Annotated in this window: 51 protein-coding genes (2 of these 51 cut by a window edge); 21 read left to right on the top strand and 30 right to left on the bottom strand. The window is 63.9% G+C overall.

Annotation, left to right across the window (positions count from 1 at the left end):
- The 3 genes in view from nrdE to nrdH are tightly spaced (at most 20 nt apart) and all read right to left on the bottom strand, a layout consistent with a single transcriptional unit that may run on beyond the window.
- On the bottom strand, nucleotides 1-2,054 hold the 5' portion of the coding sequence (gene nrdE / locus ON058_RS11000; RefSeq protein ID WP_274669110.1) for a class 1b ribonucleoside-diphosphate reductase subunit alpha. Its footprint begins 52 nt before the window's first position; 2,054 of the gene's 2,106 nt are visible here — the first part of the coding sequence; its start codon is at nucleotides 2,052-2,054; the stop codon falls past the left edge of the window.
- A 20-nt stretch (nucleotides 2,055-2,074) separates the two neighbouring features.
- Nucleotides 2,075-2,476: a class Ib ribonucleoside-diphosphate reductase assembly flavoprotein NrdI gene (gene nrdI / locus ON058_RS10995; RefSeq protein WP_274669087.1), complete on the bottom strand. Its 402-nt coding sequence runs from the start codon at nucleotides 2,474-2,476 to the stop codon at nucleotides 2,075-2,077.
- Nucleotides 2,477-2,488: 12 nt separating this feature from the next.
- Nucleotides 2,489-2,725, bottom strand: a complete 237-nt coding sequence (nrdH, locus tag ON058_RS10990) for a glutaredoxin-like protein NrdH (protein WP_274669086.1) — start codon at nucleotides 2,723-2,725, stop codon at nucleotides 2,489-2,491.
- Between the two features lie 283 nt (nucleotides 2,726-3,008).
- On the opposite strand from nrdH, the gene ON058_RS10985 reads away from it, so the two are divergent.
- The 3 genes from ON058_RS10985 to pgi are packed head-to-tail and all read left to right on the top strand — an operon-like array spanning nucleotide 3,009 to nucleotide 5,518.
- Complete coding sequence (locus ON058_RS10985; protein WP_274669085.1) at nucleotides 3,009-3,287, top strand: hypothetical protein; 279 nt, start codon at nucleotides 3,009-3,011, stop codon at nucleotides 3,285-3,287.
- A 58-nt stretch (nucleotides 3,288-3,345) separates the two neighbouring features.
- Nucleotides 3,346-3,786, top strand: a complete 441-nt coding sequence (locus tag ON058_RS10980; protein ID WP_274669084.1) for a hypothetical protein — start codon at nucleotides 3,346-3,348, stop codon at nucleotides 3,784-3,786.
- A 49-nt stretch (nucleotides 3,787-3,835) separates the two neighbouring features.
- Nucleotides 3,836-5,518: a glucose-6-phosphate isomerase gene (pgi, locus tag ON058_RS10975; RefSeq protein WP_274669083.1), complete on the top strand. Its 1,683-nt coding sequence runs from the start codon at nucleotides 3,836-3,838 to the stop codon at nucleotides 5,516-5,518.
- A 75-nt stretch (nucleotides 5,519-5,593) separates the two neighbouring features.
- Here the strand turns inward: pgi and deoD are convergent, their stop codons facing one another.
- Nucleotides 5,594-6,301: a purine-nucleoside phosphorylase gene (gene deoD / locus ON058_RS10970; protein WP_274669082.1), complete on the bottom strand. Its 708-nt coding sequence runs from the start codon at nucleotides 6,299-6,301 to the stop codon at nucleotides 5,594-5,596.
- A gap of 91 nt (nucleotides 6,302-6,392) precedes the next feature.
- On the opposite strand from deoD, the gene ON058_RS10965 reads away from it, so the two are divergent.
- Nucleotides 6,393-7,076 carry a YoaK family protein gene (locus ON058_RS10965; protein ID WP_274669081.1) on the top strand — a complete coding sequence of 228 codons (684 nt, stop codon included), beginning with the start codon at nucleotides 6,393-6,395 and terminating at the stop codon, nucleotides 7,074-7,076.
- Nucleotides 7,077-7,163: 87 nt separating this feature from the next.
- On the opposite strand, the gene ON058_RS10960 is transcribed toward ON058_RS10965, so the two are convergent.
- The gene (locus tag ON058_RS10960) at nucleotides 7,164-8,300 is read right to left on the bottom strand and encodes an SDR family NAD(P)-dependent oxidoreductase (RefSeq protein WP_274669080.1); all 1,137 of its coding nucleotides are present in this window, start codon (nucleotides 8,298-8,300) and stop codon (nucleotides 7,164-7,166) included.
- A 22-nt stretch (nucleotides 8,301-8,322) separates the two neighbouring features.
- The gene (locus tag ON058_RS10955) at nucleotides 8,323-9,969 is read right to left on the bottom strand and encodes an FAD-binding protein (RefSeq protein ID WP_274669079.1); all 1,647 of its coding nucleotides are present in this window, start codon (nucleotides 9,967-9,969) and stop codon (nucleotides 8,323-8,325) included.
- A gap of 53 nt (nucleotides 9,970-10,022) precedes the next feature.
- On the opposite strand from ON058_RS10955, the gene ON058_RS10950 reads away from it, so the two are divergent.
- Nucleotides 10,023-10,577: a TetR/AcrR family transcriptional regulator gene (locus ON058_RS10950; protein WP_274669078.1), complete on the top strand. Its 555-nt coding sequence runs from the start codon at nucleotides 10,023-10,025 to the stop codon at nucleotides 10,575-10,577.
- Between the two features lie 45 nt (nucleotides 10,578-10,622).
- On the opposite strand, the gene mgrA is transcribed toward ON058_RS10950, so the two are convergent.
- The 8 genes from mgrA to ON058_RS10910 form a co-directional block, all read right to left on the bottom strand.
- Entirely contained in the window at nucleotides 10,623-11,663 is a 1,041-nt protein-coding gene (gene mgrA, locus ON058_RS10945) for an L-glyceraldehyde 3-phosphate reductase (RefSeq protein WP_274669077.1), read from the bottom strand.
- Nucleotides 11,664-11,757: 94 nt separating this feature from the next.
- Nucleotides 11,758-12,795 carry a LacI family DNA-binding transcriptional regulator gene (locus ON058_RS10940; RefSeq protein WP_274669076.1) on the bottom strand — a complete coding sequence of 346 codons (1,038 nt, stop codon included), beginning with the start codon at nucleotides 12,793-12,795 and terminating at the stop codon, nucleotides 11,758-11,760.
- A 4-nt stretch (nucleotides 12,796-12,799) separates the two neighbouring features.
- Nucleotides 12,800-13,651 carry a carbohydrate ABC transporter permease gene (locus ON058_RS10935; RefSeq protein ID WP_274669075.1) on the bottom strand — a complete coding sequence of 284 codons (852 nt, stop codon included), beginning with the start codon at nucleotides 13,649-13,651 and terminating at the stop codon, nucleotides 12,800-12,802.
- 2 nt (nucleotides 13,652-13,653) lie between these two features.
- The gene (locus tag ON058_RS10930) at nucleotides 13,654-14,604 is read right to left on the bottom strand and encodes a carbohydrate ABC transporter permease (protein WP_274669074.1); all 951 of its coding nucleotides are present in this window, start codon (nucleotides 14,602-14,604) and stop codon (nucleotides 13,654-13,656) included.
- An 80-nt stretch (nucleotides 14,605-14,684) separates the two neighbouring features.
- Nucleotides 14,685-16,046: an ABC transporter substrate-binding protein gene (locus ON058_RS10925; RefSeq protein ID WP_342453050.1), complete on the bottom strand. Its 1,362-nt coding sequence runs from the start codon at nucleotides 16,044-16,046 to the stop codon at nucleotides 14,685-14,687.
- Between the two features lie 284 nt (nucleotides 16,047-16,330).
- Nucleotides 16,331-16,960 (bottom strand): CueP family metal-binding protein, encoded by a 630-nt coding sequence (locus ON058_RS10920; RefSeq protein WP_274669073.1) that lies wholly within the window; start codon nucleotides 16,958-16,960, stop codon nucleotides 16,331-16,333.
- 100 nt (nucleotides 16,961-17,060) lie between these two features.
- Nucleotides 17,061-18,146, bottom strand: a complete 1,086-nt coding sequence (gene mnmA / locus ON058_RS10915; RefSeq protein ID WP_274669072.1) for a tRNA 2-thiouridine(34) synthase MnmA — start codon at nucleotides 18,144-18,146, stop codon at nucleotides 17,061-17,063.
- A 56-nt stretch (nucleotides 18,147-18,202) separates the two neighbouring features.
- Entirely contained in the window at nucleotides 18,203-18,916 is a 714-nt protein-coding gene (locus ON058_RS10910) for a tyrosine-protein phosphatase (protein ID WP_274669071.1), read from the bottom strand.
- Nucleotides 18,917-19,014: 98 nt separating this feature from the next.
- Between ON058_RS10910 and ON058_RS10905 the strand changes: the two genes are divergently transcribed.
- Nucleotides 19,015-20,001, top strand: a complete 987-nt coding sequence (locus tag ON058_RS10905; protein WP_274669070.1) for a S8 family serine peptidase — start codon at nucleotides 19,015-19,017, stop codon at nucleotides 19,999-20,001.
- 29 nt (nucleotides 20,002-20,030) lie between these two features.
- Here ON058_RS10905 and ON058_RS10900 read toward each other — a convergent pair whose 3' ends face one another.
- Complete coding sequence (locus tag ON058_RS10900; protein ID WP_274669069.1) at nucleotides 20,031-21,206, bottom strand: cysteine desulfurase family protein; 1,176 nt, start codon at nucleotides 21,204-21,206, stop codon at nucleotides 20,031-20,033.
- A gap of 38 nt (nucleotides 21,207-21,244) precedes the next feature.
- Here ON058_RS10900 and ON058_RS10895 point away from each other — a divergent pair, with 38 nt between their 5' ends.
- Both ON058_RS10895 and ON058_RS10890 read left to right on the top strand, forming a co-directional pair.
- On the top strand, nucleotides 21,245-21,664 hold the full coding sequence (locus ON058_RS10895) for a hypothetical protein (RefSeq protein WP_274669068.1): 420 nt from the start codon (nucleotides 21,245-21,247) through the stop codon (nucleotides 21,662-21,664).
- Nucleotides 21,665-21,667: 3 nt separating this feature from the next.
- Nucleotides 21,668-22,492 carry an SDR family NAD(P)-dependent oxidoreductase gene (locus tag ON058_RS10890; RefSeq protein WP_274669067.1) on the top strand — a complete coding sequence of 275 codons (825 nt, stop codon included), beginning with the start codon at nucleotides 21,668-21,670 and terminating at the stop codon, nucleotides 22,490-22,492.
- Here the strand turns inward: ON058_RS10890 and ON058_RS10885 are convergent.
- On the bottom strand, nucleotides 22,489-23,439 hold the full coding sequence (locus ON058_RS10885) for an electron transfer flavoprotein subunit alpha/FixB family protein (RefSeq protein ID WP_274669066.1): 951 nt from the start codon (nucleotides 23,437-23,439) through the stop codon (nucleotides 22,489-22,491). The genes ON058_RS10890 and ON058_RS10885 overlap by 4 nt on opposite strands.
- A complete protein-coding gene (locus tag ON058_RS10880; protein ID WP_274669065.1) occupies nucleotides 23,436-24,224 on the bottom strand; it encodes an electron transfer flavoprotein subunit beta/FixA family protein in 789 nt (262 codons plus the stop codon). The genes ON058_RS10885 and ON058_RS10880 overlap by 4 nt, the downstream gene beginning before the upstream one ends.
- A gap of 245 nt (nucleotides 24,225-24,469) precedes the next feature.
- Here ON058_RS10880 and ON058_RS10875 point away from each other — a divergent pair, with 245 nt between their 5' ends.
- The 6 genes from ON058_RS10875 to glgX all read left to right on the top strand — a co-directional run bounded on the left by ON058_RS10875 (nucleotide 24,470) and on the right by glgX (nucleotide 30,680).
- Entirely contained in the window at nucleotides 24,470-24,784 is a 315-nt protein-coding gene (locus ON058_RS10875) for a hypothetical protein (RefSeq protein ID WP_274669064.1), read from the top strand.
- A 77-nt stretch (nucleotides 24,785-24,861) separates the two neighbouring features.
- Nucleotides 24,862-25,491 (top strand): hypothetical protein, encoded by a 630-nt coding sequence (locus ON058_RS10870; protein ID WP_274669063.1) that lies wholly within the window; start codon nucleotides 24,862-24,864, stop codon nucleotides 25,489-25,491.
- Between the two features lie 21 nt (nucleotides 25,492-25,512).
- Nucleotides 25,513-26,541, top strand: coding sequence for a peptidoglycan-binding protein (locus ON058_RS10865; RefSeq protein WP_274669062.1), 1,029 nt, complete (start codon nucleotides 25,513-25,515; stop codon nucleotides 26,539-26,541).
- The gene (locus ON058_RS10860) at nucleotides 26,532-27,185 is read left to right on the top strand and encodes an ABC transporter ATP-binding protein (RefSeq protein ID WP_274669061.1); all 654 of its coding nucleotides are present in this window, start codon (nucleotides 26,532-26,534) and stop codon (nucleotides 27,183-27,185) included. The genes ON058_RS10865 and ON058_RS10860 overlap by 10 nt, the downstream gene beginning before the upstream one ends.
- On the top strand, nucleotides 27,182-28,378 hold the full coding sequence (locus tag ON058_RS10855; RefSeq protein WP_274669060.1) for a hypothetical protein: 1,197 nt from the start codon (nucleotides 27,182-27,184) through the stop codon (nucleotides 28,376-28,378). The genes ON058_RS10860 and ON058_RS10855 overlap by 4 nt, the downstream gene beginning before the upstream one ends.
- A gap of 157 nt (nucleotides 28,379-28,535) precedes the next feature.
- Entirely contained in the window at nucleotides 28,536-30,680 is a 2,145-nt protein-coding gene (gene glgX / locus ON058_RS10850) for a glycogen debranching protein GlgX (protein ID WP_274669059.1), read from the top strand.
- Nucleotides 30,681-30,740: 60 nt separating this feature from the next.
- On the opposite strand, the gene ON058_RS10845 is transcribed toward glgX, so the two are convergent.
- The 5 genes from ON058_RS10845 to ON058_RS10825 all read right to left on the bottom strand — a co-directional run bounded on the left by ON058_RS10845 (nucleotide 30,741) and on the right by ON058_RS10825 (nucleotide 40,581).
- Nucleotides 30,741-34,379: a glycosyl hydrolase 53 family protein gene (locus tag ON058_RS10845; RefSeq protein ID WP_274669058.1), complete on the bottom strand. Its 3,639-nt coding sequence runs from the start codon at nucleotides 34,377-34,379 to the stop codon at nucleotides 30,741-30,743.
- Between the two features lie 141 nt (nucleotides 34,380-34,520).
- Entirely contained in the window at nucleotides 34,521-35,414 is an 894-nt protein-coding gene (locus ON058_RS10840; RefSeq protein ID WP_274669057.1) for a sugar ABC transporter permease, read from the bottom strand.
- A gap of 2 nt (nucleotides 35,415-35,416) precedes the next feature.
- Nucleotides 35,417-37,027, bottom strand: a complete 1,611-nt coding sequence (locus tag ON058_RS10835; RefSeq protein WP_274669056.1) for an ABC transporter permease subunit — start codon at nucleotides 37,025-37,027, stop codon at nucleotides 35,417-35,419.
- Nucleotides 37,028-37,129: 102 nt separating this feature from the next.
- The gene (locus ON058_RS10830; protein WP_274669055.1) at nucleotides 37,130-38,404 is read right to left on the bottom strand and encodes an extracellular solute-binding protein; all 1,275 of its coding nucleotides are present in this window, start codon (nucleotides 38,402-38,404) and stop codon (nucleotides 37,130-37,132) included.
- 155 nt (nucleotides 38,405-38,559) lie between these two features.
- Nucleotides 38,560-40,581: a beta-galactosidase gene (locus tag ON058_RS10825; protein ID WP_274669054.1), complete on the bottom strand. Its 2,022-nt coding sequence runs from the start codon at nucleotides 40,579-40,581 to the stop codon at nucleotides 38,560-38,562.
- Between the two features lie 359 nt (nucleotides 40,582-40,940).
- Here ON058_RS10825 and ON058_RS10820 point away from each other — a divergent pair, with 359 nt between their 5' ends.
- From ON058_RS10820 to glgB, 3 genes are read left to right on the top strand one after another with little or no spacing between them, the layout of a single operon-like run.
- Nucleotides 40,941-41,987, top strand: coding sequence for a LacI family DNA-binding transcriptional regulator (locus ON058_RS10820; protein ID WP_274669053.1), 1,047 nt, complete (start codon nucleotides 40,941-40,943; stop codon nucleotides 41,985-41,987).
- 60 nt (nucleotides 41,988-42,047) lie between these two features.
- Nucleotides 42,048-44,048, top strand: coding sequence for an alpha-1,4-glucan--maltose-1-phosphate maltosyltransferase (locus ON058_RS10815; RefSeq protein WP_274669052.1), 2,001 nt, complete (start codon nucleotides 42,048-42,050; stop codon nucleotides 44,046-44,048).
- Between the two features lie 45 nt (nucleotides 44,049-44,093).
- Nucleotides 44,094-46,265, top strand: coding sequence for a 1,4-alpha-glucan branching protein GlgB (glgB, locus tag ON058_RS10810; protein ID WP_274669051.1), 2,172 nt, complete (start codon nucleotides 44,094-44,096; stop codon nucleotides 46,263-46,265).
- 23 nt (nucleotides 46,266-46,288) lie between these two features.
- Here glgB and ON058_RS10805 read toward each other — a convergent pair whose 3' ends face one another.
- The 3 genes from ON058_RS10805 to ON058_RS10795 are packed head-to-tail and all read right to left on the bottom strand — an operon-like array spanning nucleotide 46,289 to nucleotide 49,392.
- Nucleotides 46,289-47,308: a tetratricopeptide repeat protein gene (locus ON058_RS10805; RefSeq protein WP_274669050.1), complete on the bottom strand. Its 1,020-nt coding sequence runs from the start codon at nucleotides 47,306-47,308 to the stop codon at nucleotides 46,289-46,291.
- 24 nt (nucleotides 47,309-47,332) lie between these two features.
- On the bottom strand, nucleotides 47,333-48,316 hold the full coding sequence (locus ON058_RS10800) for a hypothetical protein (protein WP_274669049.1): 984 nt from the start codon (nucleotides 48,314-48,316) through the stop codon (nucleotides 47,333-47,335).
- The gene (locus ON058_RS10795) at nucleotides 48,313-49,392 is read right to left on the bottom strand and encodes a hypothetical protein (RefSeq protein WP_274669048.1); all 1,080 of its coding nucleotides are present in this window, start codon (nucleotides 49,390-49,392) and stop codon (nucleotides 48,313-48,315) included. The genes ON058_RS10800 and ON058_RS10795 overlap by 4 nt, the downstream gene beginning before the upstream one ends.
- A gap of 141 nt (nucleotides 49,393-49,533) precedes the next feature.
- Between ON058_RS10795 and ON058_RS10790 the strand changes: the two genes are divergently transcribed.
- Complete coding sequence (locus tag ON058_RS10790) at nucleotides 49,534-52,200, top strand: hypothetical protein (RefSeq protein WP_274669047.1); 2,667 nt, start codon at nucleotides 49,534-49,536, stop codon at nucleotides 52,198-52,200.
- Between the two features lie 18 nt (nucleotides 52,201-52,218).
- A complete protein-coding gene (locus ON058_RS10785) occupies nucleotides 52,219-52,629 on the top strand; it encodes a hypothetical protein (protein ID WP_274669046.1) in 411 nt (136 codons plus the stop codon).
- A gap of 55 nt (nucleotides 52,630-52,684) precedes the next feature.
- Here ON058_RS10785 and ON058_RS10780 read toward each other — a convergent pair whose 3' ends face one another.
- The 4 genes from ON058_RS10780 to ON058_RS10765 all read right to left on the bottom strand — a co-directional run bounded on the left by ON058_RS10780 (nucleotide 52,685) and on the right by ON058_RS10765 (nucleotide 56,027).
- Nucleotides 52,685-53,422: an alpha/beta fold hydrolase gene (locus tag ON058_RS10780; protein ID WP_274669045.1), complete on the bottom strand. Its 738-nt coding sequence runs from the start codon at nucleotides 53,420-53,422 to the stop codon at nucleotides 52,685-52,687.
- A gap of 70 nt (nucleotides 53,423-53,492) precedes the next feature.
- Entirely contained in the window at nucleotides 53,493-54,185 is a 693-nt protein-coding gene (locus ON058_RS10775) for an alpha/beta hydrolase (protein WP_274669109.1), read from the bottom strand.
- A gap of 36 nt (nucleotides 54,186-54,221) precedes the next feature.
- A complete protein-coding gene (locus tag ON058_RS10770) occupies nucleotides 54,222-54,527 on the bottom strand; it encodes a hypothetical protein (protein WP_274669044.1) in 306 nt (101 codons plus the stop codon).
- A gap of 39 nt (nucleotides 54,528-54,566) precedes the next feature.
- Nucleotides 54,567-56,027, bottom strand: a complete 1,461-nt coding sequence (locus ON058_RS10765) for a glycoside hydrolase family 1 protein (RefSeq protein ID WP_274669043.1) — start codon at nucleotides 56,025-56,027, stop codon at nucleotides 54,567-54,569.
- 108 nt (nucleotides 56,028-56,135) lie between these two features.
- Here ON058_RS10765 and ON058_RS10760 point away from each other — a divergent pair, with 108 nt between their 5' ends.
- Both ON058_RS10760 and ON058_RS10755 read left to right on the top strand, forming a co-directional pair.
- A complete protein-coding gene (locus tag ON058_RS10760) occupies nucleotides 56,136-56,624 on the top strand; it encodes an alpha/beta hydrolase family protein (protein ID WP_274669042.1) in 489 nt (162 codons plus the stop codon).
- Complete coding sequence (locus ON058_RS10755) at nucleotides 56,578-56,904, top strand: hypothetical protein (RefSeq protein ID WP_369334911.1); 327 nt, start codon at nucleotides 56,578-56,580, stop codon at nucleotides 56,902-56,904. The genes ON058_RS10760 and ON058_RS10755 overlap by 47 nt, the downstream gene beginning before the upstream one ends.
- Here the strand turns inward: ON058_RS10755 and nucS are convergent.
- Nucleotides 56,901-57,545, bottom strand: the 3' portion of a protein-coding gene (gene nucS / locus ON058_RS10750; RefSeq protein ID WP_274669041.1) for an endonuclease NucS. The gene runs 51 nt beyond the window's last position; the window shows 645 of its 696 coding nt (coding positions 52-696); its start codon lies off the right edge, out of view; the stop codon is at nucleotides 56,901-56,903. The genes ON058_RS10755 and nucS overlap by 4 nt on opposite strands.

The following is a 57,545-nucleotide window of genomic DNA, read 5'->3' as shown; positions in this document are numbered from 1 at the left end:
TGTCGGATGCGAATGTAGTAGATGGTCTTGATGCCCTTACGCCATGCGTAGATCTGGGCGCGGTTGATGTCACGTGTGGTCGCGGTGTCAGGGAAGAACAGCGTCAATGACAGTCCCTGGTCCACGTGCTGCGTTGCGGCCGCATACGTGTCGATGATCTTCTCTGGGCCGATCTCGTACGCATCCTGGAAGTACTCCAGGTTGTCGTTGTCCATGAACGGTGCCGGGTAGTAGACACGTCCCAGCTTGCCTTCCTTGCGGATCTCGATCTTCGAAGCGATCGGGTGGATCGACGACGTCGAGTTGTTGATGTAAGAGATCGAGCCAGTCGGGGGGACGGCCTGCAGGTTCTGGTTGAAGATTCCGTACTCCTGGACCTTGGCCTTCAACTCGCGCCAGTCATCCTGCGTGGGGATGGCGATGCCCGCCTCCGCGAACAATGCCGCGACACGGTCGGTCGCAGGAAGCCATTCCTGGTCCGTGTACTTGTCGAAGAACTCACCGCTGGCGTACTTCGAGTTCTCGAAGCCCTCGAAGGCGGTGCCCTGTTCCTTGGCGATCGTGTTCGACGCCGCGATCGCGTGGAAGAGCACGGTGTAGAAGTAGATGTTGGTGAAGTCCACACCTTCTTCAGAGCCGTAGTGGATGCGTTCGCGGCCCAGGTAGCCGTGAAGGTTCATCTGACCCAGACCAATCGCGTGTGCGCGGTCGTTGCCGTACTTGATGGAAGGCACGGAGTCGATGCTGGACTGCGTGGAAACTGCGGTGAGGCCGCGGACGGCGATTTCCACCGTCTTGCCCAAGTCGCCACCATCCATCGCAGTCGCGATGTTCATGGAGCCCAGGTTGCAGGAGATGTCCTTGCCGGTCTCTGCGTACGTCAGGTCTTCGTTGAACACCGAGGGCGTGTTGACCTGCAGAATCTCCGAGCACAGGTTCGACATGTTGATGCGTCCGGCAACAGGGTTGGCCTTGTTGACCGTGTCTTCGAACACGATGTACGGATAGCCAGACTCGAACTGCAGTTCCGCAACCGTCTGGAAGAACGTACGCGCGGAGATCTTGGTCTTGCGGATGCGCGCATCGTCCACCATCTCCTGGTACTTCTCCGTGATGGAGATGTCACCGAAGGGCACTCCATAGACGCGCTCGACGTCGTACGGGCTGAAGAGGTACATCTCTTCGTTGTTGCGGGCGAGCTCGAACGTGATGTCCGGCACGACGATGCCAAGCGACAGCGTCTTAATGCGGATCTTCTCGTCAGCGTTCTCACGCTTGGTGTCCATGAACTTCATGATGTCCGGGTGGTGTGCGGACAGGTACACGGCGCCAGCGCCCTGACGGGCACCCAGCTGGTTCGCGTAGGTGAAGGAGTCTTCCAGCAGCTTCATCACCGGGATGATGCCGGATGACTGGTTCTGGATCTGCTTGATGGGTGCTCCGGCTTCACGGATGTTCGACAGCGACAAGGCCACGCCACCACCGCGCTTGGAAAGCTGAAGTGCGGAGTTGATGGAACGCCCGATGGATTCCATGTTGTCTTCGATGCGCAGCAGGAAGCAGGACACGAACTCGCCACGCTGCGCCTTACCTGCGTTGAGGAAGGTAGGGGTTGCAGGCTGGAAGCGTCCTGCCACGATCTCGTCCACGAGGCTCGTTGCCAGTGCTTCGTCACCCGCGGCAAGTGCAAGTGCCACCATCACGACACGGTCTTCGTACCGCTCGAGGTAACGCTGGCCGTCAAACGTCTTGAGGGTGTACGAGGTGTAGTACTTGAAGGCACCCAAGAAGGTGGGGAAGCGGAACTTCTTGGAGTACGCACGCTCGGTGAGTTCCTGAATGAAGGAGAAGTCGTACTGCTCGAGCACCTGGGGCTCGTAGTACTCCTTCTCGACGAGGTAGTCCAGGCGCTCCTTGAGCGAGTGGAAGAACACGGTGTTCTGGTTCACGTGCTGGAGGAAGTACTCGCGGGCCGCTTCGCGGTCCTTATCGAACTGAATGTGACCCTCAGTGTCATAGAGGTTCAGCATGGCGTTGAGCGAGTGGTAGTCCATGCCCGTGCGGGGCTTCTCAATCACTGTTGCTTCCACAGCAGATCCAATCCGTTGCGAACGGCGGTGACGTCGTCCGGGGTTCCAAAGAGTTCAAACTTGTAGAGATGGGGCACGTCGCACTTGCTGGAGATGATGTCCCCAGCGATGCAGTAGGCCGCGCCAAAGTTGGTGTTTCCAGCACTCACCACTCCCCTGATGTACGAACGGTTGTGTTCGTCGTTCAGGAACTTGATGACCTGCTTGGGTACGGCGCCCTTGCCATTGCCCCCGCCATAGGTGGGAACAATCAAGACGTAGGGCTCGTCGACGGTGAGTGGCTCCTCGGTGGGGAGCAACGGGATGCGGTGCGCTGGCACGCCCAATTTTTCGACGAATCGGTGCGTGTTGCCCGATGCCGAACTGAAATAGACCAGCGACGCCACCAAGAGCTCCGGTTAGGAGGCGGCCCGTTCAGCCAGGGCCGCAATGCGGTCGGGCTGGAAGCCGGACCAGTGCTCGTCGCCAGCCACCACGACGGGAGCCTGCATGTAGCCGAGCTTCATGACGGTGTCGTACGCGTCTTGGTCCATCGTCACATCGAAAATCTCGAACTCGAGGTCAGCGCGCTCGAGTGCCTTCTTTGTCGCAGTGCACTGCACACAAGCGGGCTTGGAGTAAACCGAGATTGTCATGAGAGCTTCCTTCCGGGGACTTTGTGCGGACCAACGGCACCACCATAATATGGGGGTCACCCTATGTCGCCACCACAACATGCTGTGTTTCTCCACAATTTTGTACACAGCCCCTGTGAGGATCCTGTGGACTTCTGTGGAGCACTCCACACGACACGCCCGTGCTCATACGGACACGCCGTGACGACACGCCGATGGCTCCATATCTGACAGTCATCAACATCCCGCAAGAAGAAAGTACCTCCACCCTGTGACATTGCTTCGGAGTGTCAGAATGGGCGCCATGCCTGTTGTCAGCGACCGAGTTCGCGAGCGCGTCATCAGCGACTTTGGACCGTCAGCACCGAGAGTTCTCAGCACCCTTGAACGATTGCCCGTTGACGGCTCGATCGACCCCGAACGCATCCATGCAGCGGTGGTACTGGCAGCTCGCGGCAGCCTCGCCCTCTTTGAGGACGCCGCAGACCACGCCCGCGACGACTGGCGGGACCTGCTGGACCGCGCCAGCCTCGACGCCCCGGAATGGCGCGACGACATCCTCGACGCATTTGGTCCTGAGTAGCGACAAATTGCTACACGGCTGACACACGGCCGAAACACAGCGCTCCTACAGTCCCCATATGAGCCTGATGGATGTGGTGGTGCGCGCACAGTTCGCACTCATCGACGGGGACTTGCGTCCCGCGGCCGTGGCAGTGGCCGGAGACGTGATTGTCGATGTGGCGGGCTTTAACGATGAGTTCGATGCGCACAGTGATGTCACGTTGTCCGCGTCGGAGGTCCTGGTGTTGGCAGAGCACCGGGCAGCATCGGCGAGCGAGCCTCACTCCGGAATCAGGGTGGGTGCACGGGCGGACCTGGTCGCTTGGGACCAGTCGCATCGCGCACCTCAGATGTCGCAGCGCGCAACGCTGAGACCCGTGGCGCCGACGCGGGAGGCGTTGGGCGGCGCCACGATCCCGGTAGTGCGCGGAAGTCACCTTGGGAGGGGACGGCTTCTGCGCACTACCGCGGGATGGACGAATCAGCGATGCGCCTTTTTGCAGATTCCTCACACATAAGCACTCAGTCCTAGAGACGACAAGCAAAAAGCCCACTAACGTTGGTCCTGTGACTGCACCGATCGATCCGACGACCACATCCGCTTGGGCCGAGCTCACCGCACACCGCGACGGCTTCGCCCCCGATCTCCGTGAATGGTTCTCCACCGATCCGGGCCGCGTCGAACGCTTCTCGCTCCCGCTCGCAGATCTGCATGTGGACCTCTCCAAGAACTTGGTCACTGACGAGATCGCCGCATCGCTAGTCAAACTTGCACAGGAAACCGGCGTCGCCGAACGCTATGCCGCGATGCTCGCAGGCGAGCACATCAACACCACTGAGGACCGCGCAGTTCTCCACACCGCATTGCGCCGCCCTGCCGATGCCGAGCCGCCGCTCGTCGTCGACGGCCAGAACATCGACGACGACGTCCAGGAAGTCCTGGGCCGCGTCACCGAGTTCGCCGAGCGAGTCCGCTCCGGAGAGTGGGTGGGAGTCACCGGCAAGAAGGTCACGACGATTGTCAACATCGGCATCGGCGGCTCAGACCTGGGGCCCGTCATGGTTTACGAGGCCCTGGAGCCCTATGCCAACGCTGGCATCAGCGCCCGCTTTGTCTCGAACATCGACCCCACCGACATGGCGCAGAAGGTCAAGGGCCTTGATCCTGAGACCACGCTCTTCATCGTCGCATCCAAGACGTTCACCACCTTGGAAACGCTCACCAACGCGCGCCTGGCACGCGACTGGCTGTGGAACGCGTTGGCAACCGCTGGTGTTGATGTCGCCACCGAAGAGGCAAAAGCCGAGGCCGTCGCCCACCACTTCGTCGCAGTGTCGACCGCACTGGACAAGGTTGCCGACTTCGGCATCGACCCCACGAACGCCTTTGGATTCTGGGACTGGGTAGGCGGACGCTACTCCGTTGACTCCGCGATTGGACTGTCTCTCGCCATCGCTCTTGGGCCGGACGTGTTCGGCGAACTCCTTGACGGCTTCCACGCGGTTGACCGCCACGTCGCTGACACGCCCCTGGAGCAGAACGTGCCCGTGTTGATGGGGATGCTCAACATTTGGTACGTCAACTTCCTCGACGCACAGTCACACGCAGTGCTGCCCTACGCGCAGCAACTCCACCGATTCGCCGCCTACCTGCAGCAGCTCACGATGGAGTCGAACGGTAAGTCGGTGCGCTGGGACGGCTCCCCCGTCACCACCGACACCGGCGAGATCTTCTGGGGCGAGCCCGGCACGAACGGCCAGCACGCCTTCTACCAGCTGATTCACCAGGGCACCAGGCTCATCCCTGCGGACTTCATCGCGGTCGTCAACCCTGCCTACCCTCTGGAAGATGGGGGTCGCGATGTCCATGGCCTGTTCCTCGCAAACTTCCTGGCCCAAACCAAGGCGCTCGCCTTTGGAAAGACCGCGGCCGAGGTCGAAGCGGAAGGCACCACGGGCGCACTCGTCGCCGCACGCACCTTCACAGGAAACAAGCCCACCACGTCGATCTTTGCCCCGGCCCTGACCCCAGCCGTCGTGGGTCAACTCATCGCCTTGTACGAACACATCACGTTCGTCCAGGGCGTGGTGTGGGGCATCAACTCCTTCGACCAGTGGGGAGTGGAACTAGGCAAGAAGCTCGCACTGGAGATCGCGCCCGCAATCGAGGGTGACGATGCCGCTCTAGACGCGCAGGACGCCTCCACCCAAGCGCTGATCGCCTACTACCGGGCGCACCGCACTTCCTAACATCCACCACAACTGAGGGGCCGATGCCGGGATGACCTGGCATCGGCCCCTCAGTTGTCGGCAGGGGTCTAGCGACTAGTCCGCGAGCGCTCCCAACGCGACCGACACCATGCGTTCGAAGGTCTTCTCGCGTTCGTCCGCGCTCAGTTCTTCGCCGCGGACCACGTGGTCGGAGATGGTGGCGACCATCAGCGCTTCCACCCCTTCTGCCGCAGCAACCGCATAGATTCCTGCTGCTTCCATCTCGACGGCAAGCGTGCCGTACTCAGCGACTCGCGCCACGAGCGAAGGCTCGGGGTGGTAGAAGGCGTCTGAGGTCAGCACCGGTCCCACACGCAGGTTCACGCCGGCAGCATCGGCGTAGTCAGCTGCCGAACGCAAGAGCGAAAACGCCGGCGCATGCGAGTAATGGATACCCGGCACACGGTACGTCGACATGGCCGAATCCGTGTGAGCAGCGGACGCCGCAATGACATCTCCCAGACGCAAGTCAGGATGGATGCCACCGGCGGTACCCACGCGAACCATGCGCTTCACCCCGTAATGCCGCACAAGTTCGGTGGTGTAAATGGTGGCCGACGGCATGCCCATGCCGGTAGCCATCACGGACAACGGTCGGCCTTGATGGGTGCCGGTGAAGCCAAGGATGCCCCGAACTTCGGTCACGAGGTGAGCGTCGTCGAGGAAGCGGTCGGCGATCAGCGCGGCACGTCGCGGATCACCGGGCAGCAGAACGTCGGGGGCGAAAGCGCCATCGGGCGCGGAGATGTGCGGAGTTGGCATACGTCGAGCCTACGTCCGCAGTGCCGATGCTCCGGCTAAGTTCGGTACTAGAGCCCACCCATCCCCGGCACCCATCACGCCAGGAGGCGCCGTGACCATCACCACCCGTTCGAGCATCGGCCGCGTTCACTTGCTGTTGATGCTTGCTCTGACGTTCTCCACCGGAGTCATCGACGCGGTGGGGTACCTGGGCCTCGACAGGGTTTTCACCGGCAACATGACAGGAAACGTGGTCATTCTGGGAATGGGATTGACGGGCGTCGACGACTTACCCGTGGTGGGACCCGTCGTCGCGTTGGCGGGCTTCATGGCGGGCGCCGCCATCGGTGGGCGCACCCTCCGTGCCCGGGATGCTGGCTGGTCAGGCAAGACCACCGCGATGTTCACCGTGGTCGCGATCATGCTGTCCACAGCCACGGTCACCATGGCCCTCGACCCCCATCCCACGGAAGCCCTCCAACTCGTCATCACCGCATCCCTGGGTTTAGCGATGGGCCTTCAGGCTGCGGTAGCGCGCCACATTGCGGTCAGGGATGTCACCACCGTCGTGGTCACGTCCACCATCACCGGTCTCGCTGCTGACTCCGCGGCAGGCGGGGAAGGTATGCCGTTTTGGAAGCGACGCATGGGGGCGATCGTGTTGATTGGGGCTGGCGCCTGCTGCGGAGCGCTGCTGCTCAACGTCCACATCGCCGCAGGTATGGCACTGAGTGCCGCCATCACGGTGGCCGTCACCATCGTGGGTCACCGCACGCGCGGCATGGCACTGACGTAGACGCCTGCGGGGCCCCGCCGTCCACCTTCAGGCGATCGGCGAGGCCCCGCAGGGTCGTGTCGCGCAGACCAGAGTCAGTGCCGCACCCTAGACCGCGGACCATCCTCCATCCGACGGCAGAATCACGCCGTTGATGTTGTGACCGTCGTCCGACAACAGGAAGCAGATCGACGCCGCAAGCGACTCTGGACCCACTGGCGTGGGCAACACCGCCATCGCCTTTTGGATGCGTGCGGCCGCCATCGGCGAGTCAAACGACGCCTGGATTCCAGTGATGACCGGACCGGGCGCCACTGCGTTGACGCGCAGCCCCTGCGGACCGTAGATAAAGGCGGCCGACTTAGTGATGCCCACCACCGCATGCTTGGACGCTGTGTACGCGAGACCAGCAGCTGAGCCACGAATGCCGGCTTCTGAGGTGATGTTCACGATGGAGCCGGCGTGCGCCTCCAGCATGGTGGGAATCACTGCACGCGACAGTTTGAACAAGCCCGTGGCGTTGACCGCCATGACCTTGTCCCACACCTCGTCAGACACCTCGTGCAAAGGCGTCATGTTGTCCATGATCCCGGCGATGTTGGCGAGGCCATCGATCGTGTCCCCTGCCGCCGCAACGACCGCGTCGACGTCCTCTTGCCGCGTCACGTTTGCGACGACCTTCACGATGTCGAGACCGGCGTGTTCGGAGATGAACTCGTCGAGACCGGCTTCATTGAGATCAACGGCGATGACGCGTGCGCCTTCGCGGGCGGCACGCGATGCGGTTGCCCGACCGATTCCAGAGCCAGCGCCGGTAATGATGAGCGTCTTGCCCGCGAAGCGGCCCTCCGTGATCTTCTCCTCAAACTCCGGGAGCTCGAGTTCTTCTTCGGCTTCTGAATCCGCCGCGTGAGCTTCACCGGTGGCCTGAGCCTCGTCAGGAGCAGAGGACGGGTCGTAGGCCTCAGCCATGGCGACCAGTTCCGCGATCTTCTCTTCTGAGAACTGCCCCTTACTCATGGGGATCAGGCGCTTCATCGCGAATCCGCGAACGGGCTTGAGTTGCGACTCGTCCTGGCCTGCCTGGGCCAGCATGGCCCGCAGTACTGGGCCGCCTTGGGGGTGTGCCAACCAGTCCTTGATCTTGGTGTCGCCGCTGAGCCCGGTGGAGCCTGCCGCGGTGGGAGCGGGCGTAGCCGCCGAGGCGTCCGAGTCCACTGCCGCCTTGTCCTTCTTGCCAAACATGGTCATTCTCCTTGCATGGGGATTAGTGCGCGGATGTGCTGATGCGGGTCGCGGCGTGCTTGGCCCCAAGGAAACCGAACACGGTGGCAGGGCCGATGGTGGAACCGGCGCCGGGATAAGTGCGACCCATGACTGATGCGGTGGTGTTGCCTGCCGCATACAGGCCTTCAATGGGTGTACCCGCGGTGTCGAGCACGCGAGCGTGTTCGTCGGTGAGGAGTCCACCCTTAGTGCCGAGGTCTCCGGGCACAATCTTGAAGGCACGGAAGGGGCCCTTTTCGAGGGGACCCAGGTTGGGGTTCTTCAGTGAAGGATCCCCGTAATAGTTGTCGTAGGCGGTGCGGCCGCGGTCAAAGTCCTCATCGACTCCGGTACGGCAGAATCCGTTGAAACGCGCCACGGTGGCGAGCAGGACGTCCTCATCCATGCCCAGTTTCGCCGCCAAGTCTTCAAGCGTGTCGGCTTCGACAACGGAGCCTGCCTTCTTGAGCTTGTTGAGTCCTTGAAGTGCAGCGTTGTTGAGGAACTTGCGGTGGTGGCGCCGCTCCGTAAGCATCCACGAGTGAATCGCGGGCACCGTCTTATCGCGTTCCAGGATCGCGTGCCCCACATCGATGTAGCTCGCGGACTCATTGCAGAACCGTTGTCCGGACTGATCCACAATGATCGAGTAGGGGTCTGAGCGTTCGTTGACGCTGAACTGCGCTTCGCCGTCAGGCATCATGATGGAGGCACCCCACCATGCGTCGTCCATCAGCGCCACATCAGCTCCGGCATCGATTCCCACCTGGATCCCGCTGCCATCGTCACCTTCCGGCGCCGACGTGTACCCCTCAATACCGTGGTGCTCCTTGCGCCATTCTTTGTTGCGAGCGAACCCGCCGGTACCGAGCATCACGCCGGCGCGGGTGTGGACCCGCTTGATGCCGCCAGGGGTACGAATCTCTGCACCCACGACGACGTCACCGTCCTTGATGACGGACACAATCGGGGTACGCAAGCGCACCTCCACGCCGAGCTTCTTGGCGGTGGCCATGAGGTGACCGGCATACGCGCCGCCCAGCCCGTAGAGCTTCTTTCCTGTGGCGACACCCTTGAGCGTGCGTCCCACAAACTGGGCACCTCTCCGGAAGCCCGATGCGGAGGACCAGGCTCGGGTGAGGAGCCATACGTCGTCGGTCTTGAGCGGTGCGGGCAGCATGGCGCGGGAAGAGTCGTGCCAGCTTCCCAGCCGTTTGGCGTCGAAAGGCTCTGTCTCGATGGCGCGGCCACCGTCCATGCCACCGGGCTTGTCGGGATAGTAGTCCGGGTAGTCGGCGCTGAGCGCCCAAGTAATACCTAGGCGGCGCCATTCGTTGTAGACCGCGGTGACGCCGTGAACGTAGGCCTCACGACGCGCGGTACTTGAAGCCGGGCCCACGTCGCCGATCGTGACATCCATGTACTCGAGCGTTTTCTCGGGAGAGTCCTGCTTGCCCAGTTTCTCCATGTCGGGGTGGTTGGGCATCCATAGGCCGCCGCCCGAAATGGCGGTAGTGCCGCCCCACTTGTCGGTGCTTTCGACGACCAGAACTTGTAGGCCTTCGTCTGCTCCTGCAATCGCGGCGCTAAGCGCAGCTGCACCGCTGCCTGCGACCAGGAGATCGACTTCTTCGTCCCATTCCTGCATGTGTCTTCCCTCCAGATGACCGGACAACGTTGTCCGGTATCTATTCTAAGACCATGGCAACGCAACCCCGTGCACGTGGAGGAGCTCAAGCCGGGCGGGAAAACCGTGCAGCCCTCCTCGCCGCCGCGCGGGACGTTTTCGCCGAGCACGGCATCAACGCTCCACTGCGGCTCATCGCCCAGCGCGCCGGCGTAGGACAAGGCAGCCTCTACCGCCACTTCCCCGACCGCATCGCACTCGCAGCAGAAGTATTCGAAGACAACGTGGTGGACATCGAGGAGCTGTCGGCCCAGCCAGAATCGACCCTGCGTGACCTCGTTGAACTCGCCACCCGTCAAGCGATCGACGCCGCAACCCTGGTGGAACTCATCGCCGCACACGGCTCGGACTCCCGCATCGCCCAGTTTGGCGACCGCCTGCGTGCGGCGCTGCTACCCAAGATCGACGCCGCACACACCAACGGGGAGCTAGGAAAGTCCCGCACCGTCGACGATGTCATGCTTGCCATCTCCATGGTGTCGCTCACTGTGTCGCACGCACCCGACGGCCAACGCGGCGCTATCGCCGCACGCACCTGGGATCTCCTGACACCTGCGCTGCGCAGCTAGCCAGCGCTAGGAGGCCCGGCATCGGCCCCTGCCATGACGCGGCGCCTACAAGGTGCCGTGACGCGCGTCAGCCCAGATGTCGATACCCGCATCCGTCGCCAACTCGTCGATTGCCGCGAGCTCAGCGTCCGAAAAATCAAGCCGCTCCAGGGCCCCCACGTTCGCTTCCAGTTGCGCCACCGACGATGCGCCCATGACAATCGACGTCACACGCGGATCCCGTAAGGTCCACGCCAGCGCCATCTGAGCCAAAGACTGACCACGGCCTTGAGCAATCTCGTTCAGGCCCTGCAGGCGCTCCACAACGGAGTCAGTCAGCCACTCAGGATTGAGGGACTTCCCCGCTGCCGCCCGCGAGTCATCCGGCACACCACCCAAGTACTTGTCCGTCAGCATCCCCTGAGCCAAGGCCGTAAACGCAATCACCCCTGCTCCCACCTCATCGGCAGCGTCAAGCAGGCCCTCCGTCTCTACCCAGCGGTTCAACATGTTGTAACTGGGCTGATGAATCAACAGCGGCGTGCCCAACTCGCGCAGCAACTGAGCCATCTCCCGGGTGTGCGCCGCGTCATACGAGGAGATTCCCACGTAAAGCGCCTTCCCCGCACGCACCGCCGCATCGAGCGCCTGCGCGGTCTCCTCCAGCGGTGTCGTGGGGTCATAGCGGTGCGAGTAGAAGATATCGACGTACTCGAGCCCCATGCGTGCGAGCGACTGGTCGAGACTTGCGAGCACATACTTGCGGCCGCCACCGCCCTGGCCGTATGGCCCCGGCCACATGTCCCACCCAGCTTTAGTGGACACCACGATCTGGTCGCGATACGGCTTCAAGTCTTCAGCGAACACCCGACCAAAGTTGACCTCGGCGCTGCCGTAGGGCGGCCCATAGTTGTTCGCTAGGTCAAAGTGCGTCACACCCAGATCAAACGCGCGGCGCAGGATCTCCCGCTGCCCCGACAACGGCTTGTCATCACCAAAGTTGTGCCACAAACCCAGGCTCAGCACCGGCAAGTCCAGGCCAGAGTTGCCCGTGCGGCGGTAGATCATGCGACCGTCATAGCGGTCAGCGTCGGCGTGGTACGTCACAGCATCCTCCTTGAAACTGAAGCAACCGTCAGGGTTCCACTATGCCCGGTTCGTAGCCTGCACTGTTCACCACAAGAGCCTTGCCACCCACCGGCTACGTCGAAGAGCGCTCCACCAAAGCGGTCGGCAACAGCGTCTCCTGCGGCTTGGACATGTCTCCAGCAAGCACCGACAACAGGATGTCAGCCATCTCCTCCCCCATCGCCTCCGACGGCTGACGCACCGTCGTCAACGGCACATCGCACCGCACCGCGCTGGGAGAGTCGTCATAGCCCACCATGGCGATGTCCTCGGGGACCCGCAGCCCTCGATCCAGAAACACCGGCTGCGCGCCAGAAGCCATCAGGTCCGATGCCACGAAGACGGCGTCGAACTCGTCACCTTGAGCAAGAAGCTCACGAGCAGCCCTGCTACCACTCAGCATCGTGTAATCCCCGTGCACCACAGGGCCAGGCTCCAGGCCCGCCTTCTCCACCGTAGTGCGCCACCCCTCCAGCCTGTCCATACCGCTCTGCATCGACATGGGGCCAGTGATGGTGGCGATCCGCCGCCGGCCGCGATCGATCAGGTGCTGGGTCGCGGTCGCGGCGCCCGCGACATTGTCAACGTCCACCACGTAGCCCTTGAGGTCATCGAAGGCAGGCCGCCCACCAAACACCATGGGCAGCATGTCCCCGATCTCACGCACAAACATGTCAGACGTGTGATGAGACACCACCACCACGCCGTCCACCACGCCGCCAGCCAGATAGCGCAACATTTTCGCCTCAGGGCCCTTGGACGCAATCATGAGGTTGAGGAGGTAGTCCGACCGCTCCAAACGCCGGTTGATGCCTGCCACGATCGACGCGAAATACACGTCGCCGAAGAAGCGGGTCGTGTCCTCCGGCACCACCAGAGCGATCGCATGCGACTGCTGCGAGGCCAACGATCGCGCCGCCCGGTTGGGCACATACCCCAGCTGTGCGATCGCTGCTCGGACCGCATCCGCTGACGACGGCGTCACCGTCGACGACCCGTTGACGACCCGCGACACCGTCGCTCGCGACACCCCCGCGAGCGCGGCCACCGCCTCCAACGTGGGGGCGGCGGCACGCGCCTGCGCAGGCTTGGCGCCCGTGACGCTCGTCATGACGCTAGCCCTTGACAGCACCCGCCATGATGCCCGAAACCAGCTGGCGACCGGTGAAGATAAACATGATCAGCAGCGGCACCGTGGCCAGCAACACGCCGGCCAGCACCAGGGAGTAGTCCACGAAGTAGTTCGCCTGCAACATCGACAGCGCCACCGGCAGCGTGGGGTTGGACTGATCCAACACAATCAACGGCCACAGGAAGTTGTTCCACGCTGTGACGAAGGTGAACAGGAAGAGCATGGCCATCGCAGGCCGCGCCGCTGGAACACCCACGTTCCAGAACGTGCGGATCATGTTGCATCCGTCGACTCTAGCCGCCTCGATCAGCTCCGTCGGCAAGGACTGTTGCAGATACTGCGTCATCCAGAACACGCCGAAGGCCGTCACCAGTGCAGGCAGGATCACGGCGCCCAACGAGCCGGTCCAACCGAACTGCGCCATCAGAATGTACAGCGGCACAATGCCCAACTGAACGGGAACCGCCATCGTCGCGATCACCGCGACGAACAAGCCCCCGGAACCCTTGAACCGCAGCTTGGCGAAGGCAAAGCCAGCGAGGGTCGACAACACCACCGTGGACACCGCGACCGTGGTCGACACGATGATGGAGTTCCCCAAGGCCTTCCAGAAGTTCACGGCCGGATTCTGAATAACGGTGGCCGCGTTCTCGAGGAAGTTGCCGCCGGGGAACCAGGACATGTTGGGGTCGCGAATGGTGGTGGAGTCTCCCGATCCGATCAGGAAGGACCAGTAGAACGGGAACAACGAGGCGACCAGGACGACTACGAGAGCCAGATAGGTAAACCACGTGGGACGGCTGATGTCCGTCATGGAGGTGCGCTTGAAGGCCATGGTTAGCTCCCGCTCTTCTCGGAGGAGATGAGGCGTCGCGTCAGCCAGAAATTGATCAGGCCAAAGACGACGATGATGAGGAACAGCAGCCACGCGATGGCAGACGCGCGACCAAAGTTCAACTCACCCCAACCGGTGTTGTACATGTACATCGTGATCGTGAGCCACTGCTGGTCAGCACCTCCGTTACCGGCGCTGTCGAACATGCGCGGCTCGTCGAAGATCTGCAGGCCGCCGATCGTCGAGGTAATGATCACGAAGATGGCGGTGGGACGGATCTGCGGCAGCGTGACCGAGAAGAACCGGCGGGCTTTGCCTGCACCGTCAATTGCCGCGGCTTCATAGAGTTCGCGTGGAATCGCTTGCATGGCGGCTAGCAGGATCAACGCGTTGTAGCCGATCCACCGGAAGTTCACCATCGAAGCAATGGCGATATGCGACGGGATGACTTCCTTGTGCCACGGGATGGCATCGATTCCGACGAGGCCGAGCCAGTGGTTAATGAGTCCGTACTCGTCAGCGAACAGCTGCGAGAAGATCAGTGCCACGGCGACCGGCATCACGACGTAGGGCACCAGGACGCTCATGCGCCAGAATGTCCGTGCCTTGAGGTGGTGGTCAAGCATCGCAGCAATGAACGTCGCAATGATGAGCTGTGGGATGGACGACAGCAGGAAGATCGAGAAGGTGTTGCGCAATGACACCCAGAACTTGCGATCGTTCAGAACAAAGTCGAAGTTGGCGAGTCCGATGAACTCGCCGGAGTTGCGAATGGTGTCCCAGTCCATCAGCGAGATGACTGCTGTGTAGACGATGGGGAACAAGCCAAAGATGGTGAAGACAACAAAGAACGGCGCGATGTAGAGGTAGGGAGACGCCTTGACGTCCCACTTACTGAGGCGCTGTCGCCAGGTGACGCCGGCAGCGGGCCGGTCCAAATCCGTGGATGCCATGAGGTTCCTTCAGGTGACGCAGATTCCTAGGGGGCGGTGTCCGGGCCGCCTCCACTGCGGGAGACGACCCGGACCGCGACTCAAAGCCGGCTGTTAGCCGATTGCTTCGATGTCGGCGACTGCCTTGTCCCAGGAAGCCGTGGGGTCGTCGGTGCCATCTTCAACACGGGTGAGCGCGTTGTTGATGGCGTCGTTGACCTGGAAGTAGTACTGACCCTTGTAGGGCGAGGGCACCACTGCCTCGCGGGCTCAGCGAAGATCTCTCCGATGGGGGCGTCGTTGAAGTAGGCGTTGACCGCGTCCGTCACGGCGGGGTCGGAGTAGGCGTCGACCTGCGAGGGGTACGTACCTGCGTTCGCGAAGGCCTTGGCCTGCTGCTCGGGAGCGGTCAGCCAAGCTGCGAGCTTGGTGGCCTCTTCGATGTTCGAGCCGTTGGCGGGAACGGTCAGCCAGGAACCGCCCCAGTTACCGCCACCGTTGGGGTAGACGTTAGCGAGGTTCCAGTCGGTGGTGTCGGTGGCGTTGCCCTCGATCACACCGAGCATCCACGGCGGGCACAGCATGGTCGCGTACGCACCGTTGGACAGTCCTGCGAACCAGTCTTCGGTCCACTGGCCGAAGTGCGACGACTGCGTCTCGGATGCTGCGGTGAGCTGGTCGTAGTTTGCCTTGACCGCGTCGTTGTCGAGCACGATGATCTCGCCACTGTCGGAGTCTTCGAAGGCAACGTCGAGCTGGTTGACCATGCCCTGCCAGATTCCCGATGCTGAGTCGAAGAATGCCTTGCCGCCGGAGCCTTCGACGTAGTCGTCACCGACTGCGAAGAAGTTGTCCCAGTCACCATCGAGTAGTGCTGCCACCTCATCAGGGGATGAGGGCAGGCCGGCCTCTTCGAACAGCGAGGCGCGGTAGCACACGCCCTGGGGTCCGGTGTCAGTGCCGTAGCCGATCAGGCGTCCGTCTGCGTCAGTGGCGCCGGCCTCAACGTAGTCCACCCAGCGTCCCTCAACGTCTGCGGATGCCAGGTCTGTGAGGAGGTCCGAGTACTGCATGACCTCGGGCATCCAGTCCACTTCCACCATTTCGACGTCGGCGAGTCCACCGGGGCCAAGCTTGGTGAAGAAGTTCTCACGTGCGTCACCGGATTCGGCCTTGCGGTCGTAGGTGATGGTGACGTGCGGGTTGAGCTCCATGTACTCCTCGATGAGGTCGTACTGGTAGTCGTTGTCGTTCTCCGAGTTGGAGAAGCCGGGGGTGTTGAAGGTGGCAACGGTCAACGAGACCGGTTCAGCGTCGCCTTCCGCCTCGGCTGTGGTGCCGCCGGTCGACTCGTCGGTCGACTCGTCAGCGGGGTCGTCGCTTGAGCATGCGGCGAGGGTCAGGGCAAAGATTGCCGTACCTGCTGCTGCGGCAAGCGCCTTCTTGCGTCGCGTGAAGATCACGTTCACTCCTTTGTGAGAGAAGGGTTATCCCACTCGCGAGAGCGCTCTCTCATGCGGTGAGAGCGCTTTCACGAGTTGGCTTCACGCTAGGAGCCGAATATGTAGATGTCAACGCGAAATCGTCAATAAAAACGTTTCGATATCGAACCGTTACGATCAGCGCTTCACCCCCGCTGGCCCGCGCACCAGGCACCGCCGCCCCGCTTGAACTCCCTCGCAGACGACAACAGCCGCCCCGGCGCCCTGAGGGAGCGCACCGAGGCGGCCGTCAATCGCGGCGGGGACTACCCGAGCTGAGTTGTTGTCAGGCAGGTGGGGTCTTCCTCACCAGTTGCAATGTCCTGGGTGAGACTCAGATCGCCGTAGGTCACCTCAAGGGTTGCCTCGATATCACGCGGTAGCCATAGCCCCACAAAGCCGTTGTCAAAGGTCGTCATGTCCTCGTCGACCAGCACCTCACCCGCATCGGACGTCACCGTCACGTGGATGTCGGCATTGCCCAACTCACCGGTGCACGTCGTCAACGAGTGGTAGTAGCAGTCGTGGGTCTGGTTGACATACGGCGCGAAGGACACATAGAACTCGTCGCCAGTCAGCGGCATCGACTCCTCCGAGCCATCCGTCAGCACCAGCAGTTCGTCATACCGCACCGACGCCATGAAGTCCTCAGTACGGTCGGCGAGCGCCGTCTGGTCAAGGGTGTCGATCAACTCTTCTGTCGACAACTCACCCAAGCCTGCATCGAGGATGGGCTGCGGCACACCCGCGGCATCCGTCGTGACGCTTGGAGCAGGGGCCGATGCCGTGGCTGAGGAAGTCTCCTCGGGCGCCTGCTCGGAGGACGCAGAGCAGCCAGCGAGCACCAAGGCAGCGGCGGCGGACAGGGCTACGGGGATCAGAACTGAACGCTTCATGCCGCGAATCTACATGACTCGATTCCGAGGTTTACCAGGACGAAGGCCCTTCCAGCGACTGGAAGGTTGAGCATTACCCCTGGTAGAAGTCAAGCCTCATTTAGACACGCCGGGAGGCCAGCGTGGCCTGCCCCAACACCCGCGTGCCCGCGTACACGACCAGCGACTGCCCTGCCGCCACACCACGCATCGGCTCATCGAGCTCTACCGTCATCGTGTCACCGTCACGCACCACCGTCCCAGGAGTGGTTGCGCCGTGGGCGCGAACCTGCGCCTCGCACGGAACAGGCGTGTCCGCCGGAACATCCGGGGCAAGCCACACGGCCTCCTCACCTCGCAGCGTCGACACCGACAACAAGGTCTCCGGCCCCACTGTCACCACATTGCGCGCCGTGTCCACGCCTGTGACATACCGGGGCGCCCCATCGGCAGCAGGACGGCCGATGCCCAGCCCCTTGCGCTGGCCCACCGTGTACGCGTACGCCCCCTGGTGCGCACCCACGACGGAACCGGACTCATCCACAATTTCTCCGGGCTGCTCCCCCAACTCGCGCTGCAAGAAGCCCTTCGTATCGCCGTCCGCCACAAAGCAGATGTCATAGGAGTCAGGCTTGTTGCTCACGCCAAGCCCGCGCGCGGCGGCCTCCGCCCTGACCTCCGCCTTCGACGCCATATCCCCCAACGGGAACATCGACTGCGCGACCTTCTCCGGTCCCATGACCGCGAGGACGTATGACTGATCCTTGGCGATGTCGACGGCGCGGTGCAGCTCGCGCACGCCGTCCTCGCGGATCACGATGCGCGCATAGTGACCGGTCGCCACGGCGTCGAATCCCAGCGTCTCCGCACGCTCCAGCAGGGTGTCGAACTTGATGTGCTCATTGCAGCGCACACACGGGTTCGGGGTGCGTCCCGCCGCATACTCATTCAGAAAGTCCTTGACGACCAGATCGTGGAACTCATCCGACAGATCCCAGACGTAATACGGAATCCCGAGCTTGTCCGCCGCCCGGCGGGCGTCATTCGAGTCCTCGATCGAGCAGCAGCCTCGCGAACCCGAACGGAACTGGTCGCGGTTGCGACTGAGCGCCATGTGGACACCCACGACATCGTGCCCCGCATCGACGGCACGTGCAGCGGCAACGGCGGAGTCAACACCGCCTGACAATGCTGCGAGGACACGCATGGGGAACAACCTTCAGTTACGACAACAAACGGAACGACCATCCATGGTACGCGCCCCTAACCCAGGAGCCGCTCTCGAAGCGCGACCAGTACGGACTCCGTGCCACCATGCGCGAAGTACCACTGCTCCACACCGCCCTCACGGTCCCACCGGTCGAGCACCGCTTCAATCGCATGCGCAGGCGCCTCAAAGACCTCCGGGGGGACGGACGCGAGCGCCGCTTGCGCAAACTCGGGCCGCACTCCCGCCATCATGCGGCCAATGACCGCCTGCATGTGTGGGCCAGTCGCGGTGTAATCCGCAATGATCGCGTCCCGCTCCACTCCCACCAACGCCTCCACGAGCGCCGCCAGCACGCCCGTCCGGTCTTTGCCCACCGAACAGTGAAACAGCACCGGCGCCTGTGCCGTGGCGAGCACCTCCACCGCCGCGACCAAAGCAGTCGCGGCCTGCCCCTGCGTCATCTCCATATACAGAGCGTCAAGTGACTCAAGTGTCTCCCGCGCCTGCTCCCCTGTCAGGTGCGCCTGAGCCAAAACCTCAACATCAACAATCGTGGCAACGTCACCGAGTCCGTGAGGCCGCCCCTTCTCCGCGGGGCCGCGCAAGTCCACCACCGTCGCAGGAGGCCACGGCTCGATCCCCTGAGGTGCCACATCCCCCTGAGCAGGAGCATCGGCCCTCACCAGCACTCCGTTCCGAAGCGACAGCGCCACACCGCCGAGATCACGCACATTCGCGAGGTGGGAGGAGGTCTGCTCTGCTGCCATGAAGAGGTCCTTTCGTTGACGCCCACCCTAGTCTCGACGCTCGACCCGCCGGCGGCACGGCTAGCGTCTGAGTCGAGACACCTGGCAGAATCCCGGCCATGCGCCGCATCATTCCTGCCGCCCTTGTCTGCTCCACCGCTGTACTCGGCCTGAGCGGATGCTCTCAGGAGGTCGACCCCACGGTCGCCACCGACGGACTGCGGGAGACCCAATGGGGGCTCGACGAGATTGGAGTCCCGTACGTGTGGGCGCAGGGGTACACCGGCGAAGACGTCGTGATCGCCATCCTGGACACCGGGATCGACACCGGCCACCCCGATCTGCGCGCCCACATCGTGGACGGCTACGACTTCATCGACGATGATCGCCATCCCAAGGACGAGAACGGGCACGGCACCCACGTCGCAGGGATCGCCGCCGGAGAAGCAAACAACAAAGGGATCATCGGTGCGGCCCCTGGAGCGAAGATCATGCCGTTGCGAGTACTCGACTCTGACGGGGCAGGCACCAACGCCCACATCGCGGAAGCCATCGACTGGGCTGTCGACCACGGCGCCAACGTGATCAACCTCTCTCTTGACGAGACCGGACTGCGAGGCCGCATCTCCAAGGGCGGAATCATCAACGACGCCATCGAACGTGCGCACGACAACGATGTCATCGTGGTGGCCGCATCCGGCAACAACCGCGAAACCGGCAACCAATACAAGTTCGGCACTCACGTGCTGGTCGTCAACGCCACCAACGTGCTGGGACTCCCCGCGCTGTACTCCAATGCTGGGGACGAGCGCGCCGTAGCCGCGCCCGGCTCCGACATCGTCTCCACCGTGCCGACCTACGCCACCACGCTCTACCCCGACGGTTCCGACGGCTACGAGACCATGTCCGGCACCTCAATGGCGTCACCACTGGTCGCAGGCGCGGTCGCGCTACTCCTGTCCGCTGGAGTCCCAGCCCAGGAGGTTCCGCACCTCCTCGCGGAGACTGCCCACAACGACTGGGAACTGACACGCCTCGACGCGGGAATCATCGACGTCGAAGCAGCGCTCACGGAAGCGCAGGCCCAAGGCCTCACTAGTCCGTGACGCCCGGCGCGGGCGCTCACGGCGAGTGCTCACACCGAGTGCACGCGCCGGGCCCGCTCCACCGCCTCAGGCAGCACCGCAATCAACGCGTCGATGTCGTCCTGAGTAGTCGTATGCCCCAGCGAGAAACGCATAGTCGACGCAGCATCCGCGGTAGACCTGCCCATAGCAAGCAACACATGACTGGCCTGGTGCACGCCCGCAGAACAGGCCGCGCCCGTCGACGCCTCAATGCCGTGCGAGTCCAGCATGAACATGAGCGCATCCGGGTCAGCACCCGGGAAACACACGTGCACGTTGCCGGGTAGCCGGCCCTCCCCCAGCGGTGCCCCCGACAGGTGCGCTTCCGGCACAGCAGCGCCGATGCGCTCCACCAGTTGAGCCTGCAACTCGCGTAGCCGCGCGCTTTCCGCCGGCACGGCGTCCACCGCCCATCGCAAGGCGGCAGCGGTCGCGGCAAAGCCCGCAGCATCGAGCGTTCCCGAACGAATCTGACGTTCCTGACCGCCCCCATGCGTCACCGGCTCCAAGCGTTCCGTACGTGTGACCACCAGGCCGCCGACGCCCACCGGGCCGCCCACCTTATGCGCACTGAAACTCAACGCCGTCAGTCCCGATTCTTGGAAACTCACCGGCACATGGCCCACCGCCTGCACCGCGTCCGAATGCACAGGGATCCCATGCGGCGCCGCCAAAGAGGCCACCTGCGCGACCGGCTGAATGGAACCCACCTCGTTGTTGGCCCACATGACAGAGATCAGCGCGATCTGGGACGTATGGGCGGCGATCTCGCGCTCCAGGGCCGCCAGGTCGATCACTCCGTTGCCGTCAACCGGGATCAGCACCAGGTGCGCACCGTGCTCGTGCGCCAGCCACTCAGCCGGCTCCAGCACTGCGTGATGCTCCACTGCTGACACCACGATGCGGGTCCGGCGCGCATCGGCCCTCTGACGCGCCCAGTACAAGCCCTTGATCGCAAGGTTGTCTGCTTCCGTGCCACCAGACGTCCACAAGACTTCCGACGGGTGCGCGTCCAGGGCGTCCGCCACTGTCTCACGAGCCTCGTCAACGACTGACCGGGCGGCCCGGCCTGCCGCATGCAGAGCCGAGGGGTTACCCACCAGGCCCATATGAGCCATGAGCGCATCCCGCGCCGCGTCAAGCATGGGCGTCGTAGCCGCATGATCAAAGTAGTGAGTGCCCATGCCCGTCAGTCTACGGAAGGGCCATTACGGTGGAACCTATGGAGATTCCCGGCAGCCCACAGCTGCACCAGCTGGCGCTCGCAGCGCTCGACTATGGAGTTGAGAACGCTCCTGACGGCCCACTCATCCCCTTCGTTGTCACCGAAGGCGCGGCACACAAGCGTGTCCTCACTCGGATCGCCGGCGACACCCTTGAGGGGAGCGTGGCACGCGCATTCGACACCGCGCGCCAGTCCGATGCAGAACGTGTCGCCGTGTGCTTTGACGGCTACGTCACTCTCGAAGGAGGCCGGGACGACGCGATTTGGGTAGTCGCCCACGAACGCGGGGACCACGCTGCGATCACGTTTTACCAGCGCTATCACACCGCGCATTCAGCAACAGGGTTTGAAGTGATCGGCAACACTGGATATGCCGGAGAGAACGACCCTCTCCTGGGTTGCACGGGAACGGAGTAGACCATGGCCACCTGGTTCATCACAGGATGCTCGACAGGCATCGGCCGCGCCACCGCAGAAGCAGCGGCGGCAGCGGGACATACCGTGATCGCTACCGCACGTCAGCCACAGACCCTTGCTGACCTTGTGGATCAGTACCCCGACACCGTCATCGCGCTCCCGCTCGACGTCACTGACCCCGCAAGCATCGACACCGCCGTCTCCGCAGCGCTCGCGCTCGGCCCCGTGGATGTGCTGGTCAACAACGCCGGAATCGGTTACTTCTCCACCATCGAAGACTCGGATCCCGCGCAAGCACGCGCCGTGATGGACGCGAACTTCTGGGGTGCGGCCCAGGTCACGACGGCGTTCCTGCCTCACCTGCGAGAACGTGGAACGGGACACATCATCACGGTGTCCTCGATCGCAGGCGTGCGCGGATCCGCCGGCATGGGCTACTACTGCGCGTCCAAGTGGGCGGTGTCCGGCTTCATGGAAGCGCTCGCCAAGGAGGTCAGCCACCTGGGGATTCGCGTCACCCTGATCGAACCGGGGCCCGTGCTGTCCCAGTGGATTCCCTCCGGCCAGAAAGTGCGCACCACCCACCCGGACTATGCGCCCATCATGAACCCTTACTGGGATCGCATTGACCATCTCCCCGGCAACCAGCCCGGAGACCCGCACGCGCTCGCACGGATCATGCTGCAGGTCGCACAACTGCCAGAGCCCCCACTTCACCTCCTGGCTGGGCAGCACGCCCAAACACAGGGAATGGTGAAAGCGGAGGCTCTCGCAGAAGAAATCGAACGCTGGGAAGCGCTGGGATTATCGATCGACACTCGCGGCTAAGAGCCGCGGTGCTCCTTGATGCGGGCGATGGTCTGCGGAACCACGTCAAACAGGTTGCCCACCACACCGAAGTCTGAGATGTCGAAGATGGGCGCGTCCGGGTCCATGTTGATGGACACGATGGTGCCAGAGGCCTGCATGCCGCCACGGTGGTGGACTGCACCCGAGATTCCACACGCGACATACAGCGCAGGGGTGACGGTGGTGCCGGTCTGGCCCACCATGTGTTCGTGGCTGATCCAGCCCTCGTCGGTGGCGTCACGGGAGGCGCCCACGGCGCCGCCAAGAAGTTCCGCGAGTTCACCCACGAGTCCGTAGTCACCGCCGGTGCCACGACCACCGGATACCACCACAGGAGCCTCAGCCAACGGCACACCATCGCCTTGTTCGACGGCCTCTACTGCAACCACGCGTTCACGAGTCTCAGGCAGGTCCACCTGAATGTCGACAACGGTCGCAGCGCCAGGCGTCTGCGCGGGTGCGGCCATAGTCGTGTTGGGGCGGATGCCCACGATGGCCTTGTCTGACTCAATCCGGGAACGCACGTTCCAGGTCGCGGCAAACACGGTTTGCAGGGTCTCGACCTTGCCATCCACGAGCTCAGCGCCAGCGGCGTCGACAACCACGCCCGCACCGGTGGCAAGCGCCAGCCGGGTCGCGATCTCCTTCGACACAAAGGTCGAGATCATGAGGAGCACGGCAGCGTCCTCGGACGCGGCACCTACAGCGGCCGCAGCGCGAGCGGAGAGACGAAGGTTATCCCCGTCGACCACGCGGACCTCTGCCGCACCATACTCACCCAACTGAGCGGTGGCATCGGCTCCAGGTGCGGCGCCTAGCCACACGGCCACAGGGGTGCCGAGCGAACGGGCGAGGGTGAGGGCTTCAAGCGACGGGCGCGTGACGGCACCGTCGCGGTGGTCAATCAGTACTGCGACGGTGCTCATGCGAGTCCCTTCTCAATCAGGAAGTCAGCCAACTGGGTTCCCGCGTCTCCGGTGTCCGTGACCTTGATGCGGTTCTCACGCGGAGGACGTTCGGAGGCATCGACCACGGAGGTGCGTGCGGCTCCGGATCCCACGGTCGCGGCGTCAACACCCAGATCGGTCAACGACCACTGTGCGACGGGCGCCTTGCGTGCCGCCATGATGAGTTTGAAGTTGGGGTAGCGAGGCTTGTTTGCCTCATCCGTCACCGACACCACTGCGGGAAGCGGTGCGGACAGTGTTTCGTGCGCGTCCGGCAGGTGACGCTCAATGGTCGCTTCACCGTCTGCCACGGAAAGGGCCGATGCCAGAGTGAGTTGCGACCAGTCAAGTTCAGCCGCGAGCGCGGTGGGCAGCATCGAGGTCAGGCCGTCGAGCGCCGCCATTCCGGTGATGACGAGGTCCAGCGGGGCTTCCTCGTGGACCTTCGTCACCGCAGCGGCGATCACCTTGGCCGTACCGAAGACATCAGAACCCGCGATGGCGTCGTCACAGACGTGAATCGCGTGATGGGCACCCAACTGGAGTGCCTTACGGACGGCGGCGACCGCATCGGGCCCTCCTACCGTCAGTGCGTAAACTTCGCCTTCGCCTGCAGCCTCCACCAGCTGGAGAGCCGCCTCAACAGCGTTCTCATCGAGCTCGTTCATGGTGCCGTCCTCAGCCGAGCGCGTCACATGACCGTCGGTGAAGGAACGCTGAGACTGAAGGTCGGGAGTGTGCTTGACCGTGACCAGAATGCGCATGGGGGCCAGCCTAGCGGGTGCATGCTCCAGCCGGAATGCCTGCTGGTGAGCGCCGCCCTGTGCCCACCGCCAGCGGCCGGGCCAGTACTGGGCCCTTGTGACTCTGGCGCTCCGCTCGGGCGCTACCGCGTGTGAACGTTGCACACGCTCTGCCCACATAAATACGGTATTGACACTCCTTCCAAACCGTCGGTAGGTTCGGCGGCACTCGTACAACGACTGTACGAGAACTCAAAGGAGAAGCTATGAAGAAGTTCCGCAAGACTGCGGTCCTGGGGGGGGCACTAGCCCTAGCCATCCTGGGTAGCGCGCCTGCATCTGCAGCAGCCGACTCCGGTTGGCTGGTCTATGACTCGTGTCCCTACGTTGACGGCTGTGGCATCATTTCCGAGCTCTACTCGAGTGGCGCCAACTCGCGAGATGGGGGCTGCGCGGGTTCCATCGGCCAGAAGATCAAGTACAGCGAGGGCGGAACCAACTGGATCTCCGGTATCACGTGGAAGGCGACTCGCGTTTACCAGTCGCATTCCAACACCTTCGCGTACAAGGTCTATCACTAGCAATTAACAGGGGCACGCATCGGGGCGAGGGTGGCTCAAGGTCCACTCTCGCCCGGATCGTCCCAAGAGGGCATCACATGAACAAGAGTCGACAACATCCACTTGCCCGACTGCATAGCTGGTCGGGCGCAGCCGCTGCATTCATCGTCCTGGGAGCTACTGCTTGCTCGCCAGCAGCCTCCGATGCGGCAGCAGACCCTGACTTTGCCGCCTACATAGACGAGCTGCTGGAAGAAGCGCACAACGAGGGAGCCTCGGCACAGCAGATCGACATCCTGGAACAGGCAAAGGCCGACGGTGAACTGACATATGAGATGGCACTCGAGGCCAACCGCAACGTTGTCGCATGCCTTGCAGATGTAGAGATCGAGGCTCATGTCGTCGAAGAGACGACTAACTACGGGCTCACGATTCCCGGGTATGCCGCCCAGCTGGGCGACGGCAGTTCCGAGGAAAGCGTCACGGTCTGTGACCAGTCTGAGGTCTACTGGACCGGGCAGGCGTATCAACTTCAGCCGAGTTCCGAAGCACTGCAAAGTGCCTACATCGCCAAGCAACGCCCACTCGTGGAAGCATGCCTGACACGCGAAGGAGCAGAGTTTGATCCGAACTTGAACGACCAAGACCTGTTGGTGTTTGCGCTCGAGTACATGGACGAACACGGAACCGCCGACTGCGCCTTCGAAGCAGAGATCTACGGCTTCTAACCATCACGAAAGCGAACCCCTGTGTCACGTCCTCGCTCGACCGCTCTGACCGTCGTCGTGGTCGCAGCCCTTGCCGCACCACTTGTCGCCGGCGGCGTCTGGGTCTACGCCAACGCATCGGAGTCTCCCCTCCAGTCCGCGCACGCGTCCGCCCCACTCACTGGCACCATCGAGACAGCAACGCGGTCCCACGAGACCAACGTCAGCGTCAAAGTGGAGTATGCAGACGCGCTCTCCCCCACCACCCAAGCCAGCGGCACCGTCACAGCGATGAACGCATCGGCCGGCACCACCTTGGACCACGCACAGGTCGTGATGGTGGTCGACGCCGCCGAAGTGGTGGGATACGTTGCCGAGGCTCCGCTGTACAGGGACGTCACGCGCAAGAGCAAAGGCTCCGACATCGAAACGGCTCAACAGCTCCTCATTGACTTGGGGTACTTGGACGGAGAAGCCGACGGTGACGCAGGCTGGTACACCGAGCAAGCCATCAAGAAGTTCAACGAAGCACACGGCTACGGCAAGAACAACACCACTCTGGCGCGCTCTGCACTGGTGTGGCTGGGCACCGCCCCCGCGGAGGTCGCGAGCGCCAGTGTGACGCTCGGCGACACTGTCGCCCCCGGAACCGAACTGTTCGCCACCACCGCGTCACTGTCCGCGATCGCCGTCACCGAGCCGCCCACACTCACCGCCGAAGGTGACCTTGTGCTCGATGTCGCGGGAGTTTCGGTGCCCTACGAAGCGGGAAGCGGCCGCGTCACCAACCCCGACCATGTTGCTGCGATCGCAGACGCCCTCAAAGGCACCCAAGAAGGCGTGGGACTGACCCGGCTCGCCGCTCCCGTCGAAGTCGCATCCATTCCCGCACCCGCTGTCATCACCGACGACTCCGGTGCCACGTGCATCTACCCGGACGCCACCTCAACGCCGGTGCCCATCGCACCGCTCGGCGGCACACTCGGCACCGTCGACGTCGACCCCGCGATGGCTGGCGAGCCCATCCTGCTCAACCCGCGCGAGGTTCTTGAGGCACCCACATGCGGCTAACCGCACACGACGTCACCTACACGTACCCGCGCGGCGACCACCAAGTACTCGCGGGAGTCGACTTCGAGATCCCCGACGGCGCCTCGGCAGCAATCATCGGCCCCTCCGGCTCAGGCAAAACCACGCTCCTGTCACTGATGGGCCATCTGTTGCCCATGCAGCACGGCACCATCCACGCCCTCGACAGCCACGGACGCGAACACTCACTCGCCGCGACCGCCTCCTGGGTACTGCAGACCGTGTCACTCCTGCCTGACAGGACCGCACTGGACAACGTTGCAGTGGGCGCATACTCGGACGGCGCTAGTAGGGCCGATGCGCGGGAACGGTCGCTGAAGTACCTGGCACAAGTCGGTTTGGCAGGACGCGAACACGACCCGGCGCGCATCTTGTCCGGCGGCGAAGCACAACGAGTCGCCATCGCACGCGCGCTTGCCTCCCACCGGCCCATCGTGCTGGCAGACGAACCGACCGGCCAGCTCGACGCGACCACCTCCTCCACGGTGCTCGATGCCATGATCGGCGCCCACAGAGAGCGCACCGTCGTGATCGTCACCCACGACCCCGAGGTCGCGGCCCGGTGCGACCTGGTCTTGGAACTGCGCGACGGCCGCATCCACGAACGACAGTCGGCACCCGCATGAGCGGCCCGGCACCGACGCACCGCGAGAGCGACACCGCGGATACCGTGGACACCGGCTCCGGCGGCACCACCGGCCGCCGCCGCAAGCGCGTATGGCCACTCACCCTAGCCGCGCGTGAAGGTGCCGCCACCGCGCGGCACGGCCGATGGACCAGCGTCATGGTCGTCATCGCCACCGCATGGCTGATCGCTGCCCCCGCCATCGCCGACGCGGTCGGGGTCACCCGCCTGATGGAAGCCGAACAGGCCTGGATTGACGCCGGTGGACACGTGTACATCGCGACAGGCGCCAGCATCGACGGGCAACAAAACCCCATTCCCACACGAGTGTGCGAGTCGCTCGCCAGCTACGACGGTGTCGAAGGCTCGTTCGCTGTGACCCGATCGGAAGCGAGCGGCACCCTCGCTCACCTCCCCGGAGGGCGTGCGTCGATCTACTCCGCTTCCGCCGGAGTCCTGCCCTTCTTCCAGGTCGAAGGGACCAACGCTGGCGTGATCATGCTCACCGAGGGCTTCTCGACACGCACCGGGGTCACCGACGGCGACCCCGTCACCGTGATCCGGGGCGCCACTCCGGACACCGCGGGATCAGCGTCCACGATCCTGACGGCGCGCGTCGCAGACACTGCGAGCATTGGCGACGAGTACGACGGCGCACTCATCAGCCCCGACACCTTGGGGCCAGAAGCTGACTCGTGTTACGTCCGCACGGACGCCGCGCGCCACAGTGCCGTCGCCGCGGTTCTGCCCAGCCTGCTCGCCCACGACGGCCGCACCGCGAGCGTGTCTGGACGTCTTTACTCGAACGAGTTCACCGTCGACTACACCACTGCCTATGAAGACCGTCCGCTGCGCTGGCTGTGGGCCGCGTCCGCGCTCGCCTTGGGTCTGATGTGGGCCATGGTGCAGTGGTTCCGGCGTTCGCACGTAGCGATCTACTCGACCTTCGGGATGCGCATGGCACCACGTCTCATCATGCAGGTCAGCGAATGGGCCGTGCTGGCTGGCTTGGGGCTCGCTGCCGGCTGGTCGCTGGGCATCGTGGGCGCACTGGCCCTGGGCGCGCGAACCGAACCCAGCCTCAGCATTGTGTCCACCCACGCAGCGCTGACGCTCATCGGTGCCTCCCTGCTGGTGATCGTGCTGGGCCTGCGCCCCACCGGAACCCTGCTCACCGCGCTCAAGGACCGGTAGCGGCACCGTGTGCCGTCCCTGACACAGCCAGACGGCCGCTACCGGCGTGTCCGGCCTGACGCGCCGCATTCCTGGTCCGCGGGGTGTCAGGGACGGCACGGCACCCGCGGACACACGCGCTCACCCACCTGGGAACGTCTCCAGGCACAATGAACCTATGAGTGTTGATGGCGTGACCCCGTCCCCCACCCCTCACCGCCTGGGTGTCCACCTCGTGGATGGCGGTGCAGTCGTAGGTATCTACGCCGGGCATGCCACCGGTGTGGACCTGTGCCTGTTCGACAACGAGGGACGCGAGACCCGCGTCCCCTTGCACGGACCTACCGCAGGCATCTGGCATGCGTACGTGCCCGGAATGTTCGAAGGGCAACACTACGGTTTCCGTGCCGATGGCCCCTGGGCCCCCAAGAAGGGCCACCGGTACAACCCGAACAAGCTGCTCCTTGACCCCTACGGCCGCGGCATCGAAGGCTCGCTGGTCCCCATGACGCACGCGAACGCCTCGACGCTGCTGTCCAATAAGGACGAGTCCGACACCGCTCCCCTGATGCCGCGCTCCGTCCTCACCGCGGAACCTGGAGGTTCCTGGCAGACGCCACACCCCCGGGTCCCCTGGGAAGACACGGTCGTGTACGAACTCCACGTCAAGGGCTTTACTCAGCAGATGATGGACGTGCCCGAGCACCTTCGGGGCACGTATGCGGGACTCGCGCACCCGGCATCCATCGAGTACCTCACCAGCCTGGGCGTCACCACTGTTGAACTCCTGCCTGTGCACGCCTTCGCCTCAGAGCCGCACCTGGATCACGCGGGCCTGAGCAACTACTGGGGCTACTCCACCATGGGCTTCTTTGCCCCGCATGCGCCCTACGCCACCGCAGACGCCCGCGCCAAGGGAGCGCAAGGCGTGCTCGACGAGTTCGTGGGCATGGTTGACCTGCTCCACCAGGCAGGACTCGAAGTCATCCTGGACGTGGTCTACAACCACACTGCGGAAGCGGGCTGGGGGGACCGCGTGCTGTCCTGGCGCGGGCTCGACAACGCCGCCTACTATCGCAGCCAGCCCAACTCCCCCGGCCACTACGACGACACCACGGGAACCGGCAACACCCTGGACTTTGCCCACCCTCGCGTAGTGCAGATGGCGATGGATAGCCTGCGCTACTGGACCGAGGAAGTGGGCGTGGATGGATTCCGCTTCGACCTGGCCGCGACGCTGGGACGCACCAGCCACGGTTTCTCCACCCGGCACCCGTTCCTGGTCGGCATCACCATGGACCCGCTCATTGGCGGCACCAAACTCATCGCAGAGCCCTGGGACACGGGTATGGGTGGGTGGCAGGTGGGCAACTTCCCGGCACCCATGGCCGAATGGAACGACCGGTTCCGCGACAAGATGCGCTCCTTCTGGCTTCGCGACACCGCCCGGGGAGGACGCAACCACCCCACGGCACCCGAGCTTGCGACGCGCCTGGCCGGGTCCACCGACTTGTTTGGCCACACCGACCCGCCGCTCATGCGCGGCCCCATGGCGTCGATCAACTTCATTACCTGCCACGACGGCTTCACGATGGCGGACCTCACCGCGTACAACTCGAAGCACAATGAGGCCAACGGTGAGGACAACCGTGACGGCACGGACAACAACCGGTCGTGGAATCACGGCTACGAGGGTGAGACCGACGAGGTCGAAATCAATGCCTTCCGGCGCCGCTCCATGCGCAACCTGCTGGGCTCGCTCCTGCTCAGTGCGGGCACACCGATGCTGCTGGCCGGCGATGAGTTCGGCAACACGCAACAAGGCAACAACAACGCCTACTGCCAAGACAACGACATCTCTTGGCTCGATTGGGCGTTCCATCCCTGGCAGGCGGACCTGCGCTCGACTGTGCAGCACCTCATCGCACTGCGCCGAGAGAACCGCGTCCTGCGTCCCCACGAGTTCTACGAAGGCCACGATCCGCGTCTCGATGACGACCTCCTGCGCGCAGACTCAGCATGGTTCACGGCGGCCGGCGAACCGGAAACTGAAGAGTGGTGGGAAGACCCAGCGACCCGCGTGGTTCAGTTCATGCGTTCGCTGTCCGACCCCGAAGCAGCCGATGCACTGCTCATCATCAACGGCACGCGGGAACCGGTCGAGGTGACCATTCCGGCCGATGCCGGCGCACCTTGGGAACTGGTGTGGGACTCAGCATGGGAGTCGCCCGTGGGGGTGGCCGTGGAGACTCTGGAGCCAGGCGGAACCCAGGTGGTAGAGAACTTGACCGTGCAGTTGTACCTGTCGCGGCCTCAGCACTGATCGATCATCGGAACGGGGGCGGGGCGCACCATCTCGCCCCGCCCCCGTTCCTTTGATGGGTTACGACACTCGGCGCCGCGTCACAAGCGCGCTACCGATAGCCGCCAACGCCAGAGACACCATGAGGAGTCCCGCGAGCTGGCCACGGTCCGCACCCGTCGCCGGCAACTCGCCGCTGGCATCGTCTTCTGTGGTGGATGCAGCATCATCCGCTGCGACCACGGTGATCGGGTACTCCACCAGTACCGTGCCGTCCAGGTCGCGCACCTGCAGGTGGTGGTCGCCTGCCTCAAGATCGGCCGGAATCGTGACCGTCACGATCGCCGATCCGTCAACGATGTCGACCAGAGCGAGTCGCTGGAACACGCTCGCGACACCCACCTCCACTCGTCCGTCAGGAAGACCGGACAGACGCAGCGTCACTTGGTCGCCCACTGTGACGGCGCTGGGGCTGCCTGCCACGTCAATGGCGGGGGTGTCGGTTCCGTCCGGTTCGCTGGGGTCGGTAGGTTCCACGGTTGGCTCCTCTGTGGGCTCAACGGTGGGTTCTTCCGTGGGGTCGGTGGTGGGTTCCGGGGTCGGGTCGGTCGTGTCCGGAACGAGTTCCAGGGCCGCGAGTGCTTCCCGAATACCCGCCGTGGCAGCGTCGACGTTCGACTGCTGGGGAGCATCGGCCCCCATCACGACGTGCGCACGCTCGACTGCGAGGTCGAGAGCACGCAGCGACTCCGCTGTGTGCAGGTCACGGTCGACTGCCGCAGCGTCCGCCAATGCCGCATCCAACGCGGCAGTGTCGGGAGCCACCGGGGTGTCGGTGCGCACGAGCGTGAACTCGTCGTACCAGGCGTAGTCCTCGGCGCCTCCTTCTCCCCGCACGCCCACGGTCAGAGTTTCGCTTTCCCGTACCTCAATCGTGACGACCTGGGTGGTCCAGTTTCCCCAGCCGGTGAACGCGTAGTCCACGGTGGCCTCGCGGTCGCCGGCGGAGGCGAACAATTGTCCCGTCAGCGCAGTCGTGTCGTGTGATTCGTCGGACCCGTGTGCACTTGCGCCCAGTTCGTAGGTTCCTGGGGCAAGGGTGGCGAGCACTTGCGTGAGCTCGTACGTGTAGCCCGTCGCGTCCCACACGTTGAAGCCGTAGTTGTCGACAGTGCTCCACTCGTTCTCGACCACGCCATTGGTCTCGGGAGCGTTCTCCGTGGAGACCTGCCAGCCGGTGAGGTCACCGGTCTGGAATCCGGGGTTGATCAGGAGTGCTGCCTCCGTCACGGTGATGGTCGCAGTCGCGGTCCAGCCATTCTCCGTAAGTCCCGTGACGGTGTAGGTCCCGGGTCCTTCGATCCACGACGCTGAGTCGTTCCACACCACGGTTTCCACGGTGGTGGTGTCGTCGTATGCGGTCACGGTGACGGTGTCAGGCAGGACGATGCTGTCGCCGTCCACCACGGTGAGCGTCACTGGTGTGACGGTCGGGTCGGGGATGGTGCCGTCGCCTGGCTCGAGCCCGGCAAGGGCTTCGGTGAGGTGCTCGGTGGCGGCGTCGACAGACTCCTGTGACGGTGCGGGCGAGTCAAGCAGCATCTGAGCGCGCTGGATTCCTCGATCCACGACGAGCAGCGAAGCCGCCGAGTATCCGTCCCGGTCGAGGGCAAGCGCTTGTGCGAGGACGCTTTCGAGTGCGGAGGTCTCCGCATCTGGGAGCTCCACACCCAGCATGAACGAGACATCGTCCACGGTGCCCCACGCACCACCAGGGAGTAGTCCGGACAGCGAGATGGTCACGTCGTCACCGTCGGACACGCTCAGCAGCACGGTGGTCAACGACTTCCAGTTCAGGTGACCTGGCAGCGTGCTCGACTGCGAGACAGTCGAGATACCCGACTGGGCTGTCAGCGTCACCACGCTGTCGCCAGCGTCGGCGCCTTGGATGTACGCGCTCAAGCGGTAGGTGCCTTCAGGCACGTCGGTGATGACCTGGGTGAGTGCGAACTCAAACTCTGAGTCCGACCACCAGTGACCGGCGTATGTACCGGTGCGAGGGTTTTCTGCCTTGTGGACGTTGCCGCCAGCGCCTGACGCTACCCATGCACCTTCACCCAGCTCAAAGCCCGGGTCGAGTGCCAGGTTGTCGCCACCAGCATCGGCCGACAAGACCTCAACGGTAGCGACGGTGTCACCATCCGCTGTTGAACCGGCCACGCTGTACTGGCCCGCGCCAGTGATCCACTCAGCATTGCCTGCCCACGTGACCGCCACGTCAGATGACGTGCCATCGGTGTAGTTGACCGCGACGGTCGCAGGCAGCGTCAGGGTGTCGCCCTCGGTGATCGTGATCGCGGGCTGCGCAATGGCGTCGACCTCTCGGGGCGCGACGGAACCGGTGACTGCGTACTCGTAGACCCGCAGCGACTCCAGGGGCGTGCCGTCGAAGTCGAACATCGCCTGGTTCTCCCATGCGCTTCCACCCCACCACTTGTCCTGGATGTACTCGTAGGAGTAGGAGGATGCCCAGCCTGCACCGTAGCGCTCCCAGAGCTCACTGTTGCTGTTCACGTCTGCAGCCTCACCCACAGGTAGCCACGCCGGCTCCCAATAGAAGGTGCCGATGCCACGGCCGCCGGAGACGTTTGCCACGGCCTGCATGACGTCACGCACGGCTAGGGCTTGGCCTTGGACCGATGTGGAGTACTGCGAGTAGTGATCCTTGATGACGTTCTCGTGGCCGTCGCCGTCGTCGAGGGTGTGAGCCCAGGACACTTCTGCGACCGCGACATCCTTGTCGTAGGTGGTGGCGACGTGGTCGAGCACCGAGGTGAGGTTCTCAAGCGATCCATGCCAGTACGGGTAGTACGACGACAGGAACACGTCGTAGTCCACGCCATAGTTGTCCAGCGCGGCGGCGACGGAGGCGTACTGTCCGGCCCGTTCTGGGTTGGTGAAGTGCACGGCAACCTGCGCGTCGGGGAACACGTCGCGGACCGCGGCCGAACCGGCCGAGAAGATCTGCGCGGTGTTGTCCCAGTCACTGGTGCCAGCGATTTGCCCGCCGGTGGTTTCGTTGCCCACCTGCACCATGCCTACGTCGACACCGGCATCCTTCATGAGAGTCAGGGTGTCAGCGGTGTAGTCACCCACGGCGGCGGCAATCTCCGTGGTGGTGTATCCCTCCCACGCCTTGGGAAGGATCTGCTGTCCGGGGTGTGCCCAGAAGTCCGAGTAGTGGAAGTTCACCAGGACGCGCAGCCCTGCGTCGGTGGCGCGCTGGGCGATCTCTGTCGCACGCGTCGCGTCCACGTTTCCTGCTCCGTAACCGCAGAACTCGAGCTGATCGACGGCATCCGTGTAGGTGCAATCCGTGTCGTACAGGTCGTCGGTAGCGAGGTCTTCGTAGGAGTAGGGCTCATTCCATACGCGTACACGCACCCAGTTCACGCCGTGGTCGGCAAGGACGTCAAAGAGGTCCGCTTCTGCTCCGGAGTCATCGCGGAACACGACCCCGGACTCCTCGAGCGAGAGGACGGAGGAGACGTCAACGCCGTTGATCCAGTTCTCCCCCATTCCCTCAACCTTGGGCACGGTGATGCCCGCGTCAACGGGCGAGTCATCCGCGGCGATCGCGGCCGTGGAGAGGCCGCCTATCGCAAGAGCAGTGGTCGCTGTCACTGCTGTGACCGCTCCCAGTTGTGAACGCAAAACCATCGCGTTGTTCCTTTCGATCATCGTCGATCTAGCACTACTGATGGGAGTGATGCGCGGGCACGGTCACGCATACTGTGACCGCTCCCAGCGCGACCGTCACATTGCTGTGACGGAAAGAGATGGCCGCAAGCGGCCTGACCGCTAGCCCTTCACCGAGCCCGCGGTCAGACCACCCACGATGTACTTCTGCAACGACAAGAAGATGATCAGCACCGGAATCGAGGCAATCACCGAGCCCGCGGCGAACAGACCCCAGTTCGCACTCAACTGGTTCGACACCCACTGATACATACCCACAGCAAGCGTCCACTGATCCTCAGACACCAGCACGATCTTCGCCAAAATGAAGTCGCCGAAAGCGGAGATGAAGGCCAACAAACCCACCACCGCCAGAATCGGCGTCACCAGCGGCATGATCAGCTTCCAGAAGATCTGCGCGTGCGTGGCACCATCGACCTTCGCCGACTCGTCGATGTCCTTCGGAATGGTGTTGAAGAAGCCGTACATCAAGAACGTGTTCGCGCCCAGAGCACCACCCAAGTACACGCAGATCAGGGCGATCTTGGAGTTAATGCCCAAAGCCGGAACCACATTGCCCAGCGCCGTGAGCAGCAAGAACACGGAGACAAACGCCACCGTCTGCGGGAACATCTGCACAATCAACAGCGTGGTCAAGCCACCGCGACGACCCTTAAAGCGGTAGCGCGAAAAGGCATAGGCAGCACACGCACCCATGAAGACAGCGCCCACCGCGGAAGCCACGCCCACGATCAGGGTGTTGCCCACCCACGTCCAGTACGACGTGTCGCTCAACGCCGCATAGTTGCTCAGCGACATGTCAGAGAACAATGACGACGTACTCGACAGTGAACCAGACGACGACAACGACGCCGACAGCACGTAGACGAGCGGGAACGCTGCATAGAAGATGATCAGCGCAGCAACGGGATACTTCCACCCCACCTCACCCCACCAGCGCGAACGGCGCGTGGGATTGCGGCGAGTAGAAACCTGAGTGGCAGTCGCGTCAGCCATGACTAGATCTCCTCAAGCTTGCGAGTCTGACGGAATGCGATCGCAGAGATGATTCCGACAAAGATGAACACGATGATCGACAGCGCGGAAGCCAAGCCGTAGTCAGCAGAGCCGCCCGACACGCCAGAGATGTTGTAGATCGCGGAAATCAAGATGTCCGTGGACCCCAACCCAGATGTTCCGGCGAACGGCGGTCCGCCCTCCGTCAGCATGTAGATAATCGTGAAGTTGTTGAAATTGAACGCGAACGAGGAGATCGCGAGCGGAGCTGTCGATACCAGCAGCAACGGCAGCGTGATCGACCGGAACTGGCGCCAACGACCGGCACCATCAATCTTCGAGGCCTCCATGGTTTCGCTCGGCAGTGCCTGCAGGGCACCCGTGCACACCAGGAACCAGTACGGATAACTGAGCCACAGGTTCACCCACAGAATCGCGAACTTCGCCAACCAAGGATCACCAAGCCAGTTGATGTCCGCACCAAAGAAGAACCAGTCATTGATGATGCCGAACTCACGGTTCAGCATTCCGCGCCACAACAATGCGGACATGAACGCAGGGAAGGCGTACGGCAAGATGAACACGGTGCGCATCCACTTGCGTCCACGGATACGCGGATCGTTGTAGATCAACGCGAACAGCAGACCCAAACCGAAGCTGGTCAGCACGGTCAAGATGGCGAAGGCGAACGTCCAGGCAGTGACCTTCAGCAACGGGCCCGCGAGGTTCTGGTCGGTCACGGCGCGAACAAAGTTGTCAAAGCCGACCGTCACGTACCACCCGGTCGGAAGGCGACTACCGTCCTCCGCTACGAAGTTACCGACCTCTTGGTCTGCGTAGTAGACCGTGCCGGTTTCCTTGTCGGTGAAGGTTTGCGCCTCGTCATCCCAATCCATAGACGACTGATAGATCGCGGCCGTTGAGCCGTCGCGCGTACGGAGCGAGCCATCCTCAGCATCGTCCGACACTGCTACCCGCAAGTCGATGACCTCGTTTTGGAGGTTTGCGTCCGCGAACAGCTCCGCACGTGTCACGACGGTCCAGCCGGGGACCTCCGTGGGCACCTGGCGGTCATCGATCACAGCGCCGTCGACGGCGCTCAGTTCTGCTTCTTCAGTACCGACCAGGACGAAGCCGTCGTCGTCGGTCACCGCGAATCCGAGAGTGTCGCCATCACGCACGATCGCCAACGGGTATGTGGGCGAGTCGTCGGCGCGACGCTCGTTCTGGATCAGCGTGGCTTCAACCGCCTGTTGCTGCGAACCGGCGTGTCCCGTGCCGTAGTTGGTGAACGCTACATAGCCCGTGTAGGCGAGCGTAAAAAGTTGAAAGATCGCAAGGAAGATCAAGCCAGGGAACAGGTACTTCAGCGGCAGCGTGCGCTTGGAGAAGTAAATGATGTTCGCGGCGATCAACAATGCGGCAGAGGCGGCGAGAATCGCCCACGCCTCCGCATTGACAGCAGAGAAGATGATGGCCAAGCCCAAGGCGTTGACCAACGCCATCATGAGCAGCTTGGCAATGAATCCCCACCCCAAACCGCGCCAGCGGCGGGCATGCGACTCCTGCGGGGCCTGAGGCTCCTTCACAGTGACCGCGTCATTGTTGGCCATGAATCTCTCCTGCTGAGTGTCGTCGTTGGCAAACCCAGGAACGAGTGCTCCCGGTGGGGAGAGTGAGGCGGGCCTGCGGACAGACCCGCCTCACTTCCGACATTAACCGATCGAGGCTTCGAGTTCCTCGACCATGGCGGACCAGGTGCCGGCGGGGTCGTCCGACGTTCCGGTGATCAGCTGGATTTCAGCGGCGTTCCACAGGTCCCACACGTTGCCCATTTCGGGGATCGACGGCATGGGCACACCCTGCGACGCGGACTCCACGAAGCCAGCGGTGATCGGGTCGGAGGAGAACTCCTCTGCGAGCGCGGTCAGCGCGGGCAGACGGGGGTCAGCCTCGTACAGTGCACGCTGGGCGTCCTCAGTGGCCATGTAGTTCGTGAGGAAGTCGTTGGCCAGCAAGGTGTTCTGCGACTGGGCCGAGACGTAGAAGCCCTGCACACCGACGAACGGCGCAGCAGTCTCGCCACCTGCGGACACCATCGGCGACACCACAAGGTTCATGTCACCAGCGTCGAAGAACGGCATCCACGGTCCCTGGAGAATGAAGGGGGACTCACCGGAGGCGAACAATTCGCTCGAGGTGTCGTAGTCGATCGTATCGGAGAAGTATCCGGTGCCGGCCTGACCGTTGTCGTACAGGAACTGTGCGAAGGCCTCGCCGGCTTCGCCGCCCATTCCTACCTCAGAGGTGTACGAGCCGGACTCGTCCTGAACGAACACGGGAGCGCCGAACGACGTCTGCAGCGGGTATGCGCTGTAGCCGTCACCGGAGGTTCCGTTGGTGAACAGGATGAAGGGGCGGTCCTCGAAACCAGCCTCGACGGACATCTCGATCATCTCGTCCCACGTGGTGGGAGCGGTGTCGCCCACCAGGTCGGCGTTCTGGATCAGAGCGATGGCCTCGGTGGCGTAGGGCAGACCGTAGAGCTGGCCGTCATAGGTGAAGGCGTCCACAGCGACCTCTTCGAAGTCGTCCTCCACACCTGCAAGGTCAACAGTGTTGACGACGCCGGCCTCCACGAGGGCACCCAGCCAGTCGTGCGCACCAACGGTAATGTCGGGGCCTTCGCCGGTGGGAACCTGAGCGATGAAGTCGTTGCGCAGGTCTTCGAAGTTCTTCTGGACGATCTCGACGGTGGCGCCGGTCTCTGCCTCAAAGGTGTCGGCGACAGTCTGAATGGCGTCCTGGCGCTCGGCATCGGTCCAGATGGTCAGGGTCTGACCCGAGGCATCGATGGCACCGGTCGACTCTTCAGTCGTGGGCTCGGCGCTCGAGTCAGTGGTCTCTGCGGGCTCCGGGTCGGAGCTGCAGGCTGCAAGCAGGGCTGCGGTCGCGACGACTGCTGCCCCCATTCCGATCTGCTTACGCATGGTGTTTCCTTTCAGTGTTCAAGTCGCCGTTCCTCGTCGGTGAGGAAGGATGTCGACGCCTTGACGTTTTTGTGGTGTGGGGCGGATGCCCGGGTGTGCGGTTGGTCAATGTGGTCGTCGGGAGGTGTGTCCACCTGCCGTGAAAGCTGATCTGATCAGCGACCACCTCCCCGCTCTTCCTTAGCCGTGCGCACGACTGCGACGTCGCCACCGGCAAGGGTGAGCTGGCCATCGATCTCGGTTCCGGAGAGCAAGTCGGTTCCGGTGATCGACAGGTGTGCATCGTCGTTGGCGTGGTTGCACACCACGACGAAGTCGTAGGTCTCGCCGTGGCGAGTCATGATTTCGAGGGTCTCGGGGCGGTCCAGGAGCGTGATGCCCGCGTCCGCGTACACGTCGGCGAGGACGGGCGCCAGCGCTGTCACGCCTAGGCGAGTGCCGACGTACCAGGCCTGACCGTCGCCAAGGGAGTGACGAGTGATGGCAGGCAGTCCGTCGCCAGGGCCGCCGTCGAAGGTGCCGCGCACCTCGGCCCCCGCCAACGCGAGGTCTTCGGCCCAAGCATCGGACGGCAGCGCCTCGGCACCGTAGTGCACAGCGCAGGTTTCACCAGACCGTAGCGGGAGGAACTCCTCGATGGTGAGGCCGAGCGCTTCCTTCAGCGGCGCTCCGAAGCCACCTTCGTGGACGGCGTCGAACTCGTTGACGATCCCGGAGAAAGCTCCGACCACCAGGGTTCCGCCGTTCTGCACAAACTGCGTGAGATTGCGACCGGCCGATGCGGTGAGCAAGTACGAGGTGGGCGCCACCACGAGTCGGTACTGCGACAGATCCGCCTCGGGGTGCGCGAAGTCCACCTGGACGCCATCACGCCAGAGACGTTCGTAGTAGGCCCGCATCCGCTCCCGGAACTGCATGTCGTCGGAGGGACGCCATTCCAAGTCGTGAGCCCACAGCGACTCCCAGTCGTACAGCACCGCAACATCGGCCTTGGTGGTTGCGCCTTGAATCTCGGCCACGTCCTTGAGGTGCTGTCCCAGTTGGGTGACTTCCCGGAAGATGCGGGAGTTCTGCCCTGCGTGGGGCACCATCGCGGAGTGGAACTTCTCCGCGCCGGAGCGGGAGGCTCGCCATTGGAAGAACGCGATGCCGTCTGCACCGCGGCCCAGGTGAGTGAGGGCATTGCGGCGCATCTCGCCGGGACGCTTGGCGATGTTGTGCCCCTGCCAGTTGACGGCAGAGGTGGAGTGCTCCATCAGGATCCACGGCTTGCCACCACCCACGGAGCGGGTGAGGTCCGCCGAAAGGGCGAGCCCGACGTGCGCGTCGGGGTCAGGCGACCACAGGTAGTGGTCGTCGGACACGACGTCGACTTCTTGCGCCCACTTCCACAGGTCCGTGTTCCATGACTGGTGAGCCATGAAGTTGGTGGTGACGGGCTGCGACGTGCGTTCGTGCAGAATGTCGCGCTCGATCCGGAAGCACTCGCGTAGTTGGTCGTCAGTGAAACGTGCCCAGTCCAGTTTCATAGCTGGGTTGGCGATGGTGGGGGTCGCAGCGGGGGCAACGACGTGATCCCAGTCGAGGTAGCGCTGCCCCCAGAAGGCCGTACCCCAAGCGCCGTTGAGTGCGTCGAGGGTCTCGTACTTGCGCTGCAGCCACCGCTGCCATGCGGCGACGGAGCGCGGGCCGAAGTCTTCCGCGACGGGCACGCCGTACTCGTTGTGGACGTGCCACAACACGACTGCGGGGTGGTTGCCGTAGCGATCGGCGAGCGCGGTGGCCATACGGGCGATCGCTTCGCGGTACTCGGGAGACGCGTGCGATGCCATGCCCCGTGAGCCGAAGCCCATGACGGTGCCATCCTTCAAGGTGACGCGCGCTTCAGGGTAGGCGTGGAAGAACCAGGCGGGCGGCGACACTGACGGGGTTCCAAGGTCAACGGCGATGCCGTTGGCGTGGAGAAGGTCGAGCAGGTCGTCCATCCACGTGAAGTCGAAGAGACCCTCCTTGGGCTCGAGCATTGCCCACGAGAAGATGCCGACGGACACAAAGTTGACGCCAGCGGCGCGCATGAGGGCAACGTCCTGATCCCACACTTCGCGCGGCCACTGCTCGGGGTTGTAGTCGCCTCCGTAGGCGATCCCCTCGAGTGCGGGCCAGTTCTTCGACGTCATGACTCTCCGTTGGGTCTGGGCTCCGGGTGGAGCCAGGTGCTTGCGCCGCTCCGTCACGGCCGTGATCTACGGCTGTGCGTCACGACTGTGACCGGTCCCAGTGTGACCCGGGCCGACGACTGCTTTCAACGCGAGGGCGCGATCGTGACGAAACCGTAATGAAACATCCCGGCCACCTCCCGTCGACATTGCAAACGTTTTCTGCAAGCGTTTACATAGTGCGACACGAGGGGGGATCTGCGCAAACGGGGAGAGCCGATGTGACCGAATCGTGACTCCTGCAACATTCTCTACCGTGTGAACTTCAACGCCACGGCAACGCTCACAACGCACCACCACCGCCACTCCACACGGACGCCATGGCAAGACCCGCCAGCACTCCCGCTAAAGTCAGCATCGTGAGCACTCCCAAACGCAAGCCGACCATCCGCGACGTCGCGGCGGCCGCCGGAGTGTCCCGCGGCACCGTTTCTCGAGTCCTCAACGGTGGGCACTGGGTCTCCCCCGACGCCCGCGTCAAGGTAGAAGAAGCCATCGAGGCAACCGGCTATCACGCCAACCACCACGCCCGCTCACTCGCGACCGGACGCACAGACTCCGTAGCCTTCCTGCTCACCGAGCCACAACACTTACTGTTCGCGGATCCCACCTTCGCAATCCTGCTCCGAGGCGCTGCAGAAGCACTCGCCAAGAGGTCCAAGACACTTGTTCTCCTCGTCGCCGGCAGCCCCGAAGAACGCGCCAACGTTGCGCAGTTCGTAGGAGCGGGCCACGTCGACGGCGTCCTCCTGATCTCCTCCCACGAAGAAGACCCCCTGCTCGACACGCTGCTCGAGACAGGAGTCCCGACCGTGGCCTGCGGCATCCCGCTCGGACACCAGGACGATGTCCCCACGGTCTCAATCGACGAGGTCGGATCCGCCAAGGTTGCCACGCAGCACCTGCGTGACCTCGGCCGTACCCGCATTGCCCACATCGCCGGACCCGAAGACACCCCCGGCGGACGCTTCCGCCGCGTGGGATACAAGGATGCGCTCGGCGACGCCTTCGACCCGGCGCTCGTAGCCGACGGCGACTTCTCCTTTGACTCCGGCGCCGCCGCAATGGCTCGCTTGCTCGAGATCGACCCCGCCGTGGATGCCGTCTTTGCGGCCTCTGACCGCATGGCAGCCGGAGCAATCTCCACGCTTCAACGGGCAGGAAAGGCCGTGCCGGCAGACGTAGCAGTCGTCGGGTTCGACGACTCTGGACTCGCGGCCACCATGGAGCCCCCACTGACCACCATGCACCAGCCCTTTGACGAAATCTCTGAGTCAATGGTGGACCTGGTCCTCACCGTCATCAGCGGCAAGCGTCCCCCCTCCGTGACACTGCCTGCATCACTCGTCGTACGCGCGAGCGCCTGACCGCCCCACGCGCCGTGCACGGTGGTGCGCTCGCACCAATATCCCCTGTAGGTTCGACCTATGGCCTTCCCAGGTGAACTGTCGGTTGGACGCATTCCAGTGGTGGGCGTGGGCCCCTCCCTCGAAGAAGGACGATGGGCGGCGCGCGCCATCGTCGGCGAAGCGGTGCCCATCTGGGCCACCATCTTCCGCGAGGGCCACGACTCAGAAGGCGCGACCGTGGTCGTCACGCGTCCTGACGGCAAGCGCGACATCGTCCCGATGCCCCTCAAAGACTTCGGCAACGCACTCTACGAAACCGTGTACATCCCTCACCTTGAGGGCATGCACACGTTCCGTGTCGAAGCCTGGTCAGATCCTTACGCCACCTGGGCCCACGCCGCTGAGCTCAAAGTTGCCGCTGGCGTCGATGTCCAGCTCATGTTGGACGAAGGCATCGAAGTCCTCACCCGGGCCCTCACCACCGTACGGCGCAAGGCCGCCCGCAAAGATCTCCTCACCGCCGCAATTGACGCGCTCGGCAACAGCAAGTGGTCTCCGGAACGGCGGCTAGCGCCCGCGATCGCCGACGACGTGCGCGAGGAGCTCACCGAACGCCCCCTCCGCGAGTGGGTCAGCCCCTCACGCGAGTACCCACTCCTCGTACAGCGGGAAAAAGCCCTCGTCAGTGCCTGGTACGAGATCTTCCCCCGCTCCGAAGGGGCCCGGTTGAATCCGCGCACCGGCGAATGGAAGTCAGGAACCTTCACGACCGCCGCGAAACGCCTACCAGCCATCGCGGACATGGGCTTCGACGTCGTATACCTGACACCCATCCACCCCATCGGCCTCACCCACCGCAAAGGCCGCAACAACTCCCTCAAAGCAGAGCCCACCGATCCGGGCAGCCCCTACGCAATCGGTGCGGCTGAAGGCGGACACGACGCCCTGCACCCCGAGTTGGGGACAATGCGCCAGTTCACAGCGTTCGTATCGAAAGCCCGCGAACTCGGCCTTGAAGTCGCGCTTGACCTCGCATTGCAGTGCTCCCCCGACCACCCCTGGGTCACAGAGCACCCCGAGTGGTTTACCCAGCGTCTTGACGGCACCATCGCCTACGCAGAGAATCCCCCCAAGAAGTACCAGGATATTTATCCCCTCAACTTCGACAACGACCCCGAAGGCATCTACCACGCCATCCGCGACATGCTGCAGGTATGGATCGACGCCGGAGTCACCCTGTTCCGCGTGGACAACCCCCACACTAAGCCGCTGACATTCTGGGAACGACTGCTCGCCGACATCGCGCGCACCCACCCCGACGTCATCTTCCTGTCGGAAGCCTTCACCAGGCCCGCCATGATGCACACCCTCGCGCGCATCGGCTTCCACCAGTCGTACTCGTACTTCACCTGGCGTCCCACCGCTGAGGAAATGGCCGAGTACCTCGAAGAAGTGTCCGGCGAATCAAGTTTCTACATGCGGCCCAACTTCTGGCCCACCACCCACGACATCCTCACCCCAGACATGCAAGCAGGCGGCGCGCCTCTGTACCAGGCACGCGCCGTCCTTGCCGGGACAGGCTCACCGTCGTACGGCATCTACACCGGCTACGAACTCGTCGAGAATGTCCCCCGCCCTGGAGTGGAAGAACAGATCGACAACGAGAAATACGAGTTCAAGAACCGCGACTGGTCCAAAGCCGAAGCACTCGGCGTCAAGGACATCATCACCAAGGTCAACAAAGCTCGCCACCAGCACGTGGCCTTGCGCCGCCTGCGCGGACTCACCATCCACACCAGCTCCAACCCCGAAATCCTGGTGTTCTCCCGCCATGTGCCACCCCACGAGTCCCCCAACGGCAAAGCCGACACGGTCATCGTTGCCGTCAGCTTTGCCGCACACGAGACCCACGACGCGATCGTGCGCCTCGACATGGAAGCACTCGGGCTCAGCGACGACGCGCACATCATCGTCGACGATGCCATCACCGGCGAAACCTTCACCTGGAGCCGCGAGTTCTACGTCAAGTTCGACCCCACAGAATGCATGGCCCACGTTGCGGCGGTGAGGATCCCGTGACGCACACCGGAAGCCCCGTACTCCCACAATCACAGGCGGTGACGCATGGCTGCTAGAGACTTTGACCCGGGAGTCCTCGCTGAAATTGCAGCAGGAACTCACCACGAACCACACGCCGTACTCGGCCCGCACGCCGGCGACTCCGGACACACCATTCGTGTGCTGCGTCCCCTCGCCACCAGCGTGAAGATCGAAACGCTCGACGGCACCTTCGACGCGGAACACGAACAGGACGGCATTTGGCGAGCCGATGTTCCCGGTACAGAAGCGCCCGACTACCGAGTCCACGTTGCCTACGACGGCGACGCGTCCGTCCAAGACGACCCCTACCGCTTCCTTCCCGCACTCGGCGAACTCGACCTGCATCTCATCCGTGAAGGGCGCCACGAACGTCTGTGGAGCGTCCTAGGAGCCAACGTCCGCACCTACCCCTCCGTGCTCGGCGACGTCCACGGCACCACCTTCGCCGTATGGGCGCCGAACGCACGCGCCGTCCGCGTCGTCGGCGACTTCAACCACTGGCAAGGCCCCTCACACGCCATGCGTTCACTCGGCGCGTCAGGCGTGTGGGAACTGTTCATCCCCGGCATCGGCGATGGCACCCACTACAAGTACGAGATCCTCGGCAAGGACGGCACCTGGCGCCAAAAGGCAGACCCCATGGCACGCCGCACCGAAGTGCCACCGCAAACCGCCTCCATCGTCACCGCATCGGACTACCACTGGGGCGACGAAGAATGGATGACCCGGCGCGGACAGGCAGAACCCCACCGTGCCCCCATGAGTGTCTACGAAGTCCACCTAGGCTCCTGGAAACAAGGCCTGAGCTATCGAGACCTCGCCACCGAACTCGTGAACTACTGCCGCGAACTGAACTTCACCCACGTGGAGTTCATGCCCGTCATGGAGCACCCCTTCGGCGGATCCTGGGGCTACCAAGTGACGTCGTACTACGCACCCACGTCACGTTTTGGCTCCCCCGACGAACTACGACACCTGATCGACACACTGCACCAAGCCGGGATCGGCGTCCTTTTCGACTGGGTTCCGGGACACTTCCCCAAAGACGAATGGGCGTTGGGACGTTTCGACGGCACCCCCCTGTATGAACACCCAGACCCGCTGCGTGGCGAGCAACCTGACTGGGGCACCTACATCTTCGACTTCGGCCGGCCAGAAGTCCGCAACTTCCTGGTCGCCAACGCGGTGTACTGGCTCCAGGAGTTCCACGCTGACGGACTCCGGGTCGACGCCGTCGCCTCCATGCTGTACCTGGACTACTCCCGCCAAGCGGGCCAGTGGCGCCCCAACGTCCACGGCGGCCGTGAAAACCTTGACGCCATCGCATTCCTTCAGGAAGCCAACGCCACCGCCTACCGCACCAACCCTGGCATCGTGATGATTGCCGAGGAGTCGACCGCGTGGCCAGGCGTCACCGCACCCACCTCCGGCGGCGGACTGGGCTTTGGCCTGAAGTGGAACATGGGCTGGATGAACGACACCCTGCGGTATCTCAAAGAAGAACCGGTGAACCGGTCCTACCACCACCACACTGCGACGTTCTCCCTCATGTACGCGTTCTCAGAGCAGTTCATGCTGCCCTTGTCACACGACGAGGTCGTCCACGGCAAAGGGTCGCTGTACCAGCGCATGCCTGGCGATCATTGGAAGAAGATCGCAGGCGTACGCGCCCTGCTTGCATACCAGTGGGCCCATCCCGGGAAGCAACTGCTGTTCATGGGGTGCGAGTTCGGCCAAGAAGCCGAATGGTCTGAGGGACGCTCGCTGGACTGGTGGCACCTTGAAGACCCACTCAACGCCGGAGTAAAAGACCTAGTCCGTGACTTGAACGCGCTCTACGCTCAGACGCCTGCCCTGTGGGAGCGCGACTCCGATCCGCAAGGCTTTACCTGGATCGACGCAGACGACTCCGAGCACAACGTGCTGTCGTTCCTCAGGTGGGACTCGCGTGGCGAACCGATCGCCGTGGTCGTCAACTTCGCAGGCACGCCACACGAGAACTACCGGCTAGGACTGCCATCAGGCGGGGCCTGGGACGAGGTCCTCAACACCGACTCGACGCTGTACGGCGGTTCGGGCGTGGGCAACCTCGGCCAAGTACACGCCGATCAGCGCAAGGTGGGCGACTGGGACCACTCCGCATCAGTCCGGGTTCCCCCGCTCGGTGCGGTCTTCCTGCGTCCGCACCGAGCGTAGAGGGCTGGCCTCACCCGGCGGGGTTAGAACAGCGCTGCCGCGAGCGCGCGGCGCGCCTCCACCACGCGCGAATCCTCGGTGCCGACCACGTCGAACAGCTCGACGAGCCGCACACGGATCCGTTCACGGTCGTCCCCAAAGTGGGTGCGCACCGCGTCGATGAGGCGTCCGAAGGCATCCTCGATCTGCCCGCCCATGATGTCCATGTCGGCCACCGCAAGCTGGGCGTCAAGGTCGGCGGGATCGTCGGCCGCAGCCTTGCGCACGGCGGCCAGGTCCGCAGTCCGGCTACGTTCCATGAGGGACACCTGGGCGCGTCCGGCGCGGGCGTCGGCATCCTTGGGGTTCTCACGGAGGGCACGGTCGTAGGCGTCGATCGCCGCCGCGTAGTCTTCACGCTCGATGGCGTCGTACGCCTCTTGGTGGAGCGGCGGCAACGGCTCGGGCTCAGGCTCTGCGGCATCGGCTTCCTGGGGTGCAGCCGCAGCGGCACGCCCCGTCACGCCGTTCTGTGCGGCGATTTCGAGCACCTGGTCCAAGACGCCGGTGATCTGATCGTCGTCGGGGGCGCCCTGGAACAGTGGTGCCGGGCGCGCTGCGATCAGCGCCATGGTGGTCGGGACTGCGGAGATCTGCAGTGCCTGGGCGATTCCACCGTTGGTGTCGATGTCGCACTGGCCGAGCACCAGCCGTCCGTCGTAGCGCGCGATGATGCCGCGCATGCGGTCGACCAGCTGCTTCGATGCGGGCGACGCTGACGACAGGAACACGATGACGATCGGCACCTGGGTCGACGACTGCGCGAGGTCATTGAGATTCGCATCATTGACGTCGATCACCTGCACCTGGGCCGGAGACCCGGCTGCGGGAGTTGCGCCGGGAGCAGCCGCGCCAGGAGCGGGGGCCGCACCGGAAGCGCCAGGAGCGCCCAGCCCGCCACCCTGACTCGACACGGGGATGTCCGGGGTGGCTTGCGGTGCTGCAGCCAGGTGGGAGAGGTCGGGGGCGCCGCGGAGCGGAACCTCGGGGTTGTTCGTGCTCATATCTCCTCAGAGAACTTGTGCTGGTTAGCTGTCAGTGATGCGGATGAGGTTGTGGTCTGCTGCCACCACTCCAGCGGTGTCGTCGCTGTCGGCGGCGGGGATGTGCAACACGATGAGGTCGCGGTACTCGTAGACCGCTACGTCTTCGATGTCGCCGTCTACGAGTGGCTGCTGTGCGCCCGCGATCTCAACGATGCCGTCGTCCACAGAGAAGGACGACTTCACCGACACTGGCGCGAACACCAGGGCGCCACCGTCGGCGGTGCCCATGACGTAGGTGCTGTCGATGTCGGACTCAATGGTGTCGACGTACTCGCCTTCTGCGTCGTTCGCGGTCTCGGTGAGTGCCTCGCGGGAAGCAAACAGTTGTTCGCGGTAGGAGTCCGCGGTGAACTGTTCGGCGAACTCGGAGTCTTCACCTTCTCGCAGCAGCTCCAGGTAGTTGCTGATCGCTTCTTCGGGAGTTGCGAGCAGTCCGTCCGCGTCAACGGTGAGTTGTTCCGCGCCGGAGGTGGTGCCTGCCATGGCCGGGATCGTTGCCCCGGGGATCATGTGGGCCCATCCACGAAGCTGATAGTCGGTGTCAACGTCGTCTTGGATCCACAGCATGACGACAGGCGTGGAATCCTCGTCCGCGGGCTGGCTGACCGACGCGAGGGTGCGTGGCCACGTGTCAGCGCCGACCGAGTAGACGGCCTGCATCTCCGCGGGCAGCACGACTGGGGTGGGCCCATCATCTGCGCTTGCGAGGGTGTACTGCGCTTTGCGTACCGTCACAGCGTCACCGCCGATGCGGTCCGTGAGCAGGTCGGCGTCGGCTTCTTCGTCCGCAAGGGCCAGTTCCGCCATGGTCGCTTCGACGATGCGGTCCGACTGTGCTTCGAGGAGTGCAGCCTCTTGTTCTAGCGCGGGTGCCTCGGTGACAGGTTCGGGGACGTCTGCGACACAGCCGGTGAGCATCAAGAGGGCCGATGCTCCGGTCCCGATGGCGATGATGCGGCGGTTCATGCGCGGCCTCCTTCGCCGTTGTTCGGGCCTTCGTCGACGGCGGGGCTTTGCGCGCTGCGCGGGCTTCCCGTCGAGGGGGCCGATGCTGGGGTTCCGCCTGTCACGGGATGGAAGGGGCTGCGGCTGCTGACGGGGCTTTGCCCGGAGATCGGGCTCCCACCCGTGACCGGGGTAGCGCCCGTGACCGGGGTAGCACCCGTGGTCGGGGTAGCACCCGTGGTCGGCGTAGCGCCGGTCGCGGGGCTCGCCGGTTCGTCGAGGCTCGCCTCGGGCAGGCCTGCGCCTGAGGCACGGCGTGCTCTGCGTGAGCCGGGGTCAGCATCTGTGTCTCCGGTGCCGGTGCGTCCCTGGCGCCAGTTTTCGGCCTTGGCCTGGAGCGGACGGGTGTCGAAGAAGCGCAGGATCAGTGCGACGGCACCCACGACGGTGAGGGCGATGCCCCACCAGATCAGCGGGGTGATCCAGCCGTCGTTCACTTCACGTGACAGGGCGAGGTCGGTTGTCGTCAGCGGCGAACCATCGCGGCTGGCGATGACGAGGGTCTCCCCGTCGGGCACCTTGGATGCCACGACGGCGACACGGTCGGTGCCGCTCCATTCCTGACGCCACAGGTCGGTGGAGGTTTGCGACAAGACGTCGACGGGCTCAGCCTCTTCGCCTTCGCCGGACGGCGATGCGCTCGGCGACGGGCTGGGGCTGGGAGATGCCTCGGCGCTGGGTGATGCCGAGGTGGTGGGGCTGGCGGTTGGCTCCGGTTCGGCAACTTCGTACGCCTGCGTGGACAACACTTCCCACTCTGGGAGGCCGGTGACCTCGGTCGCTTCGCGGGTGGCGAGCCAGGCATCGGCGTCCACCGGGCGTGCAGTCATGGCGACGATTTCGCCGGAACCGTCGACGCCAATGCGCGACTCGTCAGCGAACTCCACCATCTCCGGGCTGTACACCACCACGGAGGTGTCGAGGCTTGCTACGGCCTCCACATCTGTGGGTGGGCGTTGCGCATCGGCAATCAGTCCCACTGTGAGAAGCACCACTCCCAGCGCTCCCGCCACAAGGGCAGCTGTCCTAAACGTCACTCGTTCCTCCTAGGGGTCCACCCATCACTCTAGGAGGTTTCGTCCGCTCAGCCCAGTTTGTGGCTTTGTGACCGATGCCCGCGCGCATTACCCTGGGTGTCGACTGAGTGCACGGCACATTGCCGTGCTAGAGGAGATGAGATGCCTGAAGAGAGCCTGACGTTCCCGGTTGCCATGCGAGGTTATGACCGAGAAGCAGTCGCCGCTCACATTGCTCGCCTTGAGGACTCCGTGAAGGAGGCCCGGGAGGCGGCGCAGAAGGCGCAGCAGGAAGCCGCGAACACGCGTGGCGCCCTTGAAGAGGCTCAGAAGACCCTTCGTGAGGCTGATCAGCCCTCGTATAAGGGTCTTGGCGCGCGTGTGGAGCAGTTGCTCCGGTCTGCCGAGGAACAGTCCTCCGACGTGATCGCACGAGCGAACACTCACGCTCAGGACACCGTCGCTCGTGCCAACGTCTCCGCTCAGCAGTTGCGTGCGCGCGCTGACAACGAAGTAGCAGAAATCCTCGCCCAGTCACGTCGTGAAGCCGAAGAGATCCGCATCGCTTCTGAGTCGGAGGCCACCGGCACGCGTGAGGCAGCGCAGCGCCAGGCCGCTGAGACTGTGGAACGCGCCCGCCGTGACGCTGAACGTGTCAAGGCCGGCATCGACGCAGAGATCGCCGAACTGAAGGCCGGTGCAGACCGCGAGGTCCACACCCTCCGCGCCACCGCTGAGCGCGAGGCCACGGAACTGCGTGTGGCAGCCCAGCGTGAGGCCAACGAAACGCTCGAATCCGCTCGTGCCGAGGCAGAGACAGCCGTCTCTGAAGCCCAAGCACAGGCCGAACAGCGCCTTGCCGAGGCAGAGAAGGCCCTTGAGGAGGCTCGCGCGGAGGCACGTCGCCTCGCAGCAGAGGCTCAGGAAGCTCGTGGGGCAGCCGACGCGGAAGCCTCGGACATTCGAATCTCGGCAGAGTCGGATGCTGCCTCGCTGCGCAACGACGCTCAGCAGTTCCTCACCCAGGCAAATCGTGAAGCAGAGGCCACGCGCCAGGACGCCGAAGCGGAAGCCCGCGATCTGCGTGCCGAGGTGAAGCGCGAGATTGACTCGCTGCGTGCAGATACCGACGAGTACGACGAAGCCACACGCACCGATGCGGAAGGCTACGCGCACGCCACTCAGGCGGAAGCGGACGAGTACCGCGACACCACCAAGACCGCCGCGGACCAGTACTCCGCGACGGTCCGCCGTGACGCCGATGACGCTCTCGCCGCCGCCCACGCCGCGGCCGCTCAGCACCGCGCCCAGGTGGAGCAGGAAGCCAACGACTACGACCGCGACACTCGGGCTGCGGCAGACGACTACTCCGCGACGGTCCGCTCAGAAACGGACACGTACGACCAGGCTGTGCGCACGGAGGCCGACGCCTACCGTGCGGACGTGCAGGCCGAGGGCGACCAGTACAAGGCCACGGTGACCGCGGAGGCCGACGAGTACCGCGCCACTGTCCACGGTGAGGCGGACCGCTACGCGGAAGAGACCCGCTCCGCCGCTGACCTGTACGACGTCGCGACCAGGCAGGCCTCGAACGACTACGACGCCGACACCCGGCAGCGGGCGGACGAGTACGAAGCCCAGACCCGCGCCCAGGCTGAGGCAGACGCGACCGAAGTCCGCACTGCAGCGGACGACTACGACGGTGCGACCCGCTCACAAGCCGACGAGTACCGCCGGGTCACGATGGCCGAAGCAGACGACTACAAGACGTCCGTGTCCGCCGAGGCCGACCAGTACAACGTCGACACGCGGGCAGCGGCAGACGACTACGACACCGAGACTCGTGCCGCCAGCGATGACTACAGCACGCTGACCCGCAAGGATGCTGACGACTACGCCGCAGCAACCAAGCAGGCCGCGGAAACGGCGAGCCGCCAACTGCGCAAGGAAGCCGATCTTTACGATCAGTCCACGCGTAAGAGCGCCGACGACTACGCAGAGACCACTCGCACGGACGCCGACGACGATGCTGCTCAGGTGCGCCGCGAAGCCGACGACTACGACGCTTCGACACGACACGACACCGACACCTACGCCGAGACCACCCGCCGCGAGGCCGACGCCTACGCTCAGTCCACCCGCGAAGCCGCCGACCGCGACGCCGCCAAGGCCGCCCAAGACGCCGAGACCCAGGCGGATGAGCGGATCGCCGCGGCGAAGCAGGAAGCGAACCACATCGTCGCCACCGCTCAGCGTGACGCAGAAGCCGCTCGCGCAGAAGCTCATGCGGAAGCCGAAGCCGCCCACGAGGAGGCCCGCCGCACTCGCGAGGATCTCCAGATCGAGATTGCGCAGCGTCGTGAGACCGCTGAGCAGGACCTCACTACGCGTCACGAAGAAGCCAAGGCCGAAACCGCTGCCATGGTCGAGGATGCCAAGGTCCGCGCGGATGAAGCCGAAGAGCGCCTATCCGATGCGCTCGAGCGAGCAGAGTCCGTCCGCCGCGACGCCGAGGTCCACTCGCAGACGCTGCTCACTAACGCTCGCAACAACGCCGATGAGATTGTCTCCGAGGCCCGTGAGCACGCCGAGGCGATCATCTCCGAAGCGGTTTCCGACGCCGAACGCGAGCGCATCATGGCCGCACGTGAAGTGGAAGACCTGAACCGCCAACGCGAGTCGATCACGACGTACCTGGATGACCTGCGCGGCCTTCTGGGTGCCGACCCCGTCGCGGGGCTTGCGAAAGCATCGGCCCTCAAAGACCAGCACGAGGCTGCGGAAGCTGCCGAGTCAAAGGCAGAAGTGAAGGCAGGCGCCGAGGACTAATCGCTCGGAGCGACCACGATGACGGAATCTGCAGATGCACGCGTACGGCGAGCCGAAGCGCTGGAACGGACGCGTGCCGCGCAGTCCCGGGAGGCCCTCGCGCTGATCGCCCAGTTCGTCGAGGATGCGCGTGCAGCAGGCCTCACGACCGAACGCCTGACCGCGCGCACCTATGACGGCTCTGCGCGCTACAAGACCAACGTGACGGGCTGGTACCTCAAGAAGGACCGTACGGTGGGCGTGGGTACTGACGGCCAGTTCTATGTCCTCAGCACGCCCAAATCCCTCAAAGGATTGCTCTCCGGCGTCACGATGGCGCCCGCAGAGGCTCCGATCGAACTGGGCAAGGGCGGCCGCGACGGCGAGTCCATGCCTATGGCCGATGCGCTGGCCAAGCGCCTGGCCGGAGGGAACTCCTGGGGCAAGTAGCGTCCGGGACCTTCAGTTCTGACATCCAGGACGAGGGACTCGCGGCAGATAAGTCCTACGCGAACAGCGGCGACAAGGCTTGGGCCACTGCGGCTGGGTCTTCAAACGCTGCGAGGTGACCGGCACCCTCAATGATGACGGGGGTGACCCCCAGGGCCTGTGCCATGAGCACAATGTCTGCTTGCGGCACAATGCCGTCGTGTTCGCCTGCAATCACGACTGATGGCGCGTCAACGCTGCGGAGCACCTCAGTGCGGTCGGGGCGGTCGGCCATGGCCCGTTGCCCCCATGCGATGCCGTCACCACCGTGGCGCGCGATGTTCGCGGTCACCCACTCGACGAGTTCCTCCCGCCTGCCTCCTTGGGTTCCCACCAGCGGCTCCGCCATGGCACGCGGATCTGCAGGATGCTCCTGGCCTTCGTGTGCCTCAGCGACGGCCTGGCGTTTCTGACGCGCCTCATCCGTGTCGGCGACGGACTTGGTGGCAATGAGGCCAAGCCCTGCAACCGCATCGGGATGCCGCTCGGCCACCGCCATCGCCACATAGCCACCCATCGAGCAGCCCACCCACACGGCGGCCTGCTCCCCTGTCGCTTCTCGCATCGCCAGGACGGCAGCATCGGCGATCAACTCGAGCGCAGGGTCCTCATCAGTGAGGGGCATCTGGCCGATGCCCGGCATATCGAACGTGATGACGTCGCCACGGACGTCAGACCCGAGGACGGCAAGGAGCCCCTCCCACTGGGCACGGTCGACTGGAAAGGCGTTGAGGAAGACTACGGGCGCGGACATCGGCGTCTCCAAACTCTGTGCGTGCGAGTACGGCTTCGCCAGAGAGTTCCGGCGAAGTGAAACAGGTCGGCTAGGGGACGTGAGTGGGCAACGGGCCCGCACCGGGTACTACCTGCTGGACGATGCGGTCCAGCACCAGTCTGACGTACTTCTCGCCAACCCACAGGTGTTTGGCGCCGTCAACCGCCACAAGTTCGGCCTGAGCCAAGGGCTGGAAGCGCTCCTGCGCCTGTGCCGGCTGCAAGAAGTCATCCAACTCGGGCACCATGATCGTGACGGGTTTGCCCGATTCAGTCCACGTCAGCATGTCACTTTCGGTGGCGCGGTGGAGCGGCGGGGAAAGCAAGATCGCGCCCTCCACGTCCAACGGTGCGCCGTACTTGAGCGCCAACTCCGTACCGAACGACCAGCCCACGAGCCACCTGTGTGGCAGCCCACGTGACACCGCGAAGTCCACCGCTGCCCGCACATCGGCCGCTTCCCCGATGCCTTCGTCGAACGCACCTTCACTCGTCCCGCGAGGCGAAGTGGTGCCGCGTGTGTTGAAACGCAGGACAGCGATGTCCGCGAGCGCCGGCAGTCGCCAAGCCGCCTTGCGGTAGACATGCGAGTCCATGAACCCACCGTGGGTGGGCAAGGGATGCAAAGTGATCAACGTCGCCACCGGGGGCCTGCCATCGGGAAGTGCCAACTCCCCTACCAGTTCCAGTCCGTCGTCCGTGTGAAGAACAATCTCCTCACGAATCGCGGGCAACACGGTCATCGAGCGAATCTCCTCGCCCTGGATCGCGTCCGTCACTTAGCTCCTCCCAAAGGTGTTCCAGCAGTGCGTATGCCAGTGTCGCCGATCCCGTGCCGCAGCCTCGGAGCCGAACAGTCCGTCGGCCGCCCATGCCACGACGTGGGCAGTCTGGGGTGCGATCTCTTGCTGGCACCCCGGACAGATGTAGGTCTTCTCGCTGGGGCGCGGCACCGCCACCACATACTCTTCGCCGCGCGGGCCCCGTTCGCGCCGAGCACCCACGGATGCTGCGAGTCTGTCGACGTCCAGTTCTTCGTGCGGTTGCCCATAGGGGCGCTTGCGTGATCGACGGGACTTGGGCATGCCTACGAGTTTACGGTGACGGGCTTACGCCCCGTGCCGCTAGAAGGTGCGGGGAGGCGTGTCCGCGAGCTCGGCATCGGTGGGGACCACTGCACGCTGGCGGAGGACCTCTGCGTACCAGTAAGCGGAGTCCTTCCAGCGGCGTTCGAGCGTGTCATAGTCGACTCGAACGATGCCGAAGCGCTTGGCGTAGCCCTGCGCCCATTCGAAGTTGTCCATGAGCGACCACGCCATGTAGCCACGCACGTCCGCACCTTCGTGAATAGCGCCCAGGACCGCGCCGATGTGACCGTGGGCGTAGGCGATACGGTTCGTGTCGCGTACGCGTCCGTCGGCATCGACGACGTCGTCCCAGGCGGAGCCGTTCTCAGTGACATAGATGGGCTTGCCGGTTTCGCGGTGAATCTTCAGCAGGTGGGCGGTCAACGCACTGGGGTCGATGTTCCAGCCCATGGCGGTGAGGTCACCCAGGGGTGGCATGAACTCGATCTCTTCGTCACCGGGCCAAGCAGTACCCGCGCCAGCCTTGTGGCCGTCGGCGAGCGTCGCCACATCGCTGTGGGCCTTGCCCTTGTGGGGGTTGTGGCGCACCAAGTGCGATGCGTAGTAGTTGACGCCGAACCAGTCGACCGCGCCCTTCATCTCAGCCTCATCCCCCGCGTGGACGAAGGCCCAGTCCGTGAGGTGGGCAGTGTTGGGTCGCAGGATTTCTGGGTAGCCACCGTCGATGAAGGGCTGGTGGAACATCGTGTTGGCGAGCGCGTCAATATGAGCCGATGCCGCGAGGTCCTGGGGGTTCGAGGGGTCCCACGGGCGTGGCGTGTGGCAGTTATTGACAAGCCCGATGCTGGGGCTAGGGTTGATCGCCTTCATGGCGCGGTAGGCGCGTGCGTGCGCCAAGTTGAGGTGGTGCGCAGCGGTAAGCGCCTCAACGGGATCGGTGTGCCCCGGGGCGTGGGCGCCGGCGCCGTAGCCAACGAATGCTGCTACCCAGGGCTCGTTAAATGTTGCCCACATGTCGACGTCCGCGTTGAACTCGTGGAACATGCGGGTGGCGTAGGCAACAAAGTGGTCGACCGTTTCGCGGTTGACCCAGCCGCCCTTGTCCTGCAGTTCCTGGGGGAGGTCCCAGTGGTACAGCGTGATGAGGGGCTTAATACCTTTGTCAATCAGGCGCGTGATGAGGTTGCGGTAGAACGCGATGCCTTCCTCGTTGAACTCGCCGGTGCCGCCCGGCTGCACGCGGGGCCAGGCGATGGAGAAGCGGTAGGCCTGGAGGCCAAGGTCGACCATCATGTCGACGTCGTCTTCCCAGCGGTGGAAGTGGTCACACGCCACATCGCCGTTGTCGCCACCCACGACCTTGTCGGGGGTCGCGCAAAAGGTGTCCCAGATGGAGCGGCCGCGGCCGCCCTCGTGTGCTCCGCCCTCGATTTGGTAGGAGGCGGTGGCTGCTCCAAAGAGGAAGTCCTGGGGGAAAGTCTGCGGCGTCGTGGTCATGCCAGCAGTATAAACGAAACGTTTCGCGCTTTTCTACCGTCTGGTAACTAGCGCGCGAGGTGAGAGCCTAGGAACACCCTCTCCCCTGGTAGCGAAAAGGAGCCGCCCATGGCGCAGATCACCTGCCGATACTTCTCCGACGTGCTCGGCATGTCCATGACTGCGACGGTCATCCTGCCCCAAGCCGTGAATCAACAGATCGGCATGGCCAGCGCGCCTGCTCGCGCGGCGCTACCGACCCTGTACCTGCTCCACGGACTCTCAGACGACGACTCGGTATGGCTCCGGCGCACCTCAATCGAACGCTACGTCGCCGACAGATCGCTCGCAGTCGTGATGCCCAACGTGCACCGCAGCTTCTACAGCAACCAAGTCGACGGCTACCCCTACTTCACCCACCTTATCGACGAGCTCCCACGGATCATGGGAGGTTTCTTCCCGCTGTCCTCACGACGAGAAGACACCTTCATCGCGGGACTGTCGATGGGGGGGTCACGGAGCATTCAAAGCAGCACTGAACAGACCCCACCAGTACGCAGCCGCAGCGTCGTTGTCGGGCGCACTCGACGGAGTCAACTCCCCCGAATGGACCGATGAGTATCTGCGCACCTTTGGTACCCGCGAGCAAACGCGAGGCAGTGACAACGACCTCGTACATCTGGCGCGCACGGCCGACCCCACAACGCTGCCTGCCCTCAAGGCCTGGTGCGGGACCGAAGACTTCCTGCTCGACCAGAACCGAGCCTTCACACAGGCCGCGCGCGATAACAATGTGGGACTGGAGTATCACGAGTCGCCTGGCGACCACGAGTGGGGCGCTTGGGACCGCGAGATTCAGTCCGTGCTGGACTGGCTGCCCGTGAAGGACCCTGCCTAGAACAAGCGCGTGCTGGGGTCGTCCGCGCCGCGCATGGCGTCGTAGTCCAAGAGCACACAGCGGATGCCCCGGTCCTGCGCCAAGACGCGCGCCTGCGGTTTGATCTCCTGGGCAGCAAACACGCCCTCCACAGGGCTCAACAGGGGGTCCCTGTTCATCAGTTCCAGGTAGCGCGTGAGTTGCTCCACGCCGTCGATTTCTCCGCGCCGCTTGATTTCCACGGCTACGGAAGTGCCAGCCGGGGACTTCGCAAGGATGTCCACGGGGCCGATGGCTGTCATGTACTCGCGCCGCACCAACGTGTGACCTTCACCCAACAGTGCAATCTGCTCCGCGAGCAGTTCCTGAAGGTGAGCCTCCACGCCGTCCTTGATCAGGCCCGGATCCTGTCCCAACTCGTGCTCAGTGTCGGAGTGAACCTCGTACAACTCGATCTCTAGACGGTCATCCGTCTTGTCGTGCTGAACGGTCCACACCTGGGTGACGCCCGCCTCAAGCTGAGCGTCACTTGGTTCCACTTCACGGGTGGTGCACGGCGGGCTCATCCAGTTCAGCGGCTTGTACGAGCCACCATCCGAATGAAGCAACACCGAACCATCGGCTTTCACCATGATGGCCCGAGTGGCCAAAGGCAAATGCGC

The organism is Demequina sp. B12 (assembly GCF_028823635.1).
In the GTDB taxonomy this organism is placed as follows: domain Bacteria; phylum Actinomycetota; class Actinomycetes; order Actinomycetales; family Demequinaceae; genus Demequina.
Note: the sequence above shows the minus strand (reverse complement) of the source record. Positions and strands in the feature narration are given on the sequence as shown.

Bases quoted from the DNA above. Each gene is read 5' to 3' on its own strand.
- nrdH (WP_274669086.1), bottom strand. From the start codon at position 2,725: ATGACAATCTCGGTTTACTCCAAGCCCGCTTGTGTGCAGTGCACTGCG.
- ON058_RS10985 (WP_274669085.1), top strand. From the start codon at position 3,009: ATGCCTGTTGTCAGCGACCGAGTTCGCGAGCGCGTCATCAGCGACTTT.
- ON058_RS10980 (WP_274669084.1), top strand. From the start codon at position 3,346: ATGAGCCTGATGGATGTGGTGGTGCGCGCACAGTTCGCACTCATCGAC.
- deoD (WP_274669082.1), bottom strand. From the start codon at position 6,301: ATGCCAACTCCGCACATCTCCGCGCCCGATGGCGCTTTCGCCCCCGAC.
- ON058_RS10960 (WP_274669080.1), bottom strand. From the start codon at position 8,300: ATGTTTGGCAAGAAGGACAAGGCGGCAGTGGACTCGGACGCCTCGGCG.
- ON058_RS10955 (WP_274669079.1), bottom strand. From the start codon at position 9,969: ATGCAGGAATGGGACGAAGAAGTCGATCTCCTGGTCGCAGGCAGCGGT.
- ON058_RS10950 (WP_274669078.1), top strand. From the start codon at position 10,023: ATGGCAACGCAACCCCGTGCACGTGGAGGAGCTCAAGCCGGGCGGGAA.
- ON058_RS10940 (WP_274669076.1), bottom strand. From the start codon at position 12,795: ATGACGAGCGTCACGGGCGCCAAGCCTGCGCAGGCGCGTGCCGCCGCC.
- ON058_RS10935 (WP_274669075.1), bottom strand. From the start codon at position 13,651: ATGGCCTTCAAGCGCACCTCCATGACGGACATCAGCCGTCCCACGTGG.
- ON058_RS10930 (WP_274669074.1), bottom strand. From the start codon at position 14,604: ATGGCATCCACGGATTTGGACCGGCCCGCTGCCGGCGTCACCTGGCGA.
- ON058_RS10920 (WP_274669073.1), bottom strand. From the start codon at position 16,960: ATGAAGCGTTCAGTTCTGATCCCCGTAGCCCTGTCCGCCGCCGCTGCC.
- mnmA (WP_274669072.1), bottom strand. From the start codon at position 18,146: ATGCGTGTCCTCGCAGCATTGTCAGGCGGTGTTGACTCCGCCGTTGCC.
- ON058_RS10910 (WP_274669071.1), bottom strand. From the start codon at position 18,916: ATGGCAGCAGAGCAGACCTCCTCCCACCTCGCGAATGTGCGTGATCTC.
- ON058_RS10905 (WP_274669070.1), top strand. From the start codon at position 19,015: ATGCGCCGCATCATTCCTGCCGCCCTTGTCTGCTCCACCGCTGTACTC.
- ON058_RS10900 (WP_274669069.1), bottom strand. From the start codon at position 21,206: ATGGGCACTCACTACTTTGATCATGCGGCTACGACGCCCATGCTTGAC.
- ON058_RS10895 (WP_274669068.1), top strand. From the start codon at position 21,245: ATGGAGATTCCCGGCAGCCCACAGCTGCACCAGCTGGCGCTCGCAGCG.
- ON058_RS10890 (WP_274669067.1), top strand. From the start codon at position 21,668: ATGGCCACCTGGTTCATCACAGGATGCTCGACAGGCATCGGCCGCGCC.
- ON058_RS10885 (WP_274669066.1), bottom strand. From the start codon at position 23,439: ATGAGCACCGTCGCAGTACTGATTGACCACCGCGACGGTGCCGTCACG.
- ON058_RS10880 (WP_274669065.1), bottom strand. From the start codon at position 24,224: ATGCGCATTCTGGTCACGGTCAAGCACACTCCCGACCTTCAGTCTCAG.
- ON058_RS10875 (WP_274669064.1), top strand. From the start codon at position 24,470: ATGAAGAAGTTCCGCAAGACTGCGGTCCTGGGGGGGGCACTAGCCCTA.
- ON058_RS10870 (WP_274669063.1), top strand. From the start codon at position 24,862: ATGAACAAGAGTCGACAACATCCACTTGCCCGACTGCATAGCTGGTCG.
- ON058_RS10860 (WP_274669061.1), top strand. From the start codon at position 26,532: ATGCGGCTAACCGCACACGACGTCACCTACACGTACCCGCGCGGCGAC.
- ON058_RS10855 (WP_274669060.1), top strand. From the start codon at position 27,182: ATGAGCGGCCCGGCACCGACGCACCGCGAGAGCGACACCGCGGATACC.
- glgX (WP_274669059.1), top strand. From the start codon at position 28,536: ATGAGTGTTGATGGCGTGACCCCGTCCCCCACCCCTCACCGCCTGGGT.
- ON058_RS10845 (WP_274669058.1), bottom strand. From the start codon at position 34,379: ATGGTTTTGCGTTCACAACTGGGAGCGGTCACAGCAGTGACAGCGACC.
- ON058_RS10840 (WP_274669057.1), bottom strand. From the start codon at position 35,414: ATGGCTGACGCGACTGCCACTCAGGTTTCTACTCGCCGCAATCCCACG.
- ON058_RS10835 (WP_274669056.1), bottom strand. From the start codon at position 37,027: ATGGCCAACAATGACGCGGTCACTGTGAAGGAGCCTCAGGCCCCGCAG.
- ON058_RS10830 (WP_274669055.1), bottom strand. From the start codon at position 38,404: ATGCGTAAGCAGATCGGAATGGGGGCAGCAGTCGTCGCGACCGCAGCC.
- ON058_RS10825 (WP_274669054.1), bottom strand. From the start codon at position 40,581: ATGACGTCGAAGAACTGGCCCGCACTCGAGGGGATCGCCTACGGAGGC.
- ON058_RS10820 (WP_274669053.1), top strand. From the start codon at position 40,941: ATGGCAAGACCCGCCAGCACTCCCGCTAAAGTCAGCATCGTGAGCACT.
- ON058_RS10815 (WP_274669052.1), top strand. From the start codon at position 42,048: ATGGCCTTCCCAGGTGAACTGTCGGTTGGACGCATTCCAGTGGTGGGC.
- glgB (WP_274669051.1), top strand. From the start codon at position 44,094: ATGGCTGCTAGAGACTTTGACCCGGGAGTCCTCGCTGAAATTGCAGCA.
- ON058_RS10805 (WP_274669050.1), bottom strand. From the start codon at position 47,308: ATGAGCACGAACAACCCCGAGGTTCCGCTCCGCGGCGCCCCCGACCTC.
- ON058_RS10800 (WP_274669049.1), bottom strand. From the start codon at position 48,316: ATGAACCGCCGCATCATCGCCATCGGGACCGGAGCATCGGCCCTCTTG.
- ON058_RS10790 (WP_274669047.1), top strand. From the start codon at position 49,534: ATGCCTGAAGAGAGCCTGACGTTCCCGGTTGCCATGCGAGGTTATGAC.
- ON058_RS10785 (WP_274669046.1), top strand. From the start codon at position 52,219: ATGACGGAATCTGCAGATGCACGCGTACGGCGAGCCGAAGCGCTGGAA.
- ON058_RS10780 (WP_274669045.1), bottom strand. From the start codon at position 53,422: ATGTCCGCGCCCGTAGTCTTCCTCAACGCCTTTCCAGTCGACCGTGCC.
- ON058_RS10775 (WP_274669109.1), bottom strand. From the start codon at position 54,185: ATGACCGTGTTGCCCGCGATTCGTGAGGAGATTGTTCTTCACACGGAC.
- ON058_RS10770 (WP_274669044.1), bottom strand. From the start codon at position 54,527: ATGCCCAAGTCCCGTCGATCACGCAAGCGCCCCTATGGGCAACCGCAC.
- ON058_RS10765 (WP_274669043.1), bottom strand. From the start codon at position 56,027: ATGACCACGACGCCGCAGACTTTCCCCCAGGACTTCCTCTTTGGAGCA.
- ON058_RS10760 (WP_274669042.1), top strand. From the start codon at position 56,136: ATGGCGCAGATCACCTGCCGATACTTCTCCGACGTGCTCGGCATGTCC.